The sequence below is a fragment of the Methylobacterium sp. CM6247 genome, from assembly GCF_054817925.1.
The window spans coordinates 4,347,093-4,402,206 of record NZ_JBTXKX010000003.1 but is presented as its reverse complement, the minus strand read 5'-3'; the positions used below and the strand labels follow the sequence as shown (position 1 = coordinate 4,402,206).

The following is a 55,114-nucleotide window of genomic DNA, read 5'->3' as shown; positions in this document are numbered from 1 at the left end:
GCGGCGGCCTGCGGATCTCCAAGGTGTGCGGCCTGCGGTGGCGCGACCTGGCGGCCCGAGACGATGCCGGACAGGCCACAATCTTCGGCAAAGGCGGCAAGACGCGGGTGGTACTCCTATCCGCCTCCACGTGGCAGGTGCTGGCCGCCCTGCGCGGCGAGGCCGATGCGGATGCGCCCGTGTTCTTATCTCGAAACGGCGGGGCCCTCGATCCGAGCGCGGTCCATCGTGTGGTGAAAGCAGCGGCCGAGCGCGCCGGATTGAGCTCGGAGGTCTGTGCGCATTGGCTCCGTCACGCCCACGCCTCGCATAGCCTCGATCGCGGCGCCCCGATCCACCTAGTGCAGGCGACCCTTGGGCATGCCAGCGTGGCGACCACCGGCCGGTATTTGCACGCCCGTCCAACCGACAGTTCCGCACGATATCTCGGCGTCTGAAGCATCCGAACAGGAAAGCAGCCATGGCAAAGCGATATCGGATGGACGTCGATCCGCGCTCCAATCGGATTGCATCGGCTCTCATGGCGTCGGCAATGGAAGACGTGGCGCAGCTGCGGATCCGGTACGGCGTCGGCCATTACGAGGCGCGGGACCAGGTGCTGCGCGAGGTATCCGGCGAATGGGTGAAGCAGGCCGGCAAGGAGACCGCTGACGCTGCCGTGAGGGGGCTGCACTTCCTCCAGGCTAACGAGTACCTGACGCAGCGCGAATCCGCCGTCCTGTGCGATCGTGAGAAGCGAGACCGGGCCCAGGAATGGGAGCGCGTCACCGGCAAGCCGCTCGCTTGGTACAATCGGCTCTGGTTCGCTTGGTTCGGAATGGCGCTGTGGTGCGCTGTGGTGGCCGTGGGTGGCGTTATGGTCGCTCCAGGTACTTCCGAGGCTCGCGAGGCTTCTCCGCGGTGGAGGGCTCTCGCAGCGTGTGGCGTCGTCTCAATGAAGTCGCCAGAGTACGAGCGCAGCTGTCGGCGATTCAGCCGGACAGAGATTACCACCACGCGAAGCTATGACGGGCCGGGCTATGGTGCCCCGCGCGAATGGGAATTGCCGAAGGCTTGGGAGTGATATGGCAGAAAACGCGACTCCACTTGTGTCTTTTCACAATAAATCCACAGATAAATCAGTCAATCTATACTCGGTCGAACAAATAAAGGATTTCATCAAAACTCAGCTTGATGGCTATGAATGGGTAGGAAAGCTAAATAACACTCACATGGTCAATGAATTAAGGCAGAATGTTTTTCAAGCGTTATATCAGGCCAACAATGCGCTAGGCAGTCTCGAAACGGATCCTCAGGCAGCTCCGATGATTAACAACTATCTTACCGCTGCCTTTTCGAATGTTGGCCTCCCCACTGTTGGCACCGCCGACTTCCTGTTTGTGGATGAAGTAAGAACTCAGCACTCGGATCACTCCGCGATTATATCTCTCGCATACATACTCAATCGCCTAGATCAGTTGAACCTCAACCATAGGACAACATGGATAGGTTTAACACTTGCCATAATGCGAGATGAGGGCATAGGTGCGACGTCCGCAAAAAGCTCAAAAAAGAACTATGACGGCTTGAGCGTCAGACTTACAAATCACATCTCGCTATCGAAGAACGAGGAAGCCTCACGCATTCAGGACTACAACGAACTATGTGAGCGTCTTAAAAAGCGAGCTGACATTCTACGGAGATGGCAATGGCGGGTAGCTCAGAGATCCGTAGAGCGAAGCAGACTTGAAAGCCAAATAGCAATCGCGGATTTGGCTAGCGTCCAAAAAACTTACGAAGAAATGATGAAACTCAAAGCGCCCGTAGACTATTGGCGCGATAAGGCTAAGGAGCATCGTAAAGAGGCCGTAAATTACAGATCATCATTGTTGTGGCACGCGCGATGGGTGGCGCCATCTGTTCTTGCGAGCCTTTTGTTGGTGGCTGGACTGAGCTTTCTATTTGCGCAGGCAGACAAGCCATTCTCTGCCTACCTTATCCTCGTAACGATCGGCGTCGTCATAACGACGATGGCTTTCTGGGCAGCTCGAATAATGGTTCGCCTCTACATGAGCGAACATCACCTCGCGATTGACGCAGATGAACGAGCGACAATGGCAATGACGTACTTGGCGCTTATTGAGAGGGGAGCTGCTGATGAGAAGGAGCGAGCTTTGATCCTCGCGCCACTCTTTCGCCCTTCGTCGGATGGCATTGTGAAGGACGATGCAGCTCCCGACCTATCACCGGCCGCGCTGCTTTCGAAAATGCTCAACAAGTAGCGAGACGATCCTCCATCACACCGACAACGCGGGACCGTTCCGATAGACCATAGAACCTCGCCGTGGCACCACTGCGGCGAGGAACAGCACGGTCAGAGCTCGCTCTTCACCAAAACCCTGCTCTGGCGAAGCATCGTCATCCGCTTACTCCGCAGTTTCAGCCCTTTGGTGCTGAGCGCGAGCCTGCGCCCATTCCCGGTCTCTTACGGCCTGCTGCTCTCGAATGACAGCGTCCGCCTTGGCCTGTTCGGCATACATCTTGAGGTCTTCTCTCCGCTGACGAGCGGCAGCCTTCTTGCGCCGCTCCAGCTCCGCAGCCTTCTGCGCGATCATCTCCGCAACTGTGATCGGCTCGGGCTTCGCCTTGGGCTTCCTCCAAGCATAGGCATAGGACTCATAGGGCGTGCGAGAAGCCGAGGGGGGAGCCTGGGAAGGTGCTGGCCCTGTGGAGGGCCGTGGAGCGGCATCCACAAGCTGCACAGCCTCTTCCAGCGTCATGCCGGCCGAAGCCGCCACACGTGCCGCAGCGGCCCGTCCAGCCGCACGCTCGCCAGTAGTAGCACCACGGTCCGCAAGGGCCCGGCATTTCTCGAACCGATCCTGATCGAATTGGAACGGCTGCGATGTCACGCTTTGCCGTTTTCCAAAACGGCCGCGCGATCAATCGGGCTTTCTACGATTTGCATCTGGAAGGCGAGACCTGCTGTTGGAACGGCTCCGCTTCGATAATCGGGGGGCGGCAGCTTCCCAAGCCTCATCTTCAGCCCGCCTAGCAGTCTCCCGCTTAAACTGCTCGGCCAGATGCTCCTCAACGACCGGATCCTTTCCTGCAGCCTTGATCGCAGCAATCAGCGCATTCGCCAGCGCATTGGCTTGGCTCAAATCCAAATCGATGGTGTCAGCCGCTCTTGAGCCGTCCCCAATGCCATCGCGCATCTTAAGGTGCACCAAGGGCCGGCTGTCCGCCTTCACTGCAGAGACGGCCACTTGGCGGTTTCCCTTGCCGCCTACACGGACCTTGAAGCCGCATGCCTCACGGATCACGACACGTCCCTCCTAATTGATTGGGCAATCGATTTCAGGATCTGAGAGAGCCAAGACAGGAAGGCGTAGCGCTTCCCCTCGGTAGCTCTTTCCGGAACGGGGACTGGTTAACTACACAGTGTCCGGTGTCAGGTACCGTGAAACAGTGAAATGGGGGTTCACGGTCCGGCCTCAGGTACCGTTTCGGGCATTCTGAGCGATCACTGTCCGGCCACAGGTACCGTACGGTCCGGCTACAGGTACCTTAGGTACCTCAGGGCGGACCGTGAAATTGCTTTCAGGGCGCCATTTGGTGAATTCCTTGGTCGGCAATTCACCGTCCGTGTCGGACGGGTACTCGGTCAAACGCCACTCGGTCGCGCGCTTGTTTTTATAACTGAAGGCCCCGCGGACAGTGACGACAGCAAAACCTTTCTCTTGGAGCTCACGAAGGTACTCAGCGGCCGTGCTCTTTCCGACACGCAGCTCGTCGCTCACCTCACGTATTGAGAGGGGGATCGCTCCATTGTTGGATCCTGGTCCAGCATACCGCTTCCCAAGCATGAGATAGGTAGCGCGCGCACCTGCAGACAGCGACTTCCAAGCAATGGTATCGGCCATGTAGTGGAAGATCCGGGTGTGCCGACCGACCTTGCCCGAATTGCCTTTCTGATCCCTCTTCATGCGGCGCCTCCATGACTGAGCAGGAGCCGCCAGAGATGTGCACGGATGGCGCCTTCGTAGGATGCCACCTCAGGCCGGATCAGTTCTTCGGCTACGCCCTTCTTCCGAAGGCCATCCTCGAGCCGCCGAAGCTGTTCACGAAGGTGCCCCTCTGCGTGGTTGTGCGGGACCGTCAACATATAGCCGGCGGTTTTGCGGATCTGCGGTAAGCGCCGTGCGAAACGGAATGGGACGACGATCGCGCTCATGATGCGCCGGCCTCCATCATTGTGGCGAGGTCGAGCACTGCGGCCGCGCCCGCGCGGTACGAGTCGGCGCGGATCTTTTCCACTGTTGGCGGCTCTGTCAGCGGCGAGAAATGCTTTCTGTCCTGTTCAAAGGCGATGAAGTCACGCAACGCCTCCACCGCCTCAGCATAGGTTGCCGGTATCTGCTCGCCGATATGGTCATCGAGGACCAGAAACAGAGCGTGCATGTGCGGAGGCAAGGGGCCTTCCAGCACGCCGGCCAAGTCGCAGATCTCGGTGAGGGTGTAATCACGCCCGAAGAAACTAACAGCCGGCTCGGGGTCGTACTCACGCCGGCCCGTCTCCAGGTGCATCACGCCCCATTGTTCTTGGCGCTCGTTGTCTAGCCGCCAGCCCAAAAGCCGGACGGCTGCAATGTGAAAGGCTTCGCGGATGTCGGCGGTCATGGCGAGACCGCCTTCCCGGCCGCGCGGGCGCTTAGGGCGCTCTGTGCAGCCTTGCGATCGGCGAAAGTGCCAACCGGGCGGCCTTCGCTGTCGTATGCGTAGACGCCCGCTGTGGAGCCACGGATGAAGCCGATCGGTGTACGGCCGTCATAGACAGCGATATCGCCGCGGGCGGTGCCTGGACGAAGGGCGCTCATGCCGCCCGCTCCTGGCTCTCGATCCATGCCAAGATCGTGGAACGGCGGGCGTGCACCCGTCCGCCGAGCTTAAATGTCGGAAGCTCCTTCTTCGAGATGGCGTGATAGATCCGCCGGATGTTGCCTTCACGCTGCCCTTCGTTTTCGCCATAGATCACGATGGCGATGTTCTCGGCGCCGACAATCACCGGGTCGTCAGACAAGCCGGTAGCGTTCGCGCCCGTGGGGCGCGCTGTATCCTGTTTCATCTATGTAATCCTATTCTAGAAGTGCTGTTGCCACAGCTTGCATTGTGACGTGCGAGACGACCGTTTCATCCGACCTATCAGGCACCGCCGAATAAGCCCCTAGATCTGTATTTTTGTATGCGTATAATTCTTCATGTTCTATTTGACTAACAAGAGGATGACACCTTACCTCGACCTTTGGGTTCGGCTTATAAAACCTAATGAATGTAGCACCCGGCACCTCAAATCGACTGTTTTTCGAAAAGAGAGCGAGCATGATTTCAAGATCGCCCCCAAAGGTAGATCCCTGAAGCCCCAAACCAGTTACGTTGTGTTCTCCCGCGCTTTTTGCGGGGAGCTTCCTGTACAGAGGAAGCTTTTCAGAAACCTCCTTAGCAAGACCACATCCATTGACTGCGATAAGCAAATTCGCAGCGTCTCTGAAAGACATCTTTGCGGCAGATCTACCTCGCCCGCCTTGTGAGATGTACCCAGCTTCACGCGCATGTCGCGCGAAAATGCCAACGGATACTTCTTCCAAACCTTCGATCGTTGCGACGATCCGGACCAATCCGCTCAAGAGCGCCATGAACTCGTTCCACTCATATGAAGTAGCTTCAGATGCTTGACGCGTCAAGCCTCATCTGACGTTATATCACAAGGGTGCACCAAGCATGAATTGGGCACCCTTTTCGTGGAAAGGGTTGGAATGGCTACGATACGAAAACGGACGCTACCAAGCGGGAAGACGGTTTGGCTGGCGGGCTATGTCGACGGGGGAGGGAAGCGGCGCTTCCGGCAGTTCCCTACCCGGAAAGAAGCTGACGGTTTCCTCGTCCAGGCGCGGACCCAGGTAGCACAGGGTGTCCACACGCCGGACAGCCTATCCCCCACGGTGGCCGAGGCGGCAGAGCTATGGCTGCGGCGATGCGAGCGGGATAAGCTGGAGCGGACAACGGTACTTCAATATCGCGGGCACCTGACGCACCACATCGGCCCGCTGATCGGGGCGGTGAAGCTCTCGCGCCTGACGGTGCCGCTCATCAACGAATTCGCTGACAATCTGCTGACCGCTGGCCGTTCGCGTGTGCTGGTCTCTCGCGTAATGGTTAGCCTGTCGTCCATCGTCACAGAGGCGCAGCGGCGCGGCTTGGTGACGGCGAACAACGTGCGCAGCGCGAAGCCGATACGGCGTTCTTCCCGCGAGGACGTCCGGCCCGATATGCCGACGCGCGAAGAGCTGAAGGCGATCATCAACGCGACGCCGGATCAGTGGCGCCCGCTGATTCTCACGGCCATCTTCACGGGTCTACGGGGATCCGAGCTACGGGGCCTGCTGTGGGAGGACGTGGACATGCGCAAGGGCGTGCTGCACGTCAGGCGGCGCGTGGATCGGTTCAACGCCTTTGGGTTACCGAAGTCCAAGGCTGGCACTAGGGACATCCCGCTTCCGCCCACCCTGCTGACGACGCTGAAGGCGTGGAAGCTCGCCTGCCCGAACGGCCCGCTCGGGCTCGTGTTCCCGACGATCACCGGTACGGTACAAGGGCACGCCAACATCCTGCATCGATGCTTCTGGCCGCTTCAGGAGGCGGCAGGCATCACCGTGGCGGGCAAGGATGGGAAGCTGGGGGCGAAGTTTTCTCTGCATGCCTTGCGGCACGCCGCGGCCGCGCTCTGGATAGGGCAGGGGCTATCTCCGAAGCGGATCCAGACCCTTATGGGTCATGCCTCCATCGCGCAGACATTCGACCAGTACGGCTATCTCTTCGAGGCTCGTGACGACGAGGCGGCCTTATTGGCGGGCGTGGAGCGCGGCTTGATCGGTGACGCCTCGTGAACGTCTACATCGTCCGCTTGCGCGGGATCACCGGGCGGCCGCTCAAGCTAGTCAAGGTCGGTCTCGCGAACGACGTGGCACACCGGCTGGGTCAGATCTCTACGGCAACGCCGTTCTCCGCCGACGCCGTACACACCTTCCGATTTGCCAGTCGGAGGCTTGCCCAGCGAGTCGAGCGCGAAACCCACATGATCTTAGCGGCTCGTCGGCTGAACGGAGAGTGGTTTCGCGTCACGCCAGCAGAGGCCGTGCAGGCGGTAGAGCAGGCGGTGACGCGCCTCGACTGCACGATCCACGTCCGCGACGGCGTGCGCCTCACCAAGGCACCGAACGCCCCGCTACTGTCCCAGGCGGAGCGCACTGCATTTCTTTGCAGAGAGTTGGACCGGAGTGGACAAAAACTGGAACTGCAACACGAAGCGCAACACATCCTCGTAAGTGACTGTCATAACTGAAAAACGTTTAGACTTTTAATCTGTAGGTCCTGGGTTCGAGTCCCAGCGCGCTCACCACTTACTTTATTGATTAAACCAGCGATTGCCGAACTTTGCGGCATCATCAGCAAGTCTGCAGCTGCCATTTCCAAGGCCTCCGACCCTCGATAGTTCGGGCGGCCCGCCTCTACACCACCGCCTCAAAATCTTACAGGCAGCTCAGGCCGGCAACTGGGTCTGGTCGGGCTGGATGCCGAGGGACAGGGGTGTGCCGTCGTCCATAGCGGCCAGACGGGACACCAGCAGGTCGTAGAAGCGGGTCAGGCCCTTGTACTCCACGAGTTCGGGCGGGAGCGTCGCCAGTACGCGATGGAGGCGCTTGTGCCACTTTTTCACCCGCTCGATATCCTGCAGGCTGATCAGGTAGCAGCGGATTCCGAACAGGATCGCGTTGGAGCGGGGCAGGCGGAACAGGGTCTGTAACTCGACGCGCAGGTGAAGCTTGCCCGCGATGTTCTCCGCCGTGAGGGTGGTGCGGTCGGGGCCCCAGTCGGGATAATTCTCGGGCGAGGTATCGAGACGGGGGTTGATCGTCATCGTCCAGTTCAACCGGCGGACGGGATGCCCGTATTGCAGACGCAGGAGATATTGCAGCGCCCGGTCGAATACGCCGATCTCATGTGCCAGCGGTACCGGCCCGTGCCATTCGTGAAAGCTCATCCCGATATCGAATTCCAGCGACCAATCCGCCTGCGTCGTGACCATACCGCCATCGACGTAGAGATTATTGTCCCGCTGATCCTGAAGGGTGAAATCGCCTTGCGCCTGACGAGTGATGTATTCGAACGGCTCGCAGGGCAGCGTGGACGCGTCGCCGAAGACGAAGCGTTGGTCGAGGTTCAGGGGACGGTTGATCCAATGCCACGCGGTCCCGTCCCGCGTCAGACTGAAATGCTCGGGGTAATCCGTGGACAGGCTCTCCATCAGGAGTTCGAGCGTGTCCCATTGCGCGGGTATCATGTGCGGCAGCACCTGACACCGTTTCGGATCGTGATCGAGGACGATCGCGCGCTCCCTGCATTCCGCGACGTAATGTTCGTCCACATCGAACGCGTGTTCGAAGGCCGGCGACGGGCCTGCTTTCACATGAGGCTCGATATTGACCGAGTACCTGTATATGTCTTCGCCGAACGGAAACGGAAAGCGCAGGACCGCAGCGTCGCTGTTCCGATAGGAGAAGTCGTCCCGGAACGTCTCGTACGTCTTGAAGTGAATACCCATTTCAGCCACCTTTTACTAAGCGGCACTGATCCCGATCGATGGCCGGTCTCAGCGCGTTAGGCGGACGCCCGCCGCCGCGCGGTCGCATCAACAGACGACGATCGGTTCTCCTCGTCGTCGACTAATCTTAGAAATCGAGCACGAGGGTCTCGGATCTGGCCCGGGAGACGCAGGTCGCGATAAGGCGTCCCTCCGACTTCTCGGCATCGGACAGGACGTGATCGCGATGGTCGGGGAGGCCCTCCACCACTGGGAGGAGGCAGACGCCGCAGGCGCCCCCCCTGCAGAGGCAGGGGGCCTCGATGCCATACCCCTCCAGCGCCTCGAGAAGAGTCTGCGACGCCCCGACCTCGATCGACCGGCCGGACCGCGCCAGGGTGACGACGAACGGCTCGCCGCCCTTGGCCCCGCCGAAACTCTCGCGATGGATCGCATGCGGCGTCCATCCGAGGCCGCGCGCAGTCTCCTCGACCGCATCCATCAGGCCCTCCGGCCCGCAGGTATAGACATGCGTGCCCAGAGGCTGGTCGGCGAGAAGGGCGGCGAGATCCGGCCGCGCACCCCGGGCAACGCCATGGACGTGAACGCCCGCCGCATCGGTTCCGAGCAGGTCCCGAAAGGTCTCGACCTCGTCGCCGGCGCAGAATTGATGCAGTTCATAATTGGCGCCACGAAGCGCGAGAACCGGCAAGTAGGACAGGAACGGCGTCACACCGATGCCGCCGGAGATCAGGATATGCTTTCGGGCCCGGGACGCGATGGGGAACAGGCTCGCAGGTACGCCGAGTTCCACGGCATCACCAGCCTTGAGCATGTCATGCAGGAAATGCGAGCCGCCGCGCGATTCCGCAACACGGCGGACGATGATCGCATAGTGATCACGCTGATCGGGCGGGGTCACCAGCGAATAGGCGTTCTGCCAGACACGGTCCGTATCCCGCAGGGTGACGAGCACATGCGCCCCTGGCGGTGAGGTGGGGAATGTTCCGCCACCTTCCGGAACGAAGCGGAAGCGCTTGAGGGTCGGGTTCAGGAGTTCGATCTCGGCGACGCGCGCCGACAGCTTGCCTTCGACGATCATGAATAGGCCTGCTCTGCGGGAGGAACGTCGCCGGCGACTTCGGCATCGACCTTGACCCCCATAAAAGCCGAGAGGCGCCGGGAGAAATGATCCCGGACGAAAAGGTTCGCGCCGCAGCCCTCGCATCGGACGATGGTGGTCGTCACTGCGTGGTTGAAGGTCCGGCAATGGACGCAGGCGACGCGACGCGCCTTGGTGCCGGAATGACACTGGAAGATCTCCTGCTTGTTCATTCCGGCGCGTTGCGCCGTGTTGAAGACGTCCCAAAGGAAATCCTCGGTCCCGCTTGCATAGAGCCGCAGCCCCATGCGCTCCCGCGCGAGACGATGGTCGAGGCGATCGATGAGGTGCCGTGGCGAACGAAAGCATCGCCCACCACCGGCCTCGGGCGGTCTCGTACGACCCTCCTGGTCAGGGGCCGCGACGAACCAGATCTCCGCTTCCTGTCCGGGCGATGCCGCGAAGCTGAAGGTCGGATAGTCTGAAACCAGCAGGTGTCGTAATCCGGAGGAATCCACCGCCAGCGACTGATAGACCGGCCGGCTCTTGATGAACTGATCTGACATCGGCCTCATCTCGACAACGGACGATATGGCAATCGCCCGGCTCATCATTCCCATTCACGGTCGCAGCGGTCGGCACGGACCATGCGAACCCTCGGAGCAGGATTTGATCCAAGGAGTATGACTCTCCGTGACCCAACCATAGGGCAACAACCGTTCTCTAAGAGAATTTAACTTTCGCCAAGAGAATAAAAATGTCAACCGCCGATTTCGCCGGCACGTTGGCCCGATGTCGATCAGGCAAGTGCCGGACGATCGTTTCATCGACTGCCTTCGTCAAATTCTCGAAAAAGCAGGGGCGATCCTGATAAATTGAAAGTGCCCAGCAGAGCCAAAGCCCATGAATCCACGGTTGATTCGGGCATCCTCGGCGATCGATCCCCTCAGGGCAACACAGTGTGCGGGCCACGAAGGATGTCAGCGCCTTGCGATCATCGGCAGCGAATGATTCTGTCTGAGCAGATTGCTTATATACTGAGCATGAGTGGATAAAAACGGCCAATTGCGGTGCATTTCAGTTCAATTTCTGTCCTTACTCGGCAGTGACCTGCAATAGCGCTTGACAGCCCTTAGCCCGAGGAGAAATGATTGTTCCCGTAGAGAACCCAGGCGATCGTCGACGGTCTCGCTCACGTGATTTGCCGGCCACTCCTGCCCGGCACGACCCGACCGTCCGGCTGACATCCATCAGCCGGACAACACCAAACAGACCTTCATCCCGTGTGCCGACAGGACCTTTGTAGCAGCCACCAAACATCAGGGTAGCGACGATACCGGCATTTCACCCAAAACTTTGGCCTTCGCGCCATTTCGAAGGTGACATGTCCAAAGCAAGTCTATCGACAACCCCGCCAACCTAAATAAATAGCGAACAACAAACCACTAAAGGCATTCTTCCCACCATCATAGCCGGTGGTGAGCAATCTGGTTTTTTCTGATCAAACGATAAGATATCTCGAAGACATGTCTCTCAGCGCTTCTCACTGGCGTGGCGAGTGCGCACGGGAGCGTGCCTCATGGAAAAGACGAGGCTCCGGGTGCTCCTCGGTTCTTCCCAAACCTCATCGAAACGAACGGCCCGGGGATCGCAGTCTCGCGGAGGGCGCGTCTCGATCCGAACTGATCCCTCGCCAAGACAAATGGAGCATTCAACCATGAGCACCGGACTGACATCCGCGGCAAAGCCTCTGGCGGGCTACACTTCCCCCGCCATCGAAGCCGCCGGAGACGGCAAACTCCATCGCAGCATCAACTGGACGGGCGCGTTCTGGGTCGCGAGCGGCGTTCCCGCCCTCGTCCTGTTCTCGGTGGGCGGCATTGCCGGCAATACGGGCAAGCTGGCCTTCCTGATCTGGACGCTCTCCATGATCATGGGCTTCATCCAGTCCTTCACCTATGCGGAGATCGCCGGCCTGTTCCCGAACAAGTCGGGGGGCGCGTCGGTCTACGGGGCCGCGGCCTGGGTCCGCTACACCAAGCTGGTGGCGCCCCTCTCGGTCTGGTGCAACTGGTTCGCCTGGTCGCCGGTCCTGTCGCTGGGCTGTTCCATCGCGGCCTCCTACATCATCAACGCGGTGGCGCCGCAGCCGACGGCCACGTCGCCGGCCGTGGTGCAATGGCTCGCCACCAACGGTGCCGCCCTGCAGATGGCCGATGCCGACAAGGTGACGGCGGCCATCGCGGCCGTGGCGCCCGGCATCCGCAACTGGACCCTGTTCACCACCACCCTCGGCCCGGTCTCGCTCTCCCTCAACCTGGCCTTCTTCATCGGCGCCGCCCTCATGCTCGCGGTCTTCGCCGTGCAGCACCGCGGTATCCTTGGAACGGCGAACGTCCAGAAGTATATCGGCCTCCTCGTCATCATCCCGATGTTCATCGTCGGCGTGGTCCCGCTGCTGATCCACGGCGTGAACTGGGAGAACTTCTCTCCGCTCGTCCCCCTCGCCGCACCGGCCGCTCCCGCGCCGGGTGCCTGGAACATCACGGGCTGGACGCTGGTCCTCGGCAGCATGTTCATCGCGGCCTGGTCGACCTACGGGTTCGAGACGGCGATCTGCTACACCAGCGAGTTCCGTGATCCCGCCAAGGATACGTTCAAGGCGATCTTCTATTCGGGCCTGCTCTGCCTCCTGCTGTTCACCCTCGTGCCCTTCACCTTCCAAAGCATGCTCGGCGTCGAGGGGATGCTGGAGGCCTCCATCGTGGACGGGTCGGGTGTGGCGGCAGCACTCGCGCACATGGTCGGCGGCGGTCCCATCGTCGAGAACTTCCTCGTCATGCTGATGATCCTGGCCCTCGTGCTCTGCATCATGACGGCGATGGCGGGGTCCTCGCGCACCCTCTACCAGGGCTCGGCCGACGGTTGGCTGCCGCGCTACCTCAGCCATGTGAACGAGCACGGCGCGCCGACGCGGGCGATGTGGACCGATCTCGTCTTCAACCTCGCGATCCTGGCGATCGCCTGTGCCGATGCGACGAGCTTCTTCTTCATCCTGGCCGTGTCGAATTGCGGCTACATCATCTTCAACTTCCTCAACCTCAACTCGGCCTGGATCCACCGGATCGACTCGGCGCACATCCCGCGCCCCTACCGCGCACCGACTGTCATCCTGGTGCTCGGCGGCGTCTTCGCCTTCGTGAACGTGATCTTCATGGGCGCGGGCGCGAAGGTCTGGAACCCGGTCGCCCTCTGGGCCGGCCTGATCACCGCCGCCCTGATCATCCCGGTCTTCTGCTACCGCCACTATGTCCAGGACGGCGGCAAGTTCCCGGCCGAGATGTACGAGGACCTGCATGTCGGCCCCGACGGTGCGGTGAGCCGCCGCCGGGCGGGAATCCTGCCCTACCTGACGCTCGCCGCCGGCGTCGTGGTGCTCCTCCTCTCGAACTGGTTCTTCCAGCTCTGATCGAACCGGGCTGCCGGGACCGTCGGCTCCGGCAGCCCGCGCGCGGGACGAGACAGAGCCCGCCCAATCAAAAAACGGAACGCTAGAGCTGCGCCCGACCACGTTGGGTCTGGGCACACCTCTAGGCCTTTGTTTTGCCGCGCTCTTTTTCGCCGAACCGGCATCCACTTCGGCGGAGAGCGCTCTAAGGGACAGCCGCCATGAGCTACAAAGACCTTCCCCGCCAGTCGGCCCTCAACGAACGCCACCTGGCCCTGGGCTCGACACTCGACGCCGAGTGGAACGGGATGCCCATCCCCCAATCCTACAGCACCGACCGCTACGAGGAGACCACCATCGTCCGCTCGCGGGCGGGCCTGTTCGACGTCTCCGGCCTTCGCATCGTCAACGTTTCCGGTCCGGACGCGGAAGCGATGCTGAACGCGATGCTCACCAGCGACGTCGGCAAGATCGCGCCAGGCCGATCGGCCATCAGCAACATCGTCGACGAGAACGGCTCCCTGATCGACGACGTGCTGGTCTACCGCGACGGGCCGCAGGCCTTCCGCGTCTCGCATGGCGGCGGCAGCCTCGAAGACGTTCTTCCCGAATTCACCGAAGGCCGCGCCGTGGAAGCGGCCCGCGACGACGACGTCCACATCCTGTCACTGCAGGGACCGCTGGCCCTCGACATCCTCGCGCCGCACACGCCCTTCGATCTGGCGACGCTGAAGTATTTCGAGCATGTCCGCACGACGCTGTTCGGCCGTGATGTGTCTCTGGCGCGGGGTGGCTACTCGGCCGAGCGCGGCTACGAGGTGTTCTGCGCCGCCAAGGACGCCGTCGCCATCTGGGATGCGATCATGCAGGCCGGCGAGCACTTCGGCATCGTGGCCGCCTCGTGGGACTGCCTCGATATCGTCCGCGTCGAGGGCGGATTGCTGTTCTTTCCCTTCGACATGCCGAAGCCCGACACCACGCCGTGGGAAATGGGCCTGGCCTGGACCGTCGACCTCGACAAGCCGGATTTTCGCGGCAAGGCCGCCCTGCTGGCGAGGAGAGGCACCGAGCGTTTCAGCCAGGTCGGCCTCGAGATCCTGCACCATGAGGCGGTGACGCCCGGCGCCAAGATCTTCAAGGACGGAATCGAGGTCGGCACCGTCAACAGCACCACCTACAGCCGCCACCTGATGAAGTCCCTCGGCCTCGCCCACCTGCCACCGGAGCTCTCCGCCCTTGGAACCGAGGTCGAGGTCCAAACCGAGACCGGCCCGCTGGTCGCCAACGTGGTGCGGACGCCGTTCTACGACCCGATGCGCCTGCGCACCCATCCGGCCGACGAACGGACCGCCTGATACCAGACCGTGAGCCGGCGGCATGCCGCCGGGCCCCGGTGAGACCGGCCTGCGGGTCGGCCTCACTGGGAAGCCGCGGAGCTATGCGGCCCGTGTCAGGCCGAGGGAAAGAACGGACTGAACTTCTTGATGAGATCCCGTTCCGACGTGACATCCACCTTGCGATAGATTCGGATCTTGCAGTTCTTGATCGTGCCCTTGCTGATCTTCAGAATCTGCGCGATGTTGCCCGTGGCTTGGCCTTTCATGATCAGGGTCAGGATGTCCCGCTCCCGCGGTGTCAGGGCTGTCAGGATGTCCGCCGCAGCCTGATAACTGGCCAGATCGTCCTGCGCCGAGACTTTCGGACCCAGCATGAAGATCCGGCCGCCGGGCGCCAGGGCGAAGTCGCGATCGAAGGTCTCCGACGTGATCACATGATCCCGCGCGTGGACGGTCTGGATAGCGTCCGCGCGAGCCAGCGTCTCCAGCATCGGTTCGATGGAGACATCAGCCAGGACCGCCTGCTTCCAGGTCTCGTTAGCAAACACCTCCACGTCGTGGCGGTCTCGGATCAGGGTCGGGCGGTTGAGCAATCCCTCCGCCTGCTTCCCGTTCGTATAGCGCAGATTGCTGAAAAGGTGGCCGAGATGGCTCCGGTGACATCCCTCTAGGGCCGGAAAGATCAGTTCCGCCCGACGGACATCCTCCTGCGAGAACTCCCCCCGCTCGCGTTCGAGGAACAAGCCGAAGCAGCAATGCCCCACCGTCGAGAAGAACATCCCCAATTCGTCGGAAATATTGGCGGCGGGGGGGAAGATCTTCGCATAGAGGATCGATTCTGGGCTGGTATGCCCGATCTCCGACAATGTCAGGATGCCCGGCTTGCCGAACGTCTTCCAATAGAGGGAGAACGGATCGATCCGAAGGCATTTCCTGTTGTAGAAATCCACGATCTCGCTTGGAACCCCGGTGGTGTAGAGCACGTCCGGCGGGGCCACACGCGAGTAACGGATGATCCATCCCGAATCGCTCTCGATGGAGAGGGCGAACAGGGACAGTAAGTTCCGGTGAAAACCCTCGGTTCCGATCGAAGCCGCGACCTCGCCGAACCGTCTGTACCATTCGGCGTCGGTCAACCCGATGCCACCGTTCCGGATCGGTTCGTCACTCATCCTAAAACGGTCATCTTGGAAACGGTGCCATCCACTGCATCTCACGGCGCTCGTCGCGAGACGGCCGGCCTCGCCCATGTGCGCGTCCCGCACAGTATCGTCGGCAGCCCCACCACCCAAGGCCTTCTTTACCCCCCCCGGTCCTTCGTCCACGGTCGCAAAGAGAGAATGCGAATGCAAGGTAATGGCACATTATCTGGTCGAAACGACCATTTGGCATGATCCTCGCAAACTCAGACGCCCTTCGTTTTCTCAATGCAGAGGCAGACCTGCACAGTAGTGCCAACAGTCACTATTGCATCGTCATTTCACCCCGGCATAAAATTTTCCCAAGAAGAATGAACGCGCGGGGCGATCCTCGCTGTCGGAGCGGATGGCTCAATCGGGGGCCGTCTCGCCTCACACGATGTTTCTCGGAGATCTCATCATGCGGAAACGGGTTGCGATCATCGGCGCGGGTCCGAGCGGATTGGCTCAGTTGCGGGCCTTCGAGTCCGCGCGTCGCCGAGGCGAGGAGATCCCCGAACTCGTCTGTTTCGAGAAGCAATCCGATTGGGGCGGCCAGTGGAATTATTCCTGGCGCACCGGCCTCGACGGAAACGGCGAACCCGTCCACAGCAGCATGTATCGCTACCTCTGGTCGAACGGCCCGAAGGAATGCCTCGAATTCGCGGATTACTCCTTCGAGGAGCATTTTGGCCGCCCGATTCCGTCCTATCCACCGCGGGCGGTGCTGCACGATTACATCGCCGGCCGCGTCGAGCGCAGCGATGTTCGCAAGTATATCCGCTTCTGCACGCCCGTCCGCTGGGTCAGCTATTCGGAGGAAACCGGCAGGTTCACCGTGACGGCGAAGGATCTGATCGCTGATGAGCATCAGGTCGAAGAGTTCGATTACGTGGTCGTGGCCAACGGGCACTTCTCTGTGCCCAACGTCCCGAGTTTCGAGGGACTGGAGCAGTTCCCAGGCCGTGTGATGCATGCCCACGACTTCCGCGTCGCCGACGAGTTCGCCGGCAAGCATCTCCTGATGATCGGCGCGAGCTATTCCGCAGAAGACATTGGCACCCAGTGCATCAAGTACGGCGCGAAATCGATCACCTTCAGCTACCGCACCAAGCCGATGGGCTTCGATTGGCCCGAAGGCTTTGTGGAGAAACCTCTTCTGCTGAAACTCTCGGGGAAGACAGCGCATTTCAAGGACGGCAGCACCAAGGAAGTGGATGCGATCATCCTGTGCACGGGCTATCAGCACACCTATCCGTTCCTGCCGGACGAGCTGCGCCTCAAGTCACACAACTGCCTGTATCCGGCCGGGATCTACAAGGGCATCTTCTGGCAGTCGAACCCGAAGCTAATCTATATCGGGATGCAGGATCAGTATTACACCTTCAACATGTTCGATGCCCAGGCCTGGTATGCCCGCGACTACATGATGGGCAAGCTCACCCTGCCGGGCGCGGAAGAGCGGAACGCCGACATCACCAAGTGGCTGGCCTATCAGGACACGCTCACCAACCCGTTCGAGGCGATCGACTTTCAGACGGAGTATGTCCGCGAGCTCCTGGCGGCGACCGACTATCCTCCCCTCGACGTCGACAAAGTTGCCGAGCTGTTCAAGGAATGGGAGCACCACAAGATGGAGGGCATCCTCACCTATCGCGACAGATCCTACCGCTCGACCATCACCGGCACGCTCTCACCGGCCCATCACACCACATGGATGAAGGCAATGGACGACTCGCTCGATGCCTTCATGGGCCTGCCCCAAGCCGCGGAATGATCGCGTAACACTCTCGCGTCGGCCCGACCGCATCGCGGCCAGTATACCAGGGATCGTCGAATGAACCAGATCTGGATGCAGCCCGAGCCCGCGCGGGGGGCAACGTCGCCGCGCACGCTCTCGTTCTCGGCGAGGGGTGGAGCCTCAGCCTTCTTCGAGGTCGAGGCCGGGGATCGTCTGCGCATCGTCGATCCGGAAGGGTGCCAGCCTGCCTTTCTCTATGCTCGCCCCGATGCGTTCGGAGCGGCGGCCGCGGACGGGCGCGTCGCCTCGAACGTGGGGGATCTCTTGCGCCGGCGGGGCGAGGGGATGGGCGGAGAGGCGGAAAGCGCCGCCCTCGCGCGGCATGGCCTCGCAGCGTCCGATCTCGAAGCGCACGCGCTGTTTCACGGCGAGTCCCAACCGGGCTCGGCCTTCGAGGTGACGGCGGCCGCCGCCTCGGTCTGCGTGCTCATCGTCCCCGGCGGCCCGATGGAGCCGGACGCGCAGGATCCGCCGACCGATCTGCGGGTGGAGATCGAGCCTGCCACGTCCCTCGAGGGGAGGGCGCCGCCGCCCCTCGCTCCGCCCCTTCTCGACCTGCGCGTGAGGGCCGCGACGGCGGAGGCCTTCACGGTCAAGGCCGGTCAGTACATCCAGATCATCGACGTGGACGGGCGCCAATGCGCGGATTTCCTCGCCTTCGATTCCGTGGCCCTCGAAGCGGGTGATGAATACGGCCTCGACGCCACCACCACGCATACCCTGATGGGATCGACAGCGCCGAAACCCGGCCTGCTGTCGAAGTATTTCGACGCGCGCATGGTCCCCCTGGTCGAGATCGTCCAGGATACGGTCGGGCGCCACGACACGTTCATGCTCGCCTGCTCGGCCAAGTATTATGAGGATATGGGATATCCCGGTCATTCGAACTGCACCGACAACTTCAATGCTGTCCTGCGACCGCATGGGGTTCAGCCGAAGAAGGGTTGGCCGGCGATCAATTTCTTCTACAACACCGTCGCCGGGCCGGACGATCGGATCACCATGGACGAGCCCTGGTCACGCGCGGGCGATTACGTTCTGTTGCGGGCGCTGACCGACCTCGTCTGCGCCACCTCGTCCTGCGCCGACGACATCGATCCCGCCAATGGCTGGTGCCCCACCGACATACACGTCCGGGTCTATGATTCTGAGAGCGCCTTCTCCAAGGGTATGAGCCACCGCATGACCCCCGATGCCGAACCGCGCCTCACCCGCGAATCCGGGTTTCACCCACGCACCGCCGCCTTGACACGGAAGATGGAAGATTATCGCGGGTTCTGGGTGCCGACCTGCTTCAACGCGGCGGGCCCGCTGGAGGAATACTGGGCCTGCCGCGAGCGGGCCACGATCATGGACCTCTCGGTCCTGCGCAAGTTCGAGGTGATCGGGCCCGATGCCGAGGATCTGATGCAGCTCGCGGTGACGCGCAACGTGCGCAAGCTCGCCGTCAACCAGATCGTCTATACCGCCATGTGCAACCCGCATGGCGGTATGATCGACGACGGCACGCTGTTCCGTCTCGGCCAGAACAACTTCCGCTGGATCTGCGGAGACGAATATTCCGGCATCTGGCTGCGCAAGCTCGCCGAGGAACACAAGCTGAAGGTCTGGGTGAAGAGTTCCACCGACCAGCTTCACAACGTCTCCGTCCAGGGGCCGAGATCGCGGGCGATTCTGTCGAGCCTCGTCGTCAGCCCACCCCAGGAACCCACGATCGACGAGTTGAAATGGTTCCGCTTCACCGTCGGGCGCATCGACGGCGTGCCGGTCCTGGTGTCGCGAACCGGTTATACCGGCGAACTCGGCTATGAGGTCTGGTGCCATCCGAGCCGGGCGACCGACCTCTGGGACGCGATCATGCGGGCCGGTGAGCCGCATGGCCTCACACCGATGGGGCTCGCCGCCCTCGACATGCTCCGGATCGAGGCCGGCCTCGTCTTCGCCGGATACGATTTCTGCGACCAGACCGACCCGTTCGAGGCGGGAATCGGCTTCACCGTGCCCAAGGACAAGCCGGACCACTACATCGGATCGGAGGCGGTAGAACGGCGGCGGGACAACCCGCACAAGCGGATGGTCGGCCTAGACGTCACGGGCAACGAGCCCGTCGTGCATGGCGATCCCGTCTATGACGGCCGGACCCAGATTGGGATCGTCACCAGCGCCACGAAGTCACCGGTCCTCGGCAAGACCATCGCCCTGGCGCGCCTCGACGTCTCGGCGGCAGCCCTCGGTCGGTCGGTGGAGATCGGTAAGCTCGACGGCCATCAGAAGCGGCTTTCCGCGACCATCGTGGCGTTTCCCCATTTCGATCCCAAGAAGATTCGTGTCCGAGTGGGACCGCCGGCAAGTGAGGATCTGGGAAAGCTATGCTTCCCAAAGCCCTCGCCGGAGACCGTCGCAACTGCCGGAATTCCAGCTTAGGTAGCTCTCAATAAACCGCAACGAGGCTTCTTCACCAACCATTCTTCCGCAACTGATGAACGAACACCCAATCGCACGAGCTAAAAACCCTACGGATACGCGAAAGAATTTTGCGAACACCACCATCGGTCCTCCTCGCGGATTCAGACAACCTTTAATCCGCTCACTACAAACCTTGCATTGGGAAAATGGAAATTTAAATCATACTACTAATAGATCATTTGTTAACCTACCAATTGGATATTGCCTCAGTGCATATCTTATGGGCGGAACCGATCCTGCAATGGCCACTCTTTCCTTCAAAGCCGCGATTGCGGGCAGCGTGTCGCTGGCAGCGATCTTCACCGTCGGAACGATCTTTCTGACCAGACAGATCGGCGACTCGTTCGCCACCCAGGCCGAGGCGCTACAGGGGGAGACACTGTCGAACGAGGCGCGCGCCGTCCGCGGTCGCCTGGACGAGGTCGCCCAGATCGCGAAGAATATCGCTGTGGTCGCCGGCGCCATGCAAAGCAGTGGCGTGAAGGATCGCGCAATTTACGATGCGGCTCTCAAGCGGCTGTTGGCAGAGAATCCCGCCATCCTCGCCACATGGACCGGGTGGGAGGCCAACGCTCTCGACGCGCGCGACACCGAGTTCGCCGGCGGTTCCACCTCCGACGCCACCGGGCGTTTCCTGCCGTACTGGAACCGTGGCAGCGGCACCATCGTGCGCGAAGTGCTGACAGGCTACGAGAACCCCGTGGAAGGGGCCTATTATCAGCAGCCCAAATTGCTGAATCGGCCCGTCGCCATCGAGCCGTACAACTACCCCGTGGCGGGTAAGGACACGATGATCATGTCCTTTGGGGCACCGATCACAGTCGACGGTAAGTTCCTCGGCGTCGGCGGGATCGACATCGATCTGACCGCGATGAGCACGGCAGTGGCTTCAGTCCAACCCTTCGGCACCGGCTACGTCACGCTCGTCTCCGCTCAGGGCGGAGCGGTGGCGTATCCGGATGCGAAGGTGGTCGGCAAATCCCTCGACAAGCTGGATCCCGCGGCTGCCATGGCGGCGCGACGGGCGGTCGAGACCGGGGAGCGCGTGCAGGAGGTCGTGACCGGGCCCGATTCCCGATCCTGGCGCTACATGGCCGAGCCGATCCAGGCCGGAGCGACGAAGGATCGCTGGGCGATCGTCACCGCCGTTCCCGTGGCGACGCTGACGGCCGCGGCCGACAGGGCGCAATGGATCCTCATCGGTATCTCGGCCCTGTGCGTCCTGGCGAGCTCCGCCATTCTCTTCGCCCTCATCCGGCGTCTCGTCGGCGTGCCGATCCGGGCGCTCGGCACCACGATCGGCGACATGGCCGCGGGCGATTACAATGCGCCCGTGCCGCAGGCGGACCGCCGGGACGAAGTGGGGCTCGTGGGCAAGGCCGTCGTCGGGCTGCGCGATTCCCTGCGGCAGAGCGCGGAGGCGGAGGAGCGCCGGAAGGAAGCGGCCCGGGTGATGGCGGACGAGGAGCGTCGGGCCGGCACGCGGGGCTTGGCCGATGGGTTCGAGAACGCCGTGGGCGGCATCGTCGGCCTCGTCGCCTCGGCCGCCACAGAATTGCAGGCCACCGCGCGCGAGATGGCCGACACCGCCGCCCGCACGGCCGGCCAGTCCGACACGGTCGCCAACGCGGCCCGTGACGCGGCGGCGAACGTGACCGCCGTCGCGACGGCGGTGGAGGAACTGGGGAGCTCCGTTCAGGAGATCGCCCGGCAGGTGAGCGGTTCGAGCCAATTGGCGCAGGAGGCCGTCGACGAAGCCCTGCAGACCTTCGGTTTCGTGGAGGCCCTGAGCGGGGCAGTGGCGAAGATCGGCGACATGGTGACGATGATCAACGCCATCGCCGCGCAAACCAACCTGCTCGCCCTCAACGCGACCATCGAGGCGGCACGCGCCGGCGATGCCGGCCGCGGATTCGCCGTGGTCGCCTCGGAGGTCAAGGAACTCGCCAACCAGACCGCGCGCGTCACCCAGGACATCGCGGGCCAGATCGCCGTGATCCAGGGCTCCACCGACCAGGCCGTGACGGCGATCGGCACCATCACCAACCGCATCAAGGAGATCAGCACGGTGGCGACCACGATCGCGGTGGCCGTGGAGCAGCAGGGTGCGGCGACGCAGGAGATCGTCCGCAACGTCTCCCTGGCGGCTGTCGGCACCGGTGAGGTGACCTCGAACGTTACGGGTGTGGCCGATGCCGCCGTGCATACCGGCGCCGCGGCGGATCAGGTGCTGATCTCGGCATCGGAACTGTCACGCCAGTCGGAACATCTCGGTTCCGAAGTACGGCAATTCCTGGCCAATGTCCGGGCCGCATAAATCCCTTGTGAAGGACTGCCGTCTCACCCTGTTCACGGGTGGACGGCAGTCCTGTCGATCGACACGACACGGCGGTCCGGGCTTCGGACCGCCTTCGATAGGGTCTACTGATACCCTTTGGGGAATGGGTCCGGCTTGATCAGTTCGGGGCTCGTATAGACGATCTCGAACTGGCCATCGGCCTTGGCCTTGCCGACGCGGGTCTTGGACCAGAGGTGGTGATTGGGGTCGACGCGCACATAGCCTTCCGGCGCGTCCTTGAATTCCAGGCCCGGGGACGCCGCGACCACTTTGTCGACATCGAACGAGCCAGCCTTTTCGCAGGCCATCTTCCACAGGAACGGGCCGAGATAGGCGGCCTGGGTCACGTCGCCGATGACGGTCTTCTCGCCCCACATCTTGTGAAAGGCGGTGACGAAGGCCTTGTTGTTCTCGTTCTCGATGGACTGGAAGTACTTCATGCAGGAATAGGCGCCGGCGATGTTGTCGCCGCCGATGCCCTCGACCTCGTCCTCCGTGACGGACAGGGTGAGCAGGGTCTGTTTCGAGAGATCGATGCCGGAGGCCTTGAGCTGCTTGTAGAACGCCACGTTCGAGCCGCCGACGACGGTGACGAAAATCACCTTCGGCTTGGTGAGCTTGATCTTGTTGATCACCGAGTTGAACTGGGTGTGGCCGAAGGGGAAATACTCCTCGCCGACGACCTTTCCTTTGAGCACGCTCTCGATGTGCTTGCGGGCGATCTTGTTCGAGGTGCGCGGCCAGATGTAATCCGAGCCGATGAAGAAGAAGCTGTCGCCGCCCTTCTCCTTGTGGACCCAGTCGAGGCTGGCGAGGATCTGCTGCGTCGCCTCCTGCCCGGTATAGATGACGTTCTTGGACTGCTCCAGGCCCTCGTAGAAAGTCGGATAGTAGAGCAGGCCGTTATACTGCTCGATCACCGGCAGCGCCGCCTTGCGCGAAGCCGAGGTGAAGCAGCCGAAGATCGCCGCGCAATGGTCGTTGACGAGGAGCTTCTTGGCCTTTTCGGCGAAGGTCGGCCAGTCGGAAGCGCCGTCCTCCTGGATCACCTTGATCTTGCGGCCCAGGATGCCGCCGGAGGCGTTGATCTGCTCGAAGGCGAGCTTTTCGGCCTGCGTGGCACCGGTCTCGGAGATCGCCATCGTGCCGGTGACGGAGTGGAGGATGCCGACGGTCACTTCGGTGTCGGTGACGGCGAGGCCCGTGGTGTTCACGGTATCGGCCGCAAAGACGGACGAGCTTCTCGTAGCGGCAATGATGGGGGCCGCTGCCAGGCCGAGCAACAACCGGCGACGAAGCTGAAGATAAGCGGTGCCTTCGTCTTTCGACGCCATCGGTTCGTTCCCCACTTTTCATTGCGGAGGACATGCCTTTGTCCACCCACGGTTGCTCCCTGGAGCAGGATCACTCCAACTCAACCGAGGCACACTGTCGGTAAGAAACTTCGTTTCTTAAAGGGTAAATTGGCTGCATGGTGCATCATTGCTGGGCAGGCTGAGCGCCTTTCCTTCACGACCGCTGAGCGGAGCCCGCGCCCGCCGATCCAGTCCAGTCCCGTCCTCATTTGCGACGGCGTGCAGGGGCGCAGCCGAACAGCGCGGCGAAAGCGACCGCGAAGACCGCATCCATCCCCGTCGACAGGGCGCCCCCGTTGGGCGCGAGGACCCGCACGGCCAATCCGGCGGCGTTCGGAAGCGGGCTCGCTCCGCACAAGCAGCCGATTCCTTCGGCGGCGACCTGGAGCACGCCGATATCGGGACGGCAATCGACGCTCCCGAGGATCACCATCGAACCATAGGCCGCGTAGGCGCCCATGGGGGAGGCGGGGCCCGCCAGGGTCGCGCCGTCGAGGGTGGAGCGCTCGTTGACGAGGATGCGTCCATCCTCAGTTTCGACCCGTAGGGACAGGGCGATCCGGGAGAAGGGCCGGCCCATGCCGGTCGGATCGTAGCTGGCGAAGCCTTCGCTGACGATCACGCGGGCATCCGGGCCGACGACGATGCGGGTGTCGAGATCCAGCGCCGAGCCGGGAAACAGGATCATCGGATCGGGATGGAGCGCCAGGCTCGCGTCGCTGGCGATGGCCAGACGCGTGTCCTGGCGTGCCGCGAAGGCGCCGGTATCATGCACGACGGTGGCCGATTGTGTGGTGATATGGGCCCGGCTCCCGGGCCTCGCCGTGATGTCGAGGCCGAGGCAGTCGGCCCGGTAGAGCCCGCCGGAGGCCGATTGGAGATACAGCGTCGCGATGTCGGGATGGTCCGGATACATCCGGAACGGCCGGGTGATGTGGAACGGATAGGGCACGACCTGCCGCGACAGCACCGTGGTGCCGCCGCCGCGCACGAAGACGAGTCGCGCCTGAGAATGGCGCGAGCGGCCCGCTCCCTCCGGCGAGGCGCCCCGGACCTCCTCTCCCACGTCACTCAAGGCGCGAAGAGCACGGCGCGGCAGATCGCATCCGCCACGGCGTCGATTCCGTCACCCGAGCGTGCATTGGTGGCGATCATCGCCTTGCCGCCGCGCACGGCAGTGGCCTCGCTGAGCATGGCGGGGAGGTCTATCCCCACATGGGGGGCGAGATCGGTCTTGTTCACCACGAGAAGGTCGCAACGCAGCACGCCGGGGCCACGCTTCCTCGGGATATCGTCGCCCCCCGCCACGTCGATGACGAAGATCCACCAATCCACCAGATCGAGGGAGAAGGTGGAGGCGAGGTTGTCGCCGCCGGATTCGAAGATCAGGAGGTCGAGGCCAGGAAAGGCCGCCTCGAGGGCGTCGCCAGCGGCGATATTGAGGGTCGGGTCCTCGCGGATCACCGTGTGCGGGCAGGCGCCGGCCTCCACGGCCGAGACCCTGGCCGGATCGATCAGCCCGGACCGGCGCAGGCGTTCCGCGTCCTCCTTGGTGACGAGGTCATTGGTGACGACGGCGAGATCGACGCCGCGCCCCGCCAGGACCGGGATCAGACGCTCGATCAACGCCGTCTTCCCCGAGCCGACCGGTCCGCCGATGCCAATTCGCGCGGCACTGGCGCGGGCAGGAGATGGGGTGAGAGTCATTGCGGTATTAAGCATCAGCGCAGCATGTAGCGTTGGGCGAGGGGAAGGACCTTGGCCGGTTCGCAGGTCGCGATGGCCCCGTCGACGAAGACGTCGAAGGTCTGGGGATCGACGCGGATATCGGGGCAGGCGTCGTTCCAGAGCATGTCGGCCTTGCTGAGCGTCCGGGTGCCATGGGCCGGCAGCAGCGCCTTGCGCAGGCCAAGTTCGTCGCGCAGGCCCCGCTCGATCGCCAGCGGATGGACGAAACAGGCCGAGAGCCCCTGCTTGGCGAGGCCGAACGCGCCCCATTGCGGGCGCAGCAGCATCGGTTCGCAGGTCATCAGCGAGGCGGCGGAATCGCCCATGGCGCCCCAGGCGATGAAGCCGCCCTTGATGACGAGTTCCGGCTTGATGCCGAAGAAGGCGGGCCGCCACAGGACGATGTCGGCCATCTTGCCCTCTTCGAGGGAGCCGATGTGCTCGGCGATGCCGAAGGTGCGCGCGGCGTTGATGGTGTATTTGGCGATGTAGCGCTTGATCCGGGCATTGTCGCCGAAGCCGGCACGATCCTCGGGCAGGCTGCCGCGCTGGTCCTTCATCTTGGAGGCGAGCTGCCAGGTCCGGCAGATCACCTCGTGGATGCGGCCCATCCCCTGGCTGTCGGAGCCGAGCATCGAGATCGCGCCGATATCGTGCAGCACGTCCTCGGCCGCGATGGTCTGGGCGCGGATGCGGCTCTCGGCGAAGGCCACGTCCTCCGGCAGGGCCGGGTTGAGGTGGTGGCACACCATTGTCATGTCGAGGTGCTCGTCGAACGTGTTCACCGTGTAGGGATTGGTGGGGTTCGTCGAGGAGGGCAGGCAATGGGGCAGGCCGGCGACGCGGATGATGTCCGGCGCGTGCCCGCCGCCGGCCCCTTCCGTGTGATACATGTGGATCACCCGGCCGCCGATGGCGGCGAGCGTGTCCTCCACGAAGCCGGATTCGTTGAGCGTGTCGGTGTGAAGCTGGACCTGGAAATCGTGCTCGTCGGCGAATCCCAGGCAGGCATCGATGGCCGAGGGCATCGCCCCCCAATCCTCGTGGATCTTCAGGCCGAGCACACCGGTCTCCAACTGCTCCTTGAGGGCCGCCGGCTTGTGGGTGTTGCCACGGCCGAGGAAGCCGAAATTCACCGGCCAATGCTCGGCGGCCTGGAGCATCTTGCCCGTGTTGAACGGCCCCCCGGAATCGATGCCCACGGTGATCGGCCCCAGCGACCCGCCGAGCAGGGTGGTGATGCCCGACGCGATGGCGTGGTCAGGCAAGCCCGCGGAATCGAAATGGACATGGACGTCAATGGCGCCCGGCGTCGCGATCAGCCCCTCGCAATCGCGCACCGTGGTGCCGGCGGACACGATGAGCCGCGGATCGACCCCGTCCATGATCGCCGGGTTGCCGGCCTTGCCGATGCCGACGATCTTGCCGTGGCGGATGCCGAGATCGCCCTTCACGATGCCGAGCACGGGATCGATGACGAGGACGTTGCAGAGCAGAAAATCGAGGGCGCCCTCGGCCGAGGTGATGCCGGGCGCCATGCCGATCCCGTCGCGCAGGGTCTTGCCGCCGCCATGCAGGCATTCGTCGCCGTAGACGGCGTAATCCTTCTCCACGACGGCGACGAGGGAGGTGTCGGCGAGGCGCACGCCGTCCCCCATGGTGGGGCCGTAGAGGGCGGCGTAGTCGCGGCGGGGGATCGTCACCATGATCGTCTCCTTGATACCAAGCGGCACTGATCCCGACCGATGGCCGGAATCAGTGCGTTCGGCGGACGCCCGCCGCCGCGCCGTCGCGCGGGCAGACGACGACGAGGTCTCCTCATCGTCGTCTGGTCTGACGCGCCCGGACTTCTAGGCACCCTTGAAGCCGCCGGCTTTGGCCCGCGCAAGGGCGGCGGCGCGGTCCGCCGGCGTGTCGATCGTCCCCTGGGTCAGGTCGTTCAGCCCGGTGAGCCGGCGTTCGCCGCCGAACCCCACCAGGGTCACGGTCTTGCGCTGGCCCGGCTCGAACCGCACCGCAGTGCCGGCCGGGATATCGAGGCGCAGGCCGAGCGCCGCTTCACGGTCGAAGTCGAGGGCGCGGTTGACCTCGAAGAAGTGGTAATGCGACCCGATCTGCACCGGACGGTCGCCGGTATTGACCACCTCGATAGTCGTGCGGGGACGCCCTGCGGACAGCTCGATCTCCCCCTCGGCGGGCAGGATGGCGCCGGGCTCCAGCGTATCGGCCGGCGACCCTTCGGCGGGCCGGATCGGCTCGTGCACGGTGACGAGCTTGGTCCCGTCGGGGAACACGCCCTCGACCTGCAGGATCGGCAGCATGGCGGCGATGCCGGGCATGACGTCCCCGGTGGTCAGGATGGTCGAGCCCCACCCGATCAGATCGGCGACGCTGCGCCCGTCGCGGGCGCCTTCGAGGATCTCGTCGGTGATGATGGCGACGGCCTCCGGATAATTGAGCTTGAGGCCGCGCGCGCGACGCTTCCGTGCCAGTTCCGCCGCCGTGAAGATGGTCAGCCGTTCGAGTTCGGTCGGTGTCAGCAGCATGGGCAATCCTAAACGCATGACGCGGCAGAAGGAGGCGGGTCTTCCGAGCCGCCATGCGGCAAGACGTGAATCAAAAAACCGCGGGCCGGCAAACCACAGATCGATCGGGGCGCTGCGGGCTCGAAGGTGACAATCGGGGCCCGCCTTACGGAACCGCACCTCAATTCGCGAACAAGCGCAGATCGGCCCGCGCATGGCGCATGGTGGCGATCTCGATCAGCGGTGTGAAGGCAACGAGCATGATGTCCGGGCTTTCCCTGTCGTCCCGGGCCGCCCCCTGCATAGGTTGGGCCGCAATCTCCGCCAGAACCGGCATCAGGGCGGTCAGGATGCGCTGAGCCTCGATGGCGCCGACCAGCCCGAGCCTGACGGACGCGGTGACGAGGGCAGTGGCACATTGGTAGCCGGCGATCTCGGTGATCGCCGTTTCGTCCAGACCGAGGGATCGCCACAGCGCGCCCTGCATCACCGCCAGATGCCCGAGAAGGCGGCCGTCGCGCACGGCGCGTTGCAACCCGTCGGCCCCCGCCGTCCCGATGCGGGTATGGGCGGCGAGCAGCGCACCACCGTTGCGGCGGCTGCCCGTGCGCATCGGCTCGGGCAGGCAGGCCGCCTCCATGGCGGCATCGATCTGGGCGAGCCGCGCGAGATCCCCCGCCGCCCGATGCGCCAGAACCAAGGCGACCCGGTCGCTGCCGGCCCAGCGGTGACGTAGAACGGCCTCGACCGCATGGCCCAGTTCGGCCCCGCCGAGGCTGTCGAGTAGCGCCGCAAGCCCCTCGATCCCATTCGAGAAAGCGAAGCTGCCGCTTGGAAAGGCCGAATCCGCCTGCTGCAGGGCAATGAGCCGCTGCAGCATCAGGCGGCCTCGTTCCGAGCGTCGAGTCCATGCGTCACGCGTCCGCCAGAGACGAGATCGCCGAGGCGCGCCAGATAATCTTCCGGAGGACCTTCGAGCGCGACGAGAAGATCGTCACCATCGAACCGGACGCGCCAATGCAGGTTGCCGGCGTGGTAGCCAAGTTCGAGGGCGGCGATCTTGTCCCTGGGCGCGAGCCGAAGCCAGCGTTCCGCCCCGACCCGCACCACCACGGCCCGGTCCGCATCCAGGATCAGAACGGCACCGTCGAACAGGGTTTCCTCGCGGGGCAGGGCGATGGCGATCTCCTGACCGCCCCTCGTCGTCGCCCGTAACCGCCGCCGGGCCATGTCGGCGCTGTCGATCGCCAGGATGTCGACGGCATGGCGGTGATCGAGATGATGCAGGCGGTGCGCGATCTCTGGATCGAGCCTGCTGCCTACGATACGGTCGATGACGCGCATTCGGTATCCGCTTTCCCGCAAGGTCCGGGAGACGAGATCAGGCTCAGTCGTTCCGGGCCGCCAGCTTTCGGGCGAACGTATATCGAAACGCGTCCACTGCAATCGCCTGCAGCCATCTTTTCCCATTCAGGCGGTAAGACGCAGGACGGGCCCTGATGCCGGGGCGAACTCGTGGCGCTACGGCGCCGCTGCCCCCGCGGTCAGGGGAGGGCGGTAGAAGGCTCCGATTTCGCGGATCAGATCGCGCCGCTGCTCCTCCACCAGATCCGCGAGGATGTCATCGTGATCCCGGCTGATGACCGAGAGCAGACGCACATTCGGATACTTGCCTTCGAAAACAACGAACACTTCCGCCTCCCCAGAAGGGTCGAGGGGATCGAGGCAGTAATGGTTAGCCATACCGAGACTCCGAGCCATCGCGACAAGAACTGGATTTCATCGAAACCCTTCCGACAAGGCGGCCACCAAGCAATCACTCGTCGTTTCTAATCTTCCGAAACCTGTATCTTTCGGAAAATGATCTGTTCGGCCACACAGCATTTCCAAGCGGCACATAGCGATGAAGACGATCACTCCCATGCCTTGGGGACATCGGCCTCGAATCGGCTGCTCCGATTGCCTTCACGGCTATCACGCAAAAGTAATGACCGCTACCAAAATGGGTCCAAAATCAGCAATTCCACAGTATTCACATAATTTGGAAAGAGAATGGTATCCTTGACTGGTACCAAAACAGGAGATGCCCGTCGGTCCGGCCGTGGCCATCGTCCTTATGTGCGCAGGCGCAGCCGGTAGGCGTAGGCATCGCCGCGGAAGAGCCCTTCGACATACTCGATCAAGCGGGAATCGGTGCCGTAGGAGCGGCGCTTGATCAGCAGGCAGGGAAGCGGCTCGGAAAAGCCGAAGATCGCGCATTCCTGCGCCTCGGGGGAGGCGGCCTCGATGGTTTGCTCGCAGTCGACCAGGGGAACACCGCACTCGGCGAGACGGGCATAGATGGACCCCGACAGGTCGACCTCGGCGAGGCCGGGCGCGAGACCGAGATCGTACCAGGCCTTCTCCACGGAGAGGGGAATGCCGTCCCCCATGCGCACACGCACGAGTCGGAGGAACCGGGCGGTGGACGAGAGACCGAAGATCGAGGCGATGGAGCGGTCCTCGCCGATCGTCCGTTCGAGAATGCGGGAGGAGGGGACGCGACCCAACTCGTGCATCTCCTCGGTGAAGCCCTTGAGACGCTCCATCCCGGGCTTGATGCGCCGGAAGCCGTCTTCCACGATGTAGCCGTTGCGGCCATGCGCGCTCACCAGCCGCTGCTGGCGCAGAGCGTCGTAGCATTGCTGGACGGTCTTCCTGCTGATGCCGAGATCCTGCGCAAGCTTCCGTTCGGCTGGCAGCGTGGCTCCGGGACCAAGAACACCGTCCGTAATCATGGCCCGGAACTGGTGCTCCAGCTGCCGATACATCGGAAGAGCCGTATCGTTCTGGATGCGGAGGTTCGCGAAAACGCTTAGTGTTTTGGTCAATGCGGCGGCATCGTGCGAAGAGCGTGCGGGCAGCGTGTCACTGTCCCTTCCTTACAGGATCTTGCGGCGGGCTCGCTACATGGGAAGCGCCTTCGTGCTCGGGAGTTTCGTCGCGGCCGGCACGTTCCGGGTCGACCGGCTTCCCCATCCCGGCGAATCCCTCCTGGCCTCCGCCGTCGCCTGGGAGCCAGGAGGCAAGGGGTTCAATGTCGCCGCCGGCCTGCGCAGGCTCGGTGTGGAGGTCGATGGGCTGATCCCGGTGGGTACGGACCATCTCGCGGCGCTGGCGGATCCCGCGCTTCGGCGGTTGGGCCTGCCCGCCGCCATGATACGGCACCATCCAGGCTCCACCGGCATCGGCGTCGGCTTCGTCGGGGCCGATGGCGAGAATTGCCTCGCAGTCCATCCCGGCGCCAACCTGCTCCTGTCGCGGGAGACCGTGCGCTCGGCGGCGGCGAGCCTCACCTCCTCCGCGATGGTGATCGCGCAGTTCGAGATCGGCGACGACGCCATCGCCGAAGCCTTCGTGACGGCGCGCATGGCCGGCGTCCCGACCCTGCTCAATCCGTCGCCGTTCCGGATGACGCAGCCGGAGATCTTGTCGGGGATTCTGGCATCCACCACGATCCTCGTGGTGAACCAGACCGAGGCAGAGGCTCTCCTCGGATTCCTGTACCCTGGACGAGCCAGCGGTCATAACCTGCGCGCCGTGGCCGGGAAGCTCGCTGAGGCGCTGCATGCACGTGGCGTGGAGGCGCTGGTGGTCACCTTCGGCGCGGCCGGGGCGCGGATCGTCCTCGGCGGCTCGACCGTCCTGGACCAGCCGGCCTTCCCGGTGACGGCGATCGACACGATCGGTGCCGGCGACGCCTTCATCGCAGGCCTGGCGGCGGGCCTCCTGACGGGCAGATCCTGGAGTGAGTGCGGACGGATGGCAGCCGCCTGCGGCGCCCTCGCGGTGACACGAAGCGGCGTCCTCGATGCACTGCCCGATCCAGGTGAGGTAGCGGAATTCCTCTGCGCCTACCCACCCCCGATGGAGGCCCCATGACCCGGCCGGGTTGGGGATGGCGGCCCGCCTCAGCGATAAGTGCCCCTGACTTCGTCGAACGCGTAGGTCCGGGCATCCCGGCCCGTCGCAGGGCGCACCTTTCCATCCTCGCCACGGACCGTGCCGGTGAGGGTCACCCGGATGGGAGGCCATGCGAGGGGCTTGAACGAATCCTCCGCTAGGATCTCGAGCTGACCCAGGCTCTTGCCCATCCCGCAGGGTTGCCCGTCATCGGAATCGCAGGCGGCGGTGTCGTCGGACCCGGCGGGGACCTCGCCGACCACCCTCCAGCGAAGCGGCACCTTGCTGAAATGCAGCAGGAGGAAGCTGAGGCTGTGCGCGCCCGCCGCTCCATAGGATGTCAGGCGCAGGCCCATCACCAGACGAATCCGGTTCACCGGCCTCGTCACGGCTCCGAGTGCCTCATCCACTTGGGGAGCGTCCCCGTTGCGGTTGCCGGTCCCGATCTGCCCGATATCGGCCTGCACGCCCTTGAGGCGCCAGTGCATTTCCTCCAGGGCGAAGGTTGCGGCGGCGATGGTCCGCCGGTTGGGCATCTCTGCATTTTCCCCTGGCGCCGCCATCGTCGCAAAGCCTGTGAACCAAGTTCCGGTCGAGGTGGAGATCGTTGTCCCGTACCAGAACTCCGCCGGGCGCCCGTCCTTCATCCGGCAGGTTCCGGTCTCGGCGCGCGCTGGAATCCCGCAGATCGCCGCCAGAACGGTCTCCTTCGGCGGCTGAACGACGTCCGGATCGGCCGAGGCGGGCGAGAGCCCGCCGACTACCGAACCGGCCAGGACCAGCATCGCCCACACACTCACGCGCCTCGAACACCCATGTCGATCACTGGATCTCTTCACGAGGCCAGACCGGGGATGGCCCCCACGGGGCCGATACGGGATGGAACACATGGACGGTGAAGCCTCGCCGGCATCCAGCATGCCGGACAGTGAGAGATCGGCCCCAGAGGGCAATGCCCGAGCACCCGCCCCGGCAATCCGGATCATTCGAACACACCGGCATTGGCCGCCTTCGCAGCAGCGGCGGAGCGGGAGGTGACGTCGAGGGCCCGCAGAAGCGCCGAGACGTGGATCCGGACCGTGAACGGGGAGATGTCCAGTTCCCGGGCGATCTCCTTGTTGGTGTGCCCCATGGCGACGAGACGCAGGACGTCGCGCTGGCGCTGCGTGAGCGGCGGAAGGGTGAGGCGCGGGGTGGTGAGGCCCGAGGCGGTGCTTCGCCTCATCACGCTCTCGCCATCGCGCAGCGCCGCGATCGCCTGCGAGATCTCTTTCGCGGGCAGGGATTTCCCGATGAACCCGTCGGCGCCCTCGGCCAAGACGGCGCGGATCACGGCTTCGTCCTCGATTCTGGAGACGACGATGATCGAGGCCTTCCGGAATTCCTCGCGCAGCGCACCGATGGAGCGATGGGGATCGATCCCGGGAAAATCCGGATCGAGGAGAAAGGTCTGCGGTGGTGGCCCGGCGCGCGACAGTGCCAGAACCTGCTCCATCGAGGCGGCTTCTCGAACGAGGGCTTCCGGGTAGAGCCGTTCGGCGATGTGGATCATCCCCGCGCGGAACAGCGGATGGTCATCGGCGACGATGATCGTCTCTTTCAACGTCCCGATCACTCCACTCCCGACCAGGGCATCGGATTCATCCCGCATGGGACCGAGCTGGTGGCTTACTGCCTGGACACAGACAGGAAAGGTCAAGGCGGACGCCATAGGTCATGTGTACTAGTAGACCGATTTTTAACAGGTGCATAGAAGCTTGACCGATTAAGGAACGAGAAATTGCCAGGATTTTTTAGAATAATTTTAATATTTAACGTACGGGATAATATTTATTAATAAAAATGTCGACTTATACTAGGGGTTTCAATTATTTTAGCCAGAATATGGAGCTGGAAAGATGTCGAATACTGAGCATCAAACGCAAGCTCAGGACAGGAGCGCCGATCTCAAAGCGGCTCCTGCGGGACCGGTTCAGGCAAAGCCGGCCGTTTCACCGAGCATCATCGCCCTGGCCGGTGGCATCGTGGCGGCGGGCGCTATCGCGGCCTTCCTGCTCATGGGTGGCGGAGAGATGGCGGGGACGGCGGAACGCCCGGCCCTGAACCTCGTCAAGACGAGCGAGATCGACAAGGCCGCCGAGACCCTGGTGCCGGAGGAGAAGGAGAAGCTCGTCACGCAGGCCAAGGCCTGCACCGCGCCGCTCGGCAACATGCGCCTGTCGAAGATGACGGCGAATGCCGGCGGCGTGGTGCGTATCCGGGCGGGCAACTACCTCTCGCCGGCCTTCAACGTCGCCGAGGGGCCGATCAACATCGCGGTCCCGTTCCCCGCCCCCTACGAGGTCGGCAGGGGAGAGATCGTCGTCGAGGGCGCGGCCAAGGACGTCTTCTTCGAGCTGACGCCGGGCCTGAAGATCGACACGACGGGCGGCGTCCAGCGGATCCCCGTCATCTGGAACACCAGCAAGCCCTGCGGAGGCTGACCGATGTCGAAATCCGCCATCATCCCGTTCGTCATCTCGGGACTTCTCGTCGCGATCCTGACGCCTTTGCTGATGAGCACGGAGTACGGGCCGGTGGCATGGTGGAACGCCGCCGGAAGTGAGTTGCGCTGGCAGGCCGCCATCGGATCGGCCGCCGCCCTCTTCGCCGCCCTCGGCCTCGTGGTGACGGCCACGGCCGCGCGGCGGGCCGAGGCGGGCCTGGGGCAACCGGCCGGGGGCTTGAGCCTGCCGCGCCTGCTCTTCGCCCCGCGCCGCATCGTCGAGGCACGTTCACCCGACGAGGTCATCGCCACGCTCGAGGGGATGGTCGGCCTCGCGCCGGTCAAGCGCGAGGTCAACGCCCTCATCGCCCGGCTCGAACTGGAGCAGCGCCGCCGCGCGGAAGGCCTACCGGTCTCGGCGATCAGCCAGCACATGATCTTCACCGGCCCGCCCGGCGTCGGCAAGACCGAGGTGGCGCGGGCGATCGGCGAGATCTTCCGCGCCCTGAACGTCCTGCGGCGCGGCCATCTCGTGGAGGTCGACCGCGCCGGGCTGGTGGCGGGCTATGTCGGGCAGACCGCCGCCAAGACCCTGGAGAAGTGCCAGGAGGCCCTCGACGGGGTGCTCTTCATCGACGAGGCCTACACCCTCGCGGGCGGGTCCGGCGGCGGCGATTTCGGCAAGGAGGCGATCGACACCCTGCTGAAGTTCATGGAGGACAACCGCGACCGGATCATCGTGATCGTGGCCGGCTACACCAACGACATGCGCCGGTTCATCGACACCAATCCGGGGCTCGCCGGCCGCTTCACCAAGACCATCGAGTTCCCGCCCTACAAGCCGAAGGAGCTGTGCGAGATCCTCCGGCGCATGGCCGCCCGCCAGCAATTCACGCTGCCCGAGGGGTTCGAGGCGGCGCTGACTCCATGGCTCGCCCAGCGCTCCCGTTCCGACGACTGGTCGAACGCCCGCGAGATGCGCACCCTCCTGGAGAAGGCCCGCGAAGCGCAGGCCGCCCGCGTCGCCCTGGAGGGCGGCGACATGCGCCGCCTGGAGATCGTCGACCTGCTCTTCGCGATCGGCGAGGACGCCTGAGGGCCAGCGCCCCTTCCGGACCGCGACACGCACCGCGCCCGACCCGCATCAAGGCACGTCACATCCATGGAACGCCTCGACAAGCATCCCGCCGCCCTCTTCCTGGCCATCGTGCTCGGCGCGACCGCCCTGGTGGTCGCCCTACGGCCGGACGTGCTCGCCCCCCTGGCGGCGACACCCTCGGCCCTGCTGCGCAACGTCCTGATCCTGGGGGGAATCGTCGGCGGCCTGCTCGCCGCCACCTACATTCCGGCGCGGATCGCCGGCATGCGGCGCGCGATGGATCAGGAGAGGGCGAACCGGAAGATCCGTCCGATCCAGTTCGAGGATGACGGCGCGGCGGTGGAGAAGAAGGACCTCCTCGCCACGGCGCTGGCGACCCTGGACGGCATGGTCGGCCTCGCGCCGGTGAAGGCGGAGGTGAAGGGCGTCATCGCCCGGATGCAGGTGGAGCAGCAGCGCCGCGCCCAGAACCTGCCCGTGGCGGCCATGAGCCAGCACATGGTCTTCACCGGCCCTCCCGGCGTCGGCAAGACCGAGGTGGCGCGGGTGCTCGGCAGCGTCTTCAAGGCGCTGAAGGTGCTGCGCAAGGGACATCTCGTCGAGGTCGACCGGGCCGGGCTGGTGGCGGGCTATGCCGGCCAGACCGCGATCAAGACCCTGGAGCGCTGCAAGGAGGCCCTCGACGGCATCCTGTTCATCGACGAAGCCTACGCGCTGGCACCCGGCGGGGCCGGCGGCGGCGATTTCGGCAAGGAAGCGATCGACACCCTGCTGAAGTTCATGGAGGACAACCGCGACCGGATCATCGTGATCGTGGCCGGCTACACCAACGACATGCGTCGGTTCATCGACACCAATCCGGGTCTCGCCAGCCGTTTCACCAAGACGATCGAGTTCCCGCCCTACAGCCCGCCGGAACTCGCCGAGATCCTGCAGCGCATGGCGGCCAACCAGGGCTTCGTCCTGCCGGAGGGCTTCCAGAAGGAGCTGATCCCCTATGTGAGCGCCCGCTCCCGCGCCGAGGATTGGGCCAATGCCCGCGAGATGCGCACGGTGCTGGAGAAGGCCCGCCAGGCCCAGGCGATGCGGCTCTCCGCCCATCCCGGCGGCGACATCAACCGGTTCGAACCCTCGGACATCGCCGCCGCCCTCGGCAGCCAGGGCGCCGGCGCGATCGACATGGAGGAGGCGCGCAGGGTCATCGGCCGCCTCGAGGCGATGATCGGGCTCGCCCCGGTCAAGCAGCAGGTGAAGACCGTGGTGGCGCGGGTCCTGGTGGATGCCAAGCGGCGCGCGGAGGGCATCGAGGTCGGCGCGGTGAGCCAGCACATGGTGTTCACCGGTCCTCCCGGCGTCGGCAAGACCGAGGTGGCGCGCATCATGGGCGACATCTTCAAGGCTTTGGGCGTCCTGCGGAAGGGCCATGTGGTGGAGGTCGACCGCGCCGGGCTAGTGGCGGGCTATGTCGGGCAGACCGCGGCGCGGACCCTGGAGCGCTGCAAGGAGGCCCTGGACGGCATCCTGTTCATCGACGAGGCCTACACGCTGGCCGCAGGCGGCGGTGGTGGCGGCAGCGATTTCGGCAAGGAGGCGATCGACACCCTGCTGAAGTTCATGGAGGACAACCGCGACCGGATCATCGTCATCGTGGCCGGCTACACCGAGGACATGAGCCGGTTCATCGACACCAATCCGGGGCTCGCCGGCCGCTTCACCAAGACGATCGAGTTCCCGGCCTACGATCCCTACGATCTCCTCGAAATCCTGCGCCTGATGGCGACCCGGCAATCGTTCCGGCTGCCGGCCCGGTTCGAGACCGTGCTGCTCCCGTGGATCGAGCGGCGCGCGCAAGGCCGCGACTGGGCGAACGCGCGCGAGATGCGCACGCTCCTCGAGCGCCTGCGCGAGGCCCAGGCCCTGCGGCTCTCGGCCGATCCGCTCGGCGATCACGGCCAGTTCGAACTCGTCGACGTCGAGCGCGCCATCGGGGGCGCGGCGCCCTCCGCCACGGCGTCGTGACCGCATGAGATCCGGCACGATGACCGCGCGCGCCGCCGTCCATGGCAGCCTGTGGTACGAGGATCCCTGGTACCGCCTGGCCTGGCTCGCCCTGCCGCAGGCCGGCACCGTTCTGCTCGCCAACCTGCTCTTCGCCCTCGTGGCGCAGGGCGAATGGGGTCGGCCCGCCACCGGGTCCCGGCAGCGCGCCGCCGAACTCGAAATCCTGCGCGACCGCGCGGGCGGGGAGGGCGACGCCGCCGCGCTAAACCAGCTCGCGGCCGGAGCCAAGGCGGGGGAGATCGACGCTCAGACCCGGCTGGCGACCCTTTACGATCCCCTCGTCGCCGGACGATTCCCGCGCAAGACCGTGCCGAGCGATCGTGGGCGCGCAACCGAGCTTTACCGGGCCGGCAGCGATGCCGGGGATCCCGCCGCCATGGCGCGCCTCGCCGACCTGCTGCTCGAGGATTCCAACCCAGGCGACGACCGGACACGGGGATGTCGCCTGGCCAAGGCCTGGCTCGACCATCCGGCGACGACGCGGGACATGCTCCGCGGGGAGGAGCGCCTGGCCGAGAAGCTCGCCCGCTGCCTCGTCGATGCCGAGAGCGGCATTCCCCAGGATCCGCGGCGGGCCGGCGACCTCATCGTCGACACCCTCCGGCTGAAATACGAACCGTCGATCCGCACCTATGTGCGCGGCCTCGGCCTGCACAAGCCCGCGCTGATCCGCGCGCTGCAGGAGGCGATGGCGGCGCGGACCGTCGGCCGCTACACCGGTCCGGTGGACGGGCTCGTCCACCCCGAGACGATCGCGGCGCTGGAACGGGAGGCGGGCCTGCGCCCGTTCCTGCCGGAGCCCGCCCCGGAGCGCCGCGCCGAGACCGGCACCGGCCTGACGGCGGAGGAGTTCCGCAGCCTCGCCCAGGCGGCGACCCGGGATCTCGCCGCCCTGGCGCGGGTCCAGGCCATCGCCGACCGGGGGGATGCCACCGCGCTGGCGACCCTCGGCTACCTCTACAGCCCGTTCCTCAACAAGGGCGAGGTCTTCGCGCCGGACGCCCGGCGGTCCGCCGCCAATTTCGAGCGGGCCGCAGCGGCCGGCGCCCGCGACGCCGCCGCCCAGGCGGCGGGTCTCTACGACAAGGGCGCGGGCGCCCTGGAGAAGGATCCGGACCGGGCGGCCTCCCTCATCCTTCGCCAGCTCGAGCTCGATCCGGGCTACCAAATCTTTCTGACGGACCCGGTCTTCGGCGCGACCTGGAGCCCCGCCTTCTGGGGAGCGCTCCAGCGGGCGCTGGCGGCGCGAGGCATCTACACCAACCCGGTCGAGAGCCGCCGCAACGACGCGGTCATCGCCGCGATCCGACGCTTCGCCCAGGCGAACGGGACGGCCCGGAGCCCATCGAGACCATGAGCAACGCGCGAGACGAGTGGCTGCGCGCGCACGCGGCCCTATGGTACGGCGATGCCCGCTACCGCCTGGCCTGGTTCGGCTTGCCGCAGGTGGTGACACTGGGGCTGGCGGGGCTGTGCCTGTCCCTGGCCGCGCAGGGGGAATGGGGCCAGCCGGCCACCGCCTCGAAGGCGCGGGTGGCCGAGCTGACGACCTTGCGCGACCGGGCCGGCAAGGAGGGCGACCTTAAGGCGTTCCAGGAACTCACCGCCGCGGCCACGCGCAACCAGATCGACGCCGCGACCAAGCTCGGCACGCTCTACGACCCGCTGACCGCCGCCTATTTCCCGAAGAAGCCGTCGCCCAACGACTTCTCCCGGGCCGCCGCCCTCTATGCTCCCGGCGCCGCGGCGGGCGACCTCCTGGCGATCACGCGCCTGGCCGACGTGCTCCTCGACCCCGCTAACCCCAATGGCGACTTCAAGCGGGGCTGCCGCCTCGCCCAGACCTGGATGGACGACCCGGAGACGCTCAACCGCACGATCTCCGGCGAGGAGCGCGTCACCGTCAAGCTCGCCAAATGCTATGTCGAGCCCGAGAGCGGCCTGCCGCAGGATCCCGTCAGGGCAGGCGAGCTGGTGACCGCCGTGCTGTGGCGCAAGCACCAGCCGACCATCGACGCCTTCGTCAACAATCTCGGCATGCAGAGCCCGGCCCTGGTGGCGGGGATCCAGCGCCATCTCGCCAAGTCCGGGCGCTATATCGGCCTCGTGGACGGGCGCGCCAATCCCGCCATCGTCACGGCCCTCCAGGTGGAGGCCGGGATCAAGAACACCGTCGCGGCCCCGCGGCCCGAGCCGCGCAAGGTGGCGCCGAGCGGGCCGGCCCCGGAAGTCACGGCCCTGGCGGGGGCCGCCATGGCGGGAGACCGGGGCAAGATGGCTCAGCTCAAGAGCCGGGCCGATGCCGGGGACGTGGACGCGCTCACCGCCTATGCCCGCCTGTACAACCCGGTGAGGAACAAGGGACAGGTCTTCGCGCCGGATTCTCAGGTCTCGGTCGCGTATTACGAGCGGGCAGCCGCCGCCGGCAGCGGCGGGGCTGCCGGCGAAGCCGCGGTGCTCTACGATTCCGGCTGGGGCAACCTCGCTAAGGATCCGAGAAAGGCGGCCGCCCTCGCCCTGCGCGGCGTCGACCTCAAGGACGATCAGGTCACCTTCTGGCTGCTGTTCGAGGAAGCGGGCAGTTGGAGCGGCCCGTTCTGGGGCGCCCTCCAGGCCGAGCTGACGGCGCGCGGCTTCTACACGCTCCCCGTCGAGAACAAGCGCAACCCCGCCGTCATCACGGCCCTGCGCGCCTACATGAAGGCGAAGTCGTGAGCGGGACCGACCGGCTCGGCGCGCATGCGGCGCTCTGGTACGCGGATGCGCGCTACCGTTCCGCCTGGCTCGTCCTGCCCCAGGCCGCCATCGCCCTCGTGGCCGGCCTCGCGCTGCTGTTGCTGAAACCCTCGGCGGATTGGGGCAAACCCGCCGACAGCAAGGACAGCGAGAAGATCTATCTCGACCTCCTCGACAAGGCCGGCAAGGAGGGCGACAAGGCCGCCTTCGACAAGCTGAAGGCCGCGGCGGATGCCGGCGACATCTCCGCCCGCTCGTTCATGGGCGCCCTGTACAATCCCGAATGGGCCGGGATCTACGTCAAGAACCCCGTCAAGCCCGATGCCGCCACCGCCCTGAACTATTATCAGAAGCCCGCCGATCTCGGTTATCCGGGCGCCCAGCGGGGCATGACCGATCTCCTGCTCAACCGCGGGCGCGGCCAGTACGACCTCAAGCGCGGCTGTCGCTACGGGCTCGCCTTTCAGGCGAACCCGGTCGCGATCCGGAACAACTATCTGGGCTCGTGGTCGACACTCTTCTGGATCGCCGGCTGCTACGCCGACGCGGAGAGCGGCGTGCCGAAAGACCCTCAGAAGGCCGCCGACATCTACATGGACACGGTGGCGGCCAAGCTGCCGCTGGCCATCGGCACCTTCACCGACGATCTCGGCCGCCAGCCCTCCGATCTCGTGGCCGCGATCCAGCGCAATCTCACCCGGCGCGGCTTCTATTCCGGACCGGCCGACGGGGCGGCGACGCCCCAGACCCAGGCGGCCATCCGTGCCCTGTCCGGCACCGCCGCCGCTCCGCAGGCTCGGCCCACCGATCCGGGCCAGCCGCCGCCCCAGGCACGCCCCACGGCGCCGGCGCCGAGCACCGACGAGATGATGGCGCTCTTCAAGAGCGCGACCACCGACGCCGCCGCCGAGGGGAAGCTTCGCGCCCTGGCGGAGAACGGTGTGTCGGTGGCGCAGTATCTCTACGCGCTCCTCCTGTCGCCGGCCAACACCAACAAGCAGCGGATCACCACGCCCGACGCCGCCCTGGCGAGCCGCTATCTCGACCGCCTCGTGGCGGAGCGGTCCTTCGCGCCCGCGGCCGCGGCGGCGGCCTTCCTCTACGATATCGGAGGCGCCAATCTCCCCCGCGCCCCCGGAAAGGCGGCGGACATGACGATCCGCGCCCTCGAATTGAAGTCCACGGACATCATTCAGAATCTCAGCGAGGACCAGTGGGGCGCCGGCTTCTGGGCGGCGCTGCAGCAGCGACTGGTCGACCGGAATCTTTATCACGGCCGTATCGTCGATCAGCGCAACGACCGGACCATCCAGGCGGCGCGCCGCCTCCTCGGCAACCCTTAGGAGATGCCCGTGGCGGCTGATCGCGGTTCGAATTCCCTGGCGTACCCGGTGCGGCTGGCCCGGTGCTGCCTCGCCCTCCTGGCGGGGATCGTCGGGCTCGGCCTCGTCCTGCCCGGCGCCGCCGAGGCGCAGATCAAGGTCCGCAAGGCTGATTGCTACGTCGAGGCCGATGGCAGGATCGCCATCAACGGCGTCTGCGAGTTCCTGACCGACGCGCGCAGCTACGGGACGGGCGGCTTCCGTCTCGCCACTTACGAGAACGGCTACCTCCGCTACGGGGTGGTGGTGGCGGTGACGAGCCCCGGAAGCGGCACGGCGACATGGAACGAGACGCCCGGCGGCAAGCCCGACGAGGGTCCCTCCGAGGCCGTCACTTCCGGCGGGGCCTGCTGGACGGGGCCACGCACCCGGACCTGCGCCTGGAAGATCGGCGAGGGCCGTCCCGGTTTCGCCGGGGGCGGCGTCGCGCCAGCACCCGGGATCGGCGCGCCCCGCACCGCCGATTGCCTCATCGAGGTCGGGGGCGCGGCGCGGATCGACGGCCCCTGCCAGTTCCGGGCGGATGCCGGACAGGACGGGGCGGGCGGATTCGAGGTCCGGTCCTATGCCAGGGGAGGGCTGGACTTCATCGCGCGGCTCACCCGCGATCCACGGGACCCGCAGAAGGCCACCGCCTCGTGGAACGAGCGCCCCGGCGCACCGCAGGCGACGGCTCCCCTCGGCACCCTGGCGCCCAAGGGGCCGTGCTGGGAGGGTGCGGGCGCGCGTCTCTGTGTCTGGGAGGCCGGACAGTCTCGCGACGCGTCGGACCGGCCCGCCGCCGGTACCGATCCGGGCCGCGTGCCGCCGACCGAGACCGCGCGCCCGGCCTCGCCGCCCGTGCCCCGGGACAATGCGGGGACGGGGGCGGAGACGGGGGAGACGCCGCCGGGGATGGTCCTGAAGTTGACCTTCAAGGGCCGCTGCGAATCGCTGGTGATCGATGGCGAGGACATCACCGCGTCCTGCGCCCCCACCGCCAGGAATTCCTCCACCACCGGGTCGGCGCGTGCCGAGTTCGTGTTCGGAACCTCCGACGACCGGGAGGTCAGCTTCCTCGCATCGGCGAAGGGATGGGTCGAGAGCGGCACCCTGCGTCAGCCCATCGACGAAGTGATGTACGAGGAGCGCGGCCAGAGCCTCCTCGTGAAGGCCAAGGGCGTCTGCGAGATGCCCAACCCCATGGGCGGCCCCGTGGTGATCACGTGCAGCGCCCAGACGTCCAACAGCACCTACACCGTCCGCTTCCGCACGGATGGCGGCAAGCCGGTCCTGGAGCGGTCCAGCCCCGGCTGAGCGCCCGCCACGACTCGCCCGTTCCATCCCGAAGCCGAGGAGAAGCCCATGACACACCGCCTCCCGAACGCGGCCCTCCGGTCCACCGCGCCGCTGCAATGCTCGGCCCTCCGATCCTTGGCCCTGCGATCCTTGGCCCTTCGATCCTTGGCGCTCGCCGGCCTCCTCGGGCATGGCCTCGTGCTGCCGGCGCTCGCGGAGACGGAGAACAAGACCGCCCGCCCGGGCCAGCGGATCTTCCTCCAGGGCTTCACCCATTATTTTCCCCAGCAAGGGTGCCGTTCCAAGGCGGCCTTGATCAGCCTCGTCTCACCGCCGCGCGGCGGGCGCGTCGAAACCCGGCGGGAGCTGAGAGTACTCGGCAGCAAGATCGACGAGCGAGGCGCCACAATTCCGCAGGTGGATGGCTGCGAGGACGTGAAGAAGGATTCGATGTCGATCTTCTACACCGCACGGCCCGATTTTTCCGGTCTCGATACCCTGTCCGTCGCCGTGACCTTCGGCGACGGGACGACGGTGCCCTACACCTTCCGGATCACGGTGCCGGAGGGCGAACGCCGCCAGGCTCCTGCAGTCTCGCAGGCGCCGGCCCCGCGCGGCAACGGCGCGGGCCAGGCCGCCGGGACCACCGCGACGGCACCGGCGGCGCGGGCCGCCAGCACCGGCGACTTCCTGCGCGATACGGTCCGAGAGGCGACGCCCGCTACCCGGCAGGCGCCGGAATCTCCCCCTGCGAAGGCGGCCAATGCACCGGGCGCTACCGCCTCCGCACCTCCCGCCCGCGTCGAAGCCCCGCCGCCCGCTCGGATCGAAGCCCCAGCGTCTCCACCCGCCCCGCGAGAAATGGCGCCCGCGCCCCGGCCCCGTCCGGCTCCCATGCCACAGCTATGAGGTGTCCCGTGTCGGAATCCGGTGGTCCGAAGGGGCGCTGCCGCGGCACCGCCGACGATGACCTGCGGAGCGGTGCAATGAGGCGATGACGCAGCTTCTCATCGGGGCGATCGTCGCCCTCGGCGCGATCCTCTATGGCGCACGCGTGCGGCAGATGCTGAATGCCGCCACGCGTGCGCATTTTCCGCGACGAATCCTGCTGGTCTACATCCTCGTCCAGACACTGATCTTCGGGGCCGTCCTTGCAGGCGGCATCTGGCTGGTGTCGTGGCTGATGCGCTGACGGGGGGATGACCGGCAGCGCCTTTGCGGAGCGGGATCATTGCTTAGAACCGGGCACCATGCCGTCCGGCTCCGACGGCCCCTCAGAGCCGGCTTCACACCGGTCAAATCATGGCTGTTCTTGTCTGGAGAACCGAAGGTCCCGATGAATCGCACATTCGCCTTTCCCGTCGCCGTGATGGTCAGCCTGCTCGGCAGCATCGTCGTCGAGCCGTCCTACGCCGCCGGCATGAATACGCAGACATATTCCCCGGACTACGATAAATGCATGGACAAATCCGGTGGCGTCACAGCCGAGATGCTGGATTGTGCGTCCGCTGAACTGTCGCTGCAGGACAAGAAGCTGAACGCCGCCTACCAGACGCTCATGCGCAAATCGACGGACGAGGAGAAGACCGCGCTCCGCGATTCTCAGCGGGGTTGGCTGGCCTACAGGACCGCCTCCTGCAAGCTGACGATGATCTTCGGAGGAGGCGGAACCATGGACTTGATCGCCGCCTCGAGCTGCAATCTCGATGAGACGGCGCGGCGGGTGTTCTTCCTGGAAAGCCTGCTCGCCGAGTAGGGCCGTCCGACCGAAGGCATCGGCAATGGCGCATTCGTCCAAGCGGTGACGCGAATCGTCAATCCGACTCGGCGCCTTGCTTCCATAGCTCGGACCATCTCCCTCCCGAACAGGATAGCCTTCCATGCCCTTCGTCACGACCAAGGACGGCGTCGAGATCTTCTACAAGGATTGGGGTTCCAAGAGCGCCCAGCCGATCATGTTTCACCATGGCTGGCCGCTCTCCTCAGACGATTGGGACGCGCAGATCCTGTTCTTCCTGCAGCACGGCTACCGCGTCGTGGCGCATGACCGGCGCGGTCATGGCCGCTCGGCCCAGGTCGATAGCGGCCATGACATGGATCACTACGCCGCCGACGCCTTCGCGGTGACGGAAGCGCTGGACCTGCGGAACGCCGTGCATATCGGTCATTCCACCGGCGGCGGCGAGGCCGCCCGCTATGTAGCGAGGCACGGAGAGCCGGCCGGACGCGTGGCGAAAGCCGTGCTGGTCTCCGCGGTGCCGCCGCTGATGGTCAAGACGGAAGCCAATCCCGAAGGCCTGCCGATCGAGGTGTTCGACGGGTTCCGCGCGGCCACCGCCGCGAACCGCGCGCAGTTCTTCCTCGACGTGGCGAGTGGGCCCTTCTACGGGTTCAACCGCGACGGCGCGACAGTGCAACAGGGCGTGATCCAGAATTGGTGGCGCCAGGGCATGATGGGCAGCACGAAGGCCCATTACGACGGCATCGCGGCGTTCTCCGAGACCGATCAGACGGACGATCTGAAAGCCATCACCGTGCCGACGCTGGTCCTGCATGGGGACGACGACCAGATCGTTCCCATCGCCGATTCTGCGCTGAAATCGGTCGAACTCCTGACCAATGGCACGCTCAAGACCTATCCCGGCTTTCCGCACGGAATGCTCACCACCCACCACGACGTCATCAACCCCGACCTCCTCGCCTTCGTGAAGGGCTGATCCGGGTTTTCGCGACGGCGGTCACGCCGTCGCGTCCCTCGTCGACCGCCCCGTCAGCGCCTGCTCCAGCGAGCGGATGATCGTGGCGCCGTCGCAGGGCTTGCCCAGGAAGTCACTGGCGCCCGCCGCCAGGAGGGTTTCGCGCAGGGCCTCGGTCGGGAACGCCGTCACGAAGATCACCGGCACCCGCGATCCCAGGGCGCGCAGACCCTTCTGCATCTCAACGCCGGTCATGCCGGGCATCTGCACGTCGGTGATGATGCAGTCGGGCGCGTCCGCCGAGCAGGTAGCCAGGAAGTCGCAGGCCGAGGCGTAGATGCGGGCGGTGTAGCCGAGGGAGCGCACGAGGCTTCCGGTCGCCACGCGTACGTCCTCGTCGTCGTCGACGATCGCGATCACAGGCGGAGTTGGCATTCCACTGACCTAAGGGTTCACCGCCCGGTCCCCGTGATCGGGGAGGGTTGGCCCAGGCCGAGATATGGCCCCTCGCGCCTTGGGTTGGAATCATACGGAGGTTTGCCGGGCCCCACCTTTCGGCAAAGGCCGGCAGATCGGTCACCGCGTCGGCGCACCGCCGGCATGGGAGATCCCGAGGGACTCGGCACTCCGAACCAGATCGGCCAGGGAGCGCGCCTTCATCTTGCGCATGACGTGGCCCCGGTGGATCTTCACCGTGATCTCGCTGAGGCCGAGATTGCCGGCGACCTGCTTGTTCATCAGGCCGGCGGTGACCTGCGCCATCACCTCCCGCTCCCGCGCAGTGAGGGTCTCGTAATCGGCCCTCAGATCGTCGAGGGCCGCATGCGCGCTGCGCTGGACCGCGTCGCGCGCCAACGCCGTGCCGATCGCGTCGAGAAGATCTTGCTCGCGGAACGGCTTGGCGAGGAAATCGACCGCTCCGGCCTTCATGGCTTTCACCGTCATCGGAATATCGCCGTGCCCGGTCATCAGGATCATCGGCAGGTCGATCCCCAGGGCGCCGAGTTGAGTCTGGAACTCGAGGCCGCTCACGCCCGGCAGGCGGACATCGACCACGAGGCATCCGGCGCCCAGGGGACGCGGCGCGGCGAGGAACTCCGCCACCGACGCGAAGGCAGCGCAGGTAAGATCGATGGAGCGGAGAAGACCCGATAGGGCATCCCGGATATCCGGGTCGTCATCGACGACGAACACGGTCTGCCTCGCGATCGATGCGCGTGCCGGCCCTGCCGCATTACCTCGGATCATGATCCCCTCTCGGCCGTCATCGGTATGGTGAAGTGGAAGGCGGCGCCCGGACCATCGTCGCGATCGTCATGGCCACCGATCCAGAGGCGACCGCCATGCGCTTCGACGATCGAGCGGCAGATCGCCAGTCCCATGCCCATCCCGTCCGCCTTGGTGGTGAAGAACGGCTGGAAGATCCGTTCGACGGCCTCCGCCGCGATTCCCCCGCCGCTATCGGCGACGGTGACGCGGACATGCTCGGTCCCGTCCGGGGCGACGCGGATGATCAGGAGACGGGGCCGCCCGATGACCGTCGCCATGGCCTGGATGGCATTCACCATCAGGTTGATGAGCACCTGCTGCAGCTGAACCCGGTCGCCATGGACCGGCGTCACGTCGGCCGCCACGTCACGCACCAATCGCACGTCATGGCGTACCATCTCGCGTTCGACGAGAAGTACGGCTTCTCCGATCATCTCGCGTAGATCGAGCCAGTCGCGCGGGGGCGGCGCCTTGGCGAGGAAAGTGCGGATCCGCGAGACGATCTCGCCGGCGCGGGTGCCGCTCGCCACGACCCGCGTCACCGCGGCCGAGACTTCGCCGAGATCCGGCGGGCTCCGCTTCAGCCAGCGCAACGCCGCCTCGCCATTGGTCACGATGGCCGCGAGGGGCTGATTGACCTCATGGGCGATGGAGGCGGTGAGTTCGCCCAGCGTCGTCACGCGCGCCGTATGGGCGAGCTCGGACTGAAGCGCCAACAGCGCTTCCTGCGCCTGCTTGCGCTCGGCGATGTCGAGGGCGAAGACCAGCACGCACTCGAACCCATCCGCATGGGACGGAAAGGTGATGCCGAAGAGAATCGGCACCCGCTCCCCCGAAAGCGAGCGGATCACGGTCTCCCCCTCGAAGAAGGTTTCGCCCCGCGCCAGCGCCAGCAACGACTCGACGAAGGTCGGCTCGTCCTCGAACAGGAAGGCGTCGAGGGATTGCGGCGCTGCGGCCCCCGTATCGGCTCCGATCAAGCGCCGCAATTCGGCATTGGCGTCGACGATGGTGACGCTGCGGCGCAGGTCGCGGACGACCTCCGGATGATCGTCGAGATAGGTGCCGAGGGACATCCCCGAATCGCGCGGGACCGCGTCGATGACCGCCTTCACCTGGCGCCAATCCTGCTGCAGGATCGCCACGCGGGCCGTGTCGAAGATGGTACGGTAGCGCCGCTCGCTTTCCGCCAGGGCGGCGTGGGCGCGCTTGCGCTCCGTGATGTCGGTATTGGTCTCCAGGACAGCGAGCGGCTGACCATCCGCATTGCGCTGGAGCGACCAGCGGCTCTCGACGACGACCCTGGCGCCCGACCGCACCGTCTGGACGAGCTCACCCTCCCACCGCCCGTTCCGCATCAGCGCGTCCCGGATCGCCGCCTCCCCATCCGGAAAGGCCGTACGCAGGAGGACGTGCACGTTGCGCCCCCGAACCTCGTCCCGGCGCCAGCCATAGAGGTCTTCCGCGGCGCGATTCCAGAACGTCACCGTGTCGGTGGGCGTACGCACGAAGATCGGATCGTGGGTGAGTTCGAGCAGTTCGGCCTGCTCCGCGAGGATGCGGGCCGCGGATTGATTGCGAAGCACCAGGAGCGCGCTGATCGCGATGGCCGCGAGGCTGACCAGGGCGCGCAGCAGCGCCGAGTCACTGTCGAACAGGCGATGCGATAGGAAATAGGCGACGGCCGTTAGGATGAGACACCCGGACGCCGTCAGGATCACCCCGTTCCGCTGGAATGCTCGCGCGGCGATGAGCACGACGACCACGTAAAGCACGGCCACCGCGCCTTCGAGCGGCGTGAACGCGTCGACGAGGAAGATGACCAGGGCGAGGCCGAGGGCGACGATGCCCAGGATTCCGCCCGGTCGCCGGCCCTCCGGCGGGGCGGCGGGGCGGAAAGGCGAGGGGGCCGCTACGACAGGCGCGTCCATCGCCCCTCCGCGGCATCGACGGCGCCCCGACCCACCCTGTCGTCCGGTCGCCCGGCTAACGGCACCGTCACGGAGAACAGCGATCCCGTACCCTCCACGGACCGAACCGTGATCCTGTGATCCAAGGCCAGTGCCGTCTGGCGCACGATCGCCAGGCCGAGGCCGAGACCCGGCTGGGTATGCTCGCGCCCGCCACGGTCGAAGGCGTCGAAGATCGTTCCGCACCGGGACGACGGAATCCCCTCGCCCTGGTCGTACACCGCGATCGCCAGATGCTGCCCACGCCTGCGGCATCCGATCAGAACGGTCCCGTCGCAGCGGGAATACTTGATGGCATTGCCGATGAGGTTGCGCAGGATCGCCATGAGCATCGTCGGATCGGTGTCGACCATCCTCGTCGATGGCCGGAAGCGAAGCGTGATCCCGCTGGCACGAGCATGACCGCCCCACTCCGCCTGCAGTTCCTCGAACATGTGGCGCAGGCATACGGCTCCGCGTCGGATCGCCGGCCCGTTGCGGAGTTGCGATGAGCGCGCGAGGTCGTCGAGCTCGTGTCCCAGCCGGTGAAGCGCGCCCGTTGCTATGCCGAGGCGAGCGGCGACCTCCGGGTCGGAGCTGCGCTGCAGCGCGCGCTCGATGGCCATGACGGCGACCTGGAGCGGCTGCTTCAGGTCGTGCCCAGCCACGGCGAGGAGACGGGACATGGCGGCACAGGCCGTCTCGGCGCTCATACCTGCCTCCGCCCGTCCCGCCGGGCTCTGCGCATGAACGGCCTGAAGCATCGTCATCTCCCCATTCCCGGTGGCCTGGACGGCGGATGAAGCCTCGGCCGTTCGAGCGAACCATGAAGCGTGACCGGATGCCTGTGAACTATACTGTCGTTTACTACAGGGGTCACCGCGCGGCGCTCATACGGGCCATGATGGAGCGTGGCCGGGCGCATGCCCGTCCCTGATGCCGCGCGCCGCCGGACGGCTGCGCATCCGTCCGGCATCCAAGTCGCCATAAGTCGCCCCGCTCGTCTTGCACGTATGGTCCGTGTTTTGAACGATCCGCGTTCACCTCGAGAACACCTCTCCAACCGCGCTCACCATGGATCGCCGGACACGAATCAATGAGGCCTCGTGCTGATCCCGGTCGTTCGGCCAGGCACCATTCCCGATCGTCGGCGAGTGGGCGGTCGCCGGGAATTGGCACCGGCCCGTCCAAAACATCGCGCGATCGGACAAGCCAGGTGGCATGCCGTCCTGCAGCTACGGCAGTGACGACAGGACGAGACACTATCCGGGGCAGGAATGGCCCCTCCGGATTCGACGGCACGGAGTGATCCGAGATGACCGACACCCCCCTCGCGGCGGACACCGACGGCGACGAGCGCACGGCGCAAACCTTTCCCCGCCTCAGCGATGAAATGGAGCGCCGGGTGGCCGGCTACGGCACGGAGGAGATACTGCCGGAGGGTAGCCTCATCTTCACCAGAGGGCAGCGGCGGGTGGATTTCTTCCTCGTCCTCGCCGGCCGGATCGAGATGTTCGAGACCGACCATGACGGAACCGCCCGGGTCTTCGTGGTGCACACCGAGGGACAGTTCACGGGCGAACTCGACCTGTTCAACGACCGGGAGATCCTGGTCTCGGGGCGCACCGTGGTGGAGACGCGCGTGGTGCGGATCGATCGCGCCGCCTTTCGCCGCTTGGTCACCGCCGAGCCGGATATCGGCGAGATCATCATGCGGGCCTTCATCCTGCGCCGGGTCGGCCTGATCCGCCATGGGCGGGGAGGCGTCGTGCTGATCGGTCCCGGTCACCAGCGTGAGACCCTTCGCCTGGAGCGCTTCCTCGTCCGGAACGCCTACCCGCACCGCATCCTCGACACAGCGGGCGACCCGGCCTCCCGCCATGCCCTGGACGGATTCGGCCTGACCGAGGCCGACCTGCCGGTGGTGATCGCTCCGGGCGCTGCGGTGATGCGCAATCCTACGAACGCGGCACTGGCGGACGCGCTGGGGCTGACGGAAGCGATCGACCCCGGCCGCATCTACGATGTCGCGGTGATCGGCGCCGGACCGGCGGGCCTCGCCGCTGCGGTCTATGCCGCCTCGGAAGGGCTCGACACCATCGTCATCGAAGGGCTGGCACCCGGCGGTCAGGCCGGCACCTCCTCGAAGATCGAGAACTATCTCGGCTTTCCAACCGGGATCTCCGGTCAGGCGCTCGCCGGCCGCGCACAGGTCCAGGCGCAGAAGTTCGGGGCGCGTCTCGCGATCTCCCGCATGGCGACGGGGCTCGATTGCGGCGGGTCACCCTTCCGGGTGATCCTCGAAGATGGCACCGCCGTCCCGGCGCGCGCCGTCATCGCCGCCACCGGCGCCCGCTATCGCCGCCTGGATCTGCCGCGCTACGCGCATTTCGAAGGGCAGGGCATCCATTACGCCGCCACAGCCATGGAAGCGCAACTCTGCACCGGCGAAGCGGTGATCGTCGTGGGTGGCGGTAATTCGGCCGGTCAGGCCGCAATGTTCCTGTCCCGCACGGTGGCGCATGTCCACCTTCTCGTGCGGGCCACCGGTCTCGCCGCGACGATGTCCGATTATCTCGTGCAGCGGATCGCGTCGTCGCCGCGCATTACCCTGCATACGCAGACCGAGATCACCGCGCTTCTCGGTGAAGACACCCTGACATCGGTGACATGGACCGACCGGTCGAGCGGGATCAGTGAAACGAAGGCCATCGGCAACGTCTTCGTCATGATCGGTGCCTTGCCGAATACCGGATGGCTCTCGGACTGCCTCGGTCTCGATCCAAAGGGATTCGTTCCGACCGGCCTGCGGAGCGACGGGATGCCGGCCGCGTCTCCCTATGCCACAACGGTCCCGGGTCTTTACGCCGTCGGCGACGTTCGCGCGGGCTCGGTGAAGCGCGTCGCATCCGGGGTGGGCGAGGGATCGGTGGTGGTCCAGGCGGTCCACGGTTTCCTGCACCCGGAGCCCTGAAGGCACAGAGGCGAAACGCCAAGCCCGAGACCGGCGGGGGAGGGCTATGGCCGACAGGCTTTGGCTGGATTTGGGCCGGCTTCAGCGCGTTCGGACAGAACGTTTCCCACTCTGGACGCCGGATGCATGGCCGCCGTCAGGGAAAACGGAGCGGAGGACCGAATGGACCACTTGCTGGCCATTCGGTCCTCCGCCCTGAATTTCACTTGGCCTCGGATCTCACTTGGCCTCGGATCTCATTTCGCCTGCAGATCCGTCTTACGGCCGACCTGCTGGCGATCGGCCTCGACGGCCACCGGCGCCGTCGCCTTCCCCAAGGCGTCGATCCGGTCCCGCGCTCCGGCGGCGTCGAGCCCCGCCGGAGGCGTGTGGGATTGCGCGAAGGGCACGGTCGATGCCAGCGCGAGGATGGCTGCGAGACAGGGTCTGATCAGAAGGTTCATGGCCGCTCTCCCCGGAAATGACCGCGTTGCCGCGAGGCGATGGAAGCTCAGTCGGCGGGACCGCCGGACGTCGTGCCGAAATTCGGCACCGCGTGGTTCGTCTCGTCGGCGTTGCCGCCCTTGGCCGAGCTGTCGATGGTCCGGGACGCCTGCGCCTCATGACGGGATTGCAGGGAACCGGTCCCGTCCAGGTCCACCTGCTCGACGGTGCTGCGGGCCGGATGACGATCCGGCATGGCGAGGGCAGGGGCCATCAGGCCAAGCTGCAGGAGGGCGACGGAAGCGAGATGCTTGATCATGGTACGTCTCCGGATGTCAGACTGGTTTCGGGTCAGAACGGAGCCGCTCGATGTCTTCGCCGCGGCCCTGAGTTCATGTCCAGATCTTAATCCGTCCAAGCAATCTGAATATTATACGGCAGATCATCCGATCGATGCGTTGGTTAAACCGTCTCATACGAAGGTTTCGGCTTGCGCCGGCTCCGGCAGAACGGTGTTCACCGCCATGGCGGCTCGACCCTTCGGCCGCTCAACGCTGGCGCGTGGCCACGATGCCGAGTTGATCCGCCATGCGGACGAGGTCGGCGAGGGACCGGGCCTGCATCTTCTCCATGACCCGCCTCTTGTGAACCTTGGCGGTGATCTCCGTGATGCCGAGATCGGCGGCGATCTGCTTGTTCATCAGCCCCCCGATGGCGCATCGCATCACGTCGTTTTCCCGTGGGGTCAGCGTGGAGAACCTGGCTGCGAGTTCGCCCTGTGCGCGCCGATCGGCGAGGGCGGCGGCATCGGCCTCGAGCGCCTTGCGGATCGCGGCGAGCAGCACGTCCGCAATAAACGGCTTGGTCAGGAACTCGACGGCGCCGCCCCGCATGGCACGGACCGACATGGGGATCGTGCCATAGCCGGTCAGGAAGATGATCGGCACCGTATTGCCGTCCGCGCGCAGCATTTCCTGGACGGCCAGTCCGCTCTGTTCGGCGAGCCGCACGTCGAGCAGGATACATTCGGGTGATTGACGCAGGAGCGAGCCCGACAATCCGCTCGGATCCGCGTGACCGACTGCTGCCAGCCCATCGGACATACAGAGGCGGACCAGCGCTTCACGCAGCACAGGGTCATCGTCGACGATATGAATGGTCGCTTCGGGCATTGGTCTCGCGGGCGCGAATACGCTCGTCTCATACACGAATTGCGTAGCGCCTCGACTGCAAGCTTCGCACCGACCCCTAATTATCGTGCGCCGCACCGCAATCCCAGGGCGACCACCTCACCGCCTGGGAAAGGATCACGCATCGGAGATGGGGAGCGTGATGTGGAACGCGGCGCCTCCACCCGGCGCGGCATCGACACGGATGTCGCCCCCATGGGCATCGATGAGGTTGCGGCAGATCGCGAGGCCCATGCCCATGCCATTCGCTTTGGTCGAATGAAACGGCTCGAAGATCCGCGCGCGCCGCTCCTGCGCGATGCCGGGGCCCGTATCGCTGACGGTAACGGCGACGAAGGCGGCCTCGCGGCGGATGGCGACCAGGATATCCCGGCGTCCGGCGCTGTCCGTCATCGCCTGCGCCGCATTGAGGAGCAGGTTCACGAAGACCTGCTGGATCTGGATCGGATCGGCCGCGATGAGCGGGATCTCGCCGTCGGCGGCAATGTGGACCGTCGCGCCGTGGACACGGATCTCGCGCTCGATCAGCAGATTGGCGTCCCGCGCCGCCTGTAGCGGATCGACGGGGGTGAACAGGCGGGGCGCGTTGCCGAGATAGGATCGTGTGCGGGAGATCACGTCTCGGGCGCGGATCGCGGCGCCGACCACGTCGTCGAGGGCTGCGGACGCCGCCTCGACATCCGGCTGGGGCCGTTTCAACCAGCGCAGGGCGGCTTCGGCATTGGCGACGATCACCGCGAGCGGGGAATTGACCTCGTGGGCGATCGACGCGCTCAAAGCTCCCACCGTGGTGATCCGCGATGATCGTGCGAGCTCGCTATCGGCCACAGCGACGTTCGCCTGCGCCTGCTTGAACGCCGTGACATCGAGGGAGGTGACGATGATCTCGGCGAACCCGTCGAGATCCTGCGGCAGCATCGCGGTGAAGAGCGTGTCCCCCTCGCTTCCATCGGCCCGGACCACATGCGCTTCCGAGCGGAAGAACCGATCGCCGCGGCCGAACGCGACGAGCCACTGGACGAAGGTCTGGTCTGTCGAGGGCAGCAGCCGATCGAGCGGGCCGAGATAGGCGCTCTTGTCAGTGGCCCCCGTCTCCTCGAGGGTGAAGGCGTTCACGTCCGTGACGATCACCTTGGCACACAAAGCGCGGAGTTCGTCCGGACGGCTGGCGTAATAGCACTCGATATCGGTCACGCCCGCATGGCGCAGTTCCATGACCGCCCGGGCCGCCTCCGTCCAATCCTCGCGCCACATCGAGATCCCGGCCCGCTCGAAGATGGCAGCGAAGCGCGCCTCACTGCGTTCGGACGCGGCTCGCATTCGCGTGATGCTCAACATTGCGGCCGCAAGCGCCAGCGCCCCGCCCGCTCCGATGACGAGGGCCGCCATCGTGGACGCCGCCGCGGCCGCCCAACCGGCGAGCCCCGCCAGGATGACGGGCGGGAGCGTCACTCCGGCGGCAAAGCCGAGCCCGGCGGGGTGCAGCTTCCGGCGACGGGCCGGACCGGCTCGCATCCAGGCGGGTGGGTCTCCCGAGGTCGGTCGATCCGCTCCGGGCGAGGCGGACGCCCGGCTCGGCCACCGCGAGAAGACCTGCCGCATTCGCTCGTCCGCCTGGCTTCGCCGCGATGTCGGGCACTGCTCGTCTGGTATCCGATACACCTGTATAATAGCCGAGTTCGAGCGCGGCTTGCACGTTGCCGGCATGGATTTTCACCGTCACGGCGCACAC

Annotated in this window: 54 protein-coding genes, 1 tRNA gene and 1 pseudogene (2 of these 56 only partly in view); 25 read left to right on the top strand and 31 right to left on the bottom strand. The window is 65.4% G+C overall.

The window, feature by feature from the left end:
- The 3 genes in view from ACYQOP_RS21790 to ACYQOP_RS21780 are tightly spaced (at most 23 nt apart) and all read left to right on the top strand, a layout consistent with a single transcriptional unit that may run on beyond the window.
- On the top strand, positions 1 to 437 hold the 3' portion of the coding sequence (locus ACYQOP_RS21790) for a tyrosine-type recombinase/integrase (RefSeq protein ID WP_461224057.1). It extends 409 nt beyond the left edge of the window; the window shows 437 of its 846 coding nt (coding positions 410–846); the start codon falls outside the window, past its left edge; the stop codon is at positions 435 to 437.
- A gap of 23 nt (positions 438 to 460) precedes the next feature.
- On the top strand, positions 461 to 1,063 hold the full coding sequence (locus ACYQOP_RS21785; protein ID WP_461224055.1) for a hypothetical protein: 603 nt from the start codon (positions 461 to 463) through the stop codon (positions 1,061 to 1,063).
- 1 nt (position 1,064) lies between these two features.
- The gene (locus ACYQOP_RS21780; RefSeq protein WP_461224053.1) at positions 1,065 to 2,261 is read left to right on the top strand and encodes a DUF6161 domain-containing protein; all 1,197 of its coding nucleotides are present in this window, start codon (positions 1,065 to 1,067) and stop codon (positions 2,259 to 2,261) included.
- A 144-nt stretch (positions 2,262 to 2,405) separates the two neighbouring features.
- Here the strand turns inward: ACYQOP_RS21780 and ACYQOP_RS21775 are convergent, their stop codons facing one another.
- The 8 genes from ACYQOP_RS21775 to ACYQOP_RS21740 all read right to left on the bottom strand — a co-directional run bounded on the left by ACYQOP_RS21775 (position 2,406) and on the right by ACYQOP_RS21740 (position 5,675).
- Positions 2,406 to 2,594, bottom strand: a complete 189-nt coding sequence (locus ACYQOP_RS21775) for a hypothetical protein (protein ID WP_461224051.1) — start codon at positions 2,592 to 2,594, stop codon at positions 2,406 to 2,408.
- Between the two features lie 327 nt (positions 2,595 to 2,921).
- Positions 2,922 to 3,305: a hypothetical protein gene (locus ACYQOP_RS21770; RefSeq protein ID WP_461224049.1), complete on the bottom strand. Its 384-nt coding sequence runs from the start codon at positions 3,303 to 3,305 to the stop codon at positions 2,922 to 2,924.
- 171 nt (positions 3,306 to 3,476) lie between these two features.
- Complete coding sequence (locus ACYQOP_RS21765) at positions 3,477 to 3,968, bottom strand: hypothetical protein (protein WP_461224047.1); 492 nt, start codon at positions 3,966 to 3,968, stop codon at positions 3,477 to 3,479.
- On the bottom strand, positions 3,965 to 4,216 hold the full coding sequence (locus tag ACYQOP_RS21760; protein WP_207412736.1) for a DUF6074 family protein: 252 nt from the start codon (positions 4,214 to 4,216) through the stop codon (positions 3,965 to 3,967). The genes ACYQOP_RS21765 and ACYQOP_RS21760 overlap by 4 nt, the downstream gene beginning before the upstream one ends.
- Complete coding sequence (locus tag ACYQOP_RS21755; RefSeq protein WP_461224045.1) at positions 4,213 to 4,662, bottom strand: hypothetical protein; 450 nt, start codon at positions 4,660 to 4,662, stop codon at positions 4,213 to 4,215. The genes ACYQOP_RS21760 and ACYQOP_RS21755 overlap by 4 nt, the downstream gene beginning before the upstream one ends.
- Positions 4,659 to 4,859 carry a hypothetical protein gene (locus ACYQOP_RS21750; protein WP_461224043.1) on the bottom strand — a complete coding sequence of 67 codons (201 nt, stop codon included), beginning with the start codon at positions 4,857 to 4,859 and terminating at the stop codon, positions 4,659 to 4,661. Before ACYQOP_RS21750 ends, ACYQOP_RS21755 begins: the two co-directional genes overlap by 4 nt.
- Positions 4,856 to 5,107, bottom strand: coding sequence for a DNA-binding protein (locus ACYQOP_RS21745; RefSeq protein ID WP_461224041.1), 252 nt, complete (start codon positions 5,105 to 5,107; stop codon positions 4,856 to 4,858). Before ACYQOP_RS21745 ends, ACYQOP_RS21750 begins: the two co-directional genes overlap by 4 nt.
- Positions 5,108 to 5,117: 10 nt before the next feature.
- Entirely contained in the window at positions 5,118 to 5,675 is a 558-nt protein-coding gene (locus tag ACYQOP_RS21740) for a hypothetical protein (protein WP_461224039.1), read from the bottom strand.
- Between the two features lie 306 nt (positions 5,676 to 5,981).
- Between ACYQOP_RS21740 and ACYQOP_RS21735 the strand changes: the two genes are divergently transcribed.
- The 3 genes and pseudogenes from ACYQOP_RS21735 (at position 5,982) to ACYQOP_RS21725 (ending at position 7,438) form a co-directional block, all read left to right on the top strand.
- Positions 5,982 to 6,926: a tyrosine-type recombinase/integrase gene (locus ACYQOP_RS21735; RefSeq protein ID WP_461224037.1), complete on the top strand. Its 945-nt coding sequence runs from the start codon at positions 5,982 to 5,984 to the stop codon at positions 6,924 to 6,926.
- Positions 6,923 to 7,180, top strand: a pseudogene (locus ACYQOP_RS21730) (GIY-YIG nuclease family protein); the annotation flags it as partial. The gene ACYQOP_RS21735 and the pseudogene ACYQOP_RS21730, both read left to right, overlap by 4 nt.
- A 121-nt stretch (positions 7,181 to 7,301) precedes the next feature.
- Positions 7,302 to 7,438 (top strand) — tRNA-Lys (locus ACYQOP_RS21725).
- Positions 7,439 to 7,579: 141 nt separating this feature from the next.
- Here the strand turns inward: ACYQOP_RS21725 and ACYQOP_RS21720 are convergent.
- From ACYQOP_RS21720 to ACYQOP_RS21710, 3 genes are all read right to left on the bottom strand, one after another.
- Positions 7,580 to 8,641: a heme-dependent oxidative N-demethylase family protein gene (locus ACYQOP_RS21720; RefSeq protein WP_461224035.1), complete on the bottom strand. Its 1,062-nt coding sequence runs from the start codon at positions 8,639 to 8,641 to the stop codon at positions 7,580 to 7,582.
- Positions 8,642 to 8,768: 127 nt separating this feature from the next.
- Positions 8,769 to 9,722, bottom strand: coding sequence for a PDR/VanB family oxidoreductase (locus ACYQOP_RS21715; RefSeq protein WP_461224033.1), 954 nt, complete (start codon positions 9,720 to 9,722; stop codon positions 8,769 to 8,771).
- Entirely contained in the window at positions 9,719 to 10,288 is a 570-nt protein-coding gene (locus tag ACYQOP_RS21710) for a dimethylamine monooxygenase subunit DmmA family protein (protein ID WP_461224031.1), read from the bottom strand. The genes ACYQOP_RS21715 and ACYQOP_RS21710 overlap by 4 nt, the downstream gene beginning before the upstream one ends.
- A gap of 1,151 nt (positions 10,289 to 11,439) precedes the next feature.
- Between ACYQOP_RS21710 and ACYQOP_RS21705 the strand changes: the two genes are divergently transcribed.
- Positions 11,440 to 13,191, top strand: a complete 1,752-nt coding sequence (locus ACYQOP_RS21705) for an APC family permease (protein ID WP_461224029.1) — start codon at positions 11,440 to 11,442, stop codon at positions 13,189 to 13,191.
- A 200-nt stretch (positions 13,192 to 13,391) separates the two neighbouring features.
- Complete coding sequence (locus ACYQOP_RS21700) at positions 13,392 to 14,525, top strand: aminomethyltransferase family protein (RefSeq protein ID WP_461224027.1); 1,134 nt, start codon at positions 13,392 to 13,394, stop codon at positions 14,523 to 14,525.
- 95 nt (positions 14,526 to 14,620) lie between these two features.
- Here the strand turns inward: ACYQOP_RS21700 and ACYQOP_RS21695 are convergent, their stop codons facing one another.
- On the bottom strand, positions 14,621 to 15,679 hold the full coding sequence (locus tag ACYQOP_RS21695) for a helix-turn-helix transcriptional regulator (protein WP_461224025.1): 1,059 nt from the start codon (positions 15,677 to 15,679) through the stop codon (positions 14,621 to 14,623).
- 427 nt (positions 15,680 to 16,106) lie between these two features.
- On the opposite strand from ACYQOP_RS21695, the gene ACYQOP_RS21690 reads away from it, so the two are divergent.
- From ACYQOP_RS21690 to ACYQOP_RS21680, 3 genes are all read left to right on the top strand, one after another.
- Entirely contained in the window at positions 16,107 to 17,462 is a 1,356-nt protein-coding gene (locus ACYQOP_RS21690) for an NAD(P)-binding domain-containing protein (protein ID WP_056426694.1), read from the top strand.
- Between the two features lie 60 nt (positions 17,463 to 17,522).
- Positions 17,523 to 19,910 carry a DUF1989 domain-containing protein gene (locus ACYQOP_RS21685; RefSeq protein ID WP_461224023.1) on the top strand — a complete coding sequence of 796 codons (2,388 nt, stop codon included), beginning with the start codon at positions 17,523 to 17,525 and terminating at the stop codon, positions 19,908 to 19,910.
- A gap of 283 nt (positions 19,911 to 20,193) precedes the next feature.
- Positions 20,194 to 22,269 (top strand): methyl-accepting chemotaxis protein, encoded by a 2,076-nt coding sequence (locus ACYQOP_RS21680; RefSeq protein ID WP_461224021.1) that lies wholly within the window; start codon positions 20,194 to 20,196, stop codon positions 22,267 to 22,269.
- A 104-nt stretch (positions 22,270 to 22,373) separates the two neighbouring features.
- On the opposite strand, the gene urtA is transcribed toward ACYQOP_RS21680, so the two are convergent.
- From urtA to ACYQOP_RS21635, 9 genes are all read right to left on the bottom strand, one after another.
- The gene (gene urtA / locus ACYQOP_RS21675; RefSeq protein WP_461224019.1) at positions 22,374 to 23,624 is read right to left on the bottom strand and encodes an urea ABC transporter substrate-binding protein; all 1,251 of its coding nucleotides are present in this window, start codon (positions 23,622 to 23,624) and stop codon (positions 22,374 to 22,376) included.
- 226 nt (positions 23,625 to 23,850) lie between these two features.
- Positions 23,851 to 24,711, bottom strand: coding sequence for an urease accessory protein UreD (locus tag ACYQOP_RS21670; RefSeq protein WP_461225420.1), 861 nt, complete (start codon positions 24,709 to 24,711; stop codon positions 23,851 to 23,853).
- Between the two features lie 5 nt (positions 24,712 to 24,716).
- Positions 24,717 to 25,352: an urease accessory protein UreG gene (gene ureG / locus ACYQOP_RS21665; RefSeq protein ID WP_461224017.1), complete on the bottom strand. Its 636-nt coding sequence runs from the start codon at positions 25,350 to 25,352 to the stop codon at positions 24,717 to 24,719.
- 14 nt (positions 25,353 to 25,366) lie between these two features.
- A complete protein-coding gene (gene ureC / locus ACYQOP_RS21660; protein ID WP_461224015.1) occupies positions 25,367 to 27,079 on the bottom strand; it encodes an urease subunit alpha in 1,713 nt (570 codons plus the stop codon).
- Positions 27,080 to 27,223: 144 nt separating this feature from the next.
- Positions 27,224 to 27,919 carry an urease subunit beta gene (locus ACYQOP_RS21655; RefSeq protein ID WP_461224013.1) on the bottom strand — a complete coding sequence of 232 codons (696 nt, stop codon included), beginning with the start codon at positions 27,917 to 27,919 and terminating at the stop codon, positions 27,224 to 27,226.
- 160 nt (positions 27,920 to 28,079) lie between these two features.
- Positions 28,080 to 28,778 carry an urease accessory protein UreF gene (locus ACYQOP_RS21650; protein WP_461224011.1) on the bottom strand — a complete coding sequence of 233 codons (699 nt, stop codon included), beginning with the start codon at positions 28,776 to 28,778 and terminating at the stop codon, positions 28,080 to 28,082.
- The gene (gene ureE, locus ACYQOP_RS21645) at positions 28,778 to 29,242 is read right to left on the bottom strand and encodes an urease accessory protein UreE (RefSeq protein WP_461224009.1); all 465 of its coding nucleotides are present in this window, start codon (positions 29,240 to 29,242) and stop codon (positions 28,778 to 28,780) included. The genes ACYQOP_RS21650 and ureE overlap by 1 nt, the downstream gene beginning before the upstream one ends.
- A 177-nt stretch (positions 29,243 to 29,419) precedes the next feature.
- Positions 29,420 to 29,641 carry a hypothetical protein gene (locus ACYQOP_RS21640; protein ID WP_056426438.1) on the bottom strand — a complete coding sequence of 74 codons (222 nt, stop codon included), beginning with the start codon at positions 29,639 to 29,641 and terminating at the stop codon, positions 29,420 to 29,422.
- Positions 29,642 to 30,012: 371 nt separating this feature from the next.
- Complete coding sequence (locus ACYQOP_RS21635) at positions 30,013 to 30,708, bottom strand: GntR family transcriptional regulator (RefSeq protein ID WP_200919077.1); 696 nt, start codon at positions 30,706 to 30,708, stop codon at positions 30,013 to 30,015.
- 139 nt (positions 30,709 to 30,847) lie between these two features.
- Here ACYQOP_RS21635 and ACYQOP_RS21630 point away from each other — a divergent pair, with 139 nt between their 5' ends.
- Positions 30,848 to 31,819, top strand: coding sequence for a ribokinase (locus tag ACYQOP_RS21630; protein WP_461224007.1), 972 nt, complete (start codon positions 30,848 to 30,850; stop codon positions 31,817 to 31,819).
- 29 nt (positions 31,820 to 31,848) lie between these two features.
- Here ACYQOP_RS21630 and ACYQOP_RS21625 read toward each other — a convergent pair whose 3' ends face one another.
- Positions 31,849 to 32,640 carry a hypothetical protein gene (locus ACYQOP_RS21625; RefSeq protein ID WP_461224005.1) on the bottom strand — a complete coding sequence of 264 codons (792 nt, stop codon included), beginning with the start codon at positions 32,638 to 32,640 and terminating at the stop codon, positions 31,849 to 31,851.
- A gap of 182 nt (positions 32,641 to 32,822) precedes the next feature.
- Positions 32,823 to 33,491: a LuxR C-terminal-related transcriptional regulator gene (locus tag ACYQOP_RS21620; protein WP_210348520.1), complete on the bottom strand. Its 669-nt coding sequence runs from the start codon at positions 33,489 to 33,491 to the stop codon at positions 32,823 to 32,825.
- A 247-nt stretch (positions 33,492 to 33,738) separates the two neighbouring features.
- On the opposite strand from ACYQOP_RS21620, the gene ACYQOP_RS21615 reads away from it, so the two are divergent.
- The 11 genes from ACYQOP_RS21615 (at position 33,739) to ACYQOP_RS21565 (ending at position 45,598) form a co-directional block, all read left to right on the top strand.
- Positions 33,739 to 34,323: a hypothetical protein gene (locus tag ACYQOP_RS21615; RefSeq protein ID WP_056426427.1), complete on the top strand. Its 585-nt coding sequence runs from the start codon at positions 33,739 to 33,741 to the stop codon at positions 34,321 to 34,323.
- A 3-nt stretch (positions 34,324 to 34,326) separates the two neighbouring features.
- Positions 34,327 to 35,421 (top strand): AAA family ATPase, encoded by a 1,095-nt coding sequence (locus tag ACYQOP_RS21610; protein WP_056426424.1) that lies wholly within the window; start codon positions 34,327 to 34,329, stop codon positions 35,419 to 35,421.
- Between the two features lie 66 nt (positions 35,422 to 35,487).
- Positions 35,488 to 37,443, top strand: coding sequence for an AAA family ATPase (locus ACYQOP_RS21605; protein WP_207412757.1), 1,956 nt, complete (start codon positions 35,488 to 35,490; stop codon positions 37,441 to 37,443).
- A 19-nt stretch (positions 37,444 to 37,462) separates the two neighbouring features.
- Positions 37,463 to 38,842, top strand: a complete 1,380-nt coding sequence (locus ACYQOP_RS21600) for an SEL1-like repeat protein (RefSeq protein WP_461224003.1) — start codon at positions 37,463 to 37,465, stop codon at positions 38,840 to 38,842.
- Positions 38,839 to 40,200 (top strand): hypothetical protein, encoded by a 1,362-nt coding sequence (locus tag ACYQOP_RS21595; RefSeq protein ID WP_461224002.1) that lies wholly within the window; start codon positions 38,839 to 38,841, stop codon positions 40,198 to 40,200. Before ACYQOP_RS21600 ends, ACYQOP_RS21595 begins: the two co-directional genes overlap by 4 nt.
- Positions 40,197 to 41,564, top strand: a complete 1,368-nt coding sequence (locus ACYQOP_RS21590) for a peptidoglycan-binding protein (RefSeq protein WP_461224000.1) — start codon at positions 40,197 to 40,199, stop codon at positions 41,562 to 41,564. The genes ACYQOP_RS21595 and ACYQOP_RS21590 overlap by 4 nt, the downstream gene beginning before the upstream one ends.
- A 9-nt stretch (positions 41,565 to 41,573) precedes the next feature.
- Positions 41,574 to 42,899 (top strand): hypothetical protein, encoded by a 1,326-nt coding sequence (locus ACYQOP_RS21585; RefSeq protein WP_461223998.1) that lies wholly within the window; start codon positions 41,574 to 41,576, stop codon positions 42,897 to 42,899.
- A gap of 48 nt (positions 42,900 to 42,947) precedes the next feature.
- On the top strand, positions 42,948 to 43,790 hold the full coding sequence (locus tag ACYQOP_RS21580; protein WP_461223996.1) for a hypothetical protein: 843 nt from the start codon (positions 42,948 to 42,950) through the stop codon (positions 43,788 to 43,790).
- Positions 43,791 to 43,875: 85 nt separating this feature from the next.
- Positions 43,876 to 44,073 (top strand): hypothetical protein, encoded by a 198-nt coding sequence (locus ACYQOP_RS21575; RefSeq protein ID WP_207413738.1) that lies wholly within the window; start codon positions 43,876 to 43,878, stop codon positions 44,071 to 44,073.
- A 144-nt stretch (positions 44,074 to 44,217) separates the two neighbouring features.
- The gene (locus ACYQOP_RS21570) at positions 44,218 to 44,637 is read left to right on the top strand and encodes a lysozyme inhibitor LprI family protein (RefSeq protein WP_207413736.1); all 420 of its coding nucleotides are present in this window, start codon (positions 44,218 to 44,220) and stop codon (positions 44,635 to 44,637) included.
- Positions 44,638 to 44,761: 124 nt separating this feature from the next.
- Positions 44,762 to 45,598 carry an alpha/beta fold hydrolase gene (locus ACYQOP_RS21565; protein WP_461223993.1) on the top strand — a complete coding sequence of 279 codons (837 nt, stop codon included), beginning with the start codon at positions 44,762 to 44,764 and terminating at the stop codon, positions 45,596 to 45,598.
- Positions 45,599 to 45,619: 21 nt separating this feature from the next.
- Here ACYQOP_RS21565 and ACYQOP_RS21560 read toward each other — a convergent pair whose 3' ends face one another.
- From ACYQOP_RS21560 to ACYQOP_RS21545, 4 genes are all read right to left on the bottom strand, one after another.
- Positions 45,620 to 46,012 (bottom strand): response regulator transcription factor, encoded by a 393-nt coding sequence (locus tag ACYQOP_RS21560; protein WP_461223991.1) that lies wholly within the window; start codon positions 46,010 to 46,012, stop codon positions 45,620 to 45,622.
- 141 nt (positions 46,013 to 46,153) lie between these two features.
- Entirely contained in the window at positions 46,154 to 46,825 is a 672-nt protein-coding gene (locus tag ACYQOP_RS21555; protein WP_207413733.1) for a response regulator transcription factor, read from the bottom strand.
- Complete coding sequence (locus ACYQOP_RS21550; RefSeq protein WP_461223989.1) at positions 46,822 to 48,777, bottom strand: PAS domain-containing sensor histidine kinase; 1,956 nt, start codon at positions 48,775 to 48,777, stop codon at positions 46,822 to 46,824. The genes ACYQOP_RS21555 and ACYQOP_RS21550 overlap by 4 nt, the downstream gene beginning before the upstream one ends.
- Entirely contained in the window at positions 48,759 to 49,559 is an 801-nt protein-coding gene (locus tag ACYQOP_RS21545) for a sensor histidine kinase (RefSeq protein WP_461223987.1), read from the bottom strand. The genes ACYQOP_RS21550 and ACYQOP_RS21545 overlap by 19 nt, the downstream gene beginning before the upstream one ends.
- 551 nt (positions 49,560 to 50,110) lie before the next feature.
- Here ACYQOP_RS21545 and ACYQOP_RS21540 point away from each other — a divergent pair.
- Positions 50,111 to 51,769 (top strand): FAD-dependent oxidoreductase, encoded by a 1,659-nt coding sequence (locus ACYQOP_RS21540; protein ID WP_461223985.1) that lies wholly within the window; start codon positions 50,111 to 50,113, stop codon positions 51,767 to 51,769.
- A gap of 236 nt (positions 51,770 to 52,005) precedes the next feature.
- Here the strand turns inward: ACYQOP_RS21540 and ACYQOP_RS21535 are convergent, their stop codons facing one another.
- From ACYQOP_RS21535 to ACYQOP_RS21520, 4 genes are all read right to left on the bottom strand, one after another.
- Positions 52,006 to 52,212 (bottom strand): hypothetical protein, encoded by a 207-nt coding sequence (locus ACYQOP_RS21535; RefSeq protein WP_461223983.1) that lies wholly within the window; start codon positions 52,210 to 52,212, stop codon positions 52,006 to 52,008.
- Between the two features lie 47 nt (positions 52,213 to 52,259).
- On the bottom strand, positions 52,260 to 52,511 hold the full coding sequence (locus ACYQOP_RS21530; protein ID WP_461223981.1) for a hypothetical protein: 252 nt from the start codon (positions 52,509 to 52,511) through the stop codon (positions 52,260 to 52,262).
- A 229-nt stretch (positions 52,512 to 52,740) separates the two neighbouring features.
- Entirely contained in the window at positions 52,741 to 53,364 is a 624-nt protein-coding gene (locus ACYQOP_RS21525; RefSeq protein WP_207413723.1) for a response regulator transcription factor, read from the bottom strand.
- A gap of 135 nt (positions 53,365 to 53,499) precedes the next feature.
- Positions 53,500 to 54,897, bottom strand: coding sequence for a sensor histidine kinase (locus ACYQOP_RS21520; RefSeq protein WP_461223979.1), 1,398 nt, complete (start codon positions 54,895 to 54,897; stop codon positions 53,500 to 53,502).
- A gap of 190 nt (positions 54,898 to 55,087) precedes the next feature.
- On the opposite strand from ACYQOP_RS21520, the gene ACYQOP_RS21515 reads away from it, so the two are divergent.
- Positions 55,088 to 55,114 carry the start of a helix-turn-helix domain-containing protein gene (locus ACYQOP_RS21515; protein WP_461223977.1) on the top strand. The gene runs 870 nt beyond the window's last position, so the window shows 27 of its 897 coding nt (coding positions 1–27); its start codon is at positions 55,088 to 55,090; its stop codon lies beyond the right edge, outside the window.

Excerpts from the sequence above, each read along its gene's own strand:
- ACYQOP_RS21785 (WP_461224055.1), top strand. The coding sequence starts at position 461 with ATGGCAAAGCGATATCGGATGGACGTCGATCCGCGCTCCAATCGGATT.
- ACYQOP_RS21780 (WP_461224053.1), top strand. The coding sequence starts at position 1,065 with ATGGCAGAAAACGCGACTCCACTTGTGTCTTTTCACAATAAATCCACA.
- ACYQOP_RS21775 (WP_461224051.1), bottom strand. The coding sequence starts at position 2,594 with ATGATCGCGCAGAAGGCTGCGGAGCTGGAGCGGCGCAAGAAGGCTGCC.
- ACYQOP_RS21765 (WP_461224047.1), bottom strand. The coding sequence starts at position 3,968 with ATGAAGAGGGATCAGAAAGGCAATTCGGGCAAGGTCGGTCGGCACACC.
- ACYQOP_RS21760 (WP_207412736.1), bottom strand. The coding sequence starts at position 4,216 with ATGAGCGCGATCGTCGTCCCATTCCGTTTCGCACGGCGCTTACCGCAG.
- ACYQOP_RS21755 (WP_461224045.1), bottom strand. The coding sequence starts at position 4,662 with ATGACCGCCGACATCCGCGAAGCCTTTCACATTGCAGCCGTCCGGCTT.
- ACYQOP_RS21750 (WP_461224043.1), bottom strand. The coding sequence starts at position 4,859 with ATGAGCGCCCTTCGTCCAGGCACCGCCCGCGGCGATATCGCTGTCTAT.
- ACYQOP_RS21745 (WP_461224041.1), bottom strand. The coding sequence starts at position 5,107 with ATGAAACAGGATACAGCGCGCCCCACGGGCGCGAACGCTACCGGCTTG.
- ACYQOP_RS21740 (WP_461224039.1), bottom strand. The coding sequence starts at position 5,675 with ATGGCGCTCTTGAGCGGATTGGTCCGGATCGTCGCAACGATCGAAGGT.
- ACYQOP_RS21720 (WP_461224035.1), bottom strand. The coding sequence starts at position 8,641 with ATGGGTATTCACTTCAAGACGTACGAGACGTTCCGGGACGACTTCTCC.
- ACYQOP_RS21715 (WP_461224033.1), bottom strand. The coding sequence starts at position 9,722 with ATGATCGTCGAAGGCAAGCTGTCGGCGCGCGTCGCCGAGATCGAACTC.
- ACYQOP_RS21710 (WP_461224031.1), bottom strand. The coding sequence starts at position 10,288 with ATGTCAGATCAGTTCATCAAGAGCCGGCCGGTCTATCAGTCGCTGGCG.
- ACYQOP_RS21705 (WP_461224029.1), top strand. The coding sequence starts at position 11,440 with ATGAGCACCGGACTGACATCCGCGGCAAAGCCTCTGGCGGGCTACACT.
- ACYQOP_RS21700 (WP_461224027.1), top strand. The coding sequence starts at position 13,392 with ATGAGCTACAAAGACCTTCCCCGCCAGTCGGCCCTCAACGAACGCCAC.
- ACYQOP_RS21695 (WP_461224025.1), bottom strand. The coding sequence starts at position 15,679 with ATGAGTGACGAACCGATCCGGAACGGTGGCATCGGGTTGACCGACGCC.
- ACYQOP_RS21690 (WP_056426694.1), top strand. The coding sequence starts at position 16,107 with ATGCGGAAACGGGTTGCGATCATCGGCGCGGGTCCGAGCGGATTGGCT.
- ACYQOP_RS21685 (WP_461224023.1), top strand. The coding sequence starts at position 17,523 with ATGAACCAGATCTGGATGCAGCCCGAGCCCGCGCGGGGGGCAACGTCG.
- ACYQOP_RS21680 (WP_461224021.1), top strand. The coding sequence starts at position 20,194 with ATGGCCACTCTTTCCTTCAAAGCCGCGATTGCGGGCAGCGTGTCGCTG.
- urtA (WP_461224019.1), bottom strand. The coding sequence starts at position 23,624 with ATGGCGTCGAAAGACGAAGGCACCGCTTATCTTCAGCTTCGTCGCCGG.
- ureG (WP_461224017.1), bottom strand. The coding sequence starts at position 25,352 with ATGACTCTCACCCCATCTCCTGCCCGCGCCAGTGCCGCGCGAATTGGC.
- ureC (WP_461224015.1), bottom strand. The coding sequence starts at position 27,079 with ATGGTGACGATCCCCCGCCGCGACTACGCCGCCCTCTACGGCCCCACC.
- ACYQOP_RS21655 (WP_461224013.1), bottom strand. The coding sequence starts at position 27,919 with ATGCTGCTGACACCGACCGAACTCGAACGGCTGACCATCTTCACGGCG.
- ACYQOP_RS21650 (WP_461224011.1), bottom strand. The coding sequence starts at position 28,778 with ATGCTGCAGCGGCTCATTGCCCTGCAGCAGGCGGATTCGGCCTTTCCA.
- ureE (WP_461224009.1), bottom strand. The coding sequence starts at position 29,242 with ATGCGCGTCATCGACCGTATCGTAGGCAGCAGGCTCGATCCAGAGATC.
- ACYQOP_RS21640 (WP_056426438.1), bottom strand. The coding sequence starts at position 29,641 with ATGGCTAACCATTACTGCCTCGATCCCCTCGACCCTTCTGGGGAGGCG.
- ACYQOP_RS21635 (WP_200919077.1), bottom strand. The coding sequence starts at position 30,708 with ATGTATCGGCAGCTGGAGCACCAGTTCCGGGCCATGATTACGGACGGT.
- ACYQOP_RS21630 (WP_461224007.1), top strand. The coding sequence starts at position 30,848 with ATGGGAAGCGCCTTCGTGCTCGGGAGTTTCGTCGCGGCCGGCACGTTC.
- ACYQOP_RS21620 (WP_210348520.1), bottom strand. The coding sequence starts at position 33,491 with ATGCGGGATGAATCCGATGCCCTGGTCGGGAGTGGAGTGATCGGGACG.
- ACYQOP_RS21615 (WP_056426427.1), top strand. The coding sequence starts at position 33,739 with ATGTCGAATACTGAGCATCAAACGCAAGCTCAGGACAGGAGCGCCGAT.
- ACYQOP_RS21610 (WP_056426424.1), top strand. The coding sequence starts at position 34,327 with ATGTCGAAATCCGCCATCATCCCGTTCGTCATCTCGGGACTTCTCGTC.
- ACYQOP_RS21605 (WP_207412757.1), top strand. The coding sequence starts at position 35,488 with ATGGAACGCCTCGACAAGCATCCCGCCGCCCTCTTCCTGGCCATCGTG.
- ACYQOP_RS21600 (WP_461224003.1), top strand. The coding sequence starts at position 37,463 with ATGACCGCGCGCGCCGCCGTCCATGGCAGCCTGTGGTACGAGGATCCC.
- ACYQOP_RS21595 (WP_461224002.1), top strand. The coding sequence starts at position 38,839 with ATGAGCAACGCGCGAGACGAGTGGCTGCGCGCGCACGCGGCCCTATGG.
- ACYQOP_RS21580 (WP_461223996.1), top strand. The coding sequence starts at position 42,948 with ATGACACACCGCCTCCCGAACGCGGCCCTCCGGTCCACCGCGCCGCTG.
- ACYQOP_RS21575 (WP_207413738.1), top strand. The coding sequence starts at position 43,876 with ATGACGCAGCTTCTCATCGGGGCGATCGTCGCCCTCGGCGCGATCCTC.
- ACYQOP_RS21570 (WP_207413736.1), top strand. The coding sequence starts at position 44,218 with ATGAATCGCACATTCGCCTTTCCCGTCGCCGTGATGGTCAGCCTGCTC.
- ACYQOP_RS21565 (WP_461223993.1), top strand. The coding sequence starts at position 44,762 with ATGCCCTTCGTCACGACCAAGGACGGCGTCGAGATCTTCTACAAGGAT.
- ACYQOP_RS21560 (WP_461223991.1), bottom strand. The coding sequence starts at position 46,012 with ATGCCAACTCCGCCTGTGATCGCGATCGTCGACGACGACGAGGACGTA.
- ACYQOP_RS21555 (WP_207413733.1), bottom strand. The coding sequence starts at position 46,825 with ATGATCCGAGGTAATGCGGCAGGGCCGGCACGCGCATCGATCGCGAGG.
- ACYQOP_RS21550 (WP_461223989.1), bottom strand. The coding sequence starts at position 48,777 with ATGGACGCGCCTGTCGTAGCGGCCCCCTCGCCTTTCCGCCCCGCCGCC.
- ACYQOP_RS21545 (WP_461223987.1), bottom strand. The coding sequence starts at position 49,559 with ATGCTTCAGGCCGTTCATGCGCAGAGCCCGGCGGGACGGGCGGAGGCA.
- ACYQOP_RS21540 (WP_461223985.1), top strand. The coding sequence starts at position 50,111 with ATGACCGACACCCCCCTCGCGGCGGACACCGACGGCGACGAGCGCACG.
- ACYQOP_RS21535 (WP_461223983.1), bottom strand. The coding sequence starts at position 52,212 with ATGAACCTTCTGATCAGACCCTGTCTCGCAGCCATCCTCGCGCTGGCA.
- ACYQOP_RS21530 (WP_461223981.1), bottom strand. The coding sequence starts at position 52,511 with ATGATCAAGCATCTCGCTTCCGTCGCCCTCCTGCAGCTTGGCCTGATG.
- ACYQOP_RS21525 (WP_207413723.1), bottom strand. The coding sequence starts at position 53,364 with ATGCCCGAAGCGACCATTCATATCGTCGACGATGACCCTGTGCTGCGT.
- ACYQOP_RS21520 (WP_461223979.1), bottom strand. The coding sequence starts at position 54,897 with ATGCGAGCCGGTCCGGCCCGTCGCCGGAAGCTGCACCCCGCCGGGCTC.